53 protein-coding genes and 1 pseudogene (1 of these 54 running past the window's edge) are annotated in these 57,671 nt (G+C 46.4%); 22 read left to right on the forward strand and 32 right to left on the reverse strand.

The window, feature by feature from the left end; genetic code table 11:
- Positions 1–264: 264 nt before the first annotated feature.
- Positions 265–1,107 (forward strand): DUF5919 domain-containing protein, encoded by an 843-nt coding sequence (locus RIC07_RS28785; RefSeq protein ID WP_446397508.1) that lies wholly within the window; start codon positions 265–267, stop codon positions 1,105–1,107.
- An 88-nt stretch (positions 1,108–1,195) separates the two neighbouring features.
- On the opposite strand, the gene RIC07_RS28790 is transcribed toward RIC07_RS28785, so the two are convergent.
- On the reverse strand, positions 1,196–2,416 hold the full coding sequence (locus RIC07_RS28790) for a helix-turn-helix domain-containing protein (RefSeq protein WP_446397509.1): 1,221 nt from the start codon (positions 2,414–2,416) through the stop codon (positions 1,196–1,198).
- 324 nt (positions 2,417–2,740) lie between these two features.
- Between RIC07_RS28790 and RIC07_RS28795 the strand changes: the two genes are divergently transcribed.
- The 4 genes from RIC07_RS28795 (at position 2,741) to RIC07_RS28810 (ending at position 4,250) form a co-directional block, all read left to right on the forward strand.
- Positions 2,741–3,226, forward strand: a complete 486-nt coding sequence (locus tag RIC07_RS28795; RefSeq protein ID WP_446397510.1) for a helix-turn-helix domain-containing protein — start codon at positions 2,741–2,743, stop codon at positions 3,224–3,226.
- A gap of 112 nt (positions 3,227–3,338) precedes the next feature.
- Positions 3,339–3,683 (forward strand): hypothetical protein, encoded by a 345-nt coding sequence (locus RIC07_RS28800; protein WP_446397511.1) that lies wholly within the window; start codon positions 3,339–3,341, stop codon positions 3,681–3,683.
- Positions 3,684–3,766: 83 nt separating this feature from the next.
- Complete coding sequence (locus tag RIC07_RS28805; protein WP_446341202.1) at positions 3,767–3,904, forward strand: hypothetical protein; 138 nt, start codon at positions 3,767–3,769, stop codon at positions 3,902–3,904.
- Positions 3,852–4,250: a hypothetical protein gene (locus RIC07_RS28810; RefSeq protein ID WP_446397512.1), complete on the forward strand. Its 399-nt coding sequence runs from the start codon at positions 3,852–3,854 to the stop codon at positions 4,248–4,250. The genes RIC07_RS28805 and RIC07_RS28810 overlap by 53 nt, the downstream gene beginning before the upstream one ends.
- Here the strand turns inward: RIC07_RS28810 and RIC07_RS28815 are convergent.
- The 4 genes from RIC07_RS28815 to RIC07_RS28830 all read right to left on the reverse strand — a co-directional run bounded on the left by RIC07_RS28815 (position 4,220) and on the right by RIC07_RS28830 (position 7,982).
- Positions 4,220–4,393 (reverse strand): hypothetical protein, encoded by a 174-nt coding sequence (locus RIC07_RS28815; RefSeq protein WP_446397513.1) that lies wholly within the window; start codon positions 4,391–4,393, stop codon positions 4,220–4,222. The two genes, RIC07_RS28810 and RIC07_RS28815, sit on opposite strands and share 31 nt — an antisense overlap.
- Positions 4,394–4,405: 12 nt before the next feature.
- Positions 4,406–5,455 carry a D-alanine--D-alanine ligase family protein gene (locus tag RIC07_RS28820; protein WP_446397514.1) on the reverse strand — a complete coding sequence of 350 codons (1,050 nt, stop codon included), beginning with the start codon at positions 5,453–5,455 and terminating at the stop codon, positions 4,406–4,408.
- A gap of 209 nt (positions 5,456–5,664) precedes the next feature.
- Positions 5,665–7,452: an SLC13 family permease gene (locus RIC07_RS28825; protein WP_446397515.1), complete on the reverse strand. Its 1,788-nt coding sequence runs from the start codon at positions 7,450–7,452 to the stop codon at positions 5,665–5,667.
- Positions 7,453–7,523: 71 nt separating this feature from the next.
- The gene (locus RIC07_RS28830; protein ID WP_446380561.1) at positions 7,524–7,982 is read right to left on the reverse strand and encodes an SRPBCC family protein; all 459 of its coding nucleotides are present in this window, start codon (positions 7,980–7,982) and stop codon (positions 7,524–7,526) included.
- Positions 7,983–8,494: 512 nt separating this feature from the next.
- On the opposite strand from RIC07_RS28830, the gene RIC07_RS28835 reads away from it, so the two are divergent.
- Positions 8,495–10,240: a mechanosensitive ion channel gene (locus tag RIC07_RS28835; RefSeq protein ID WP_446397516.1), complete on the forward strand. Its 1,746-nt coding sequence runs from the start codon at positions 8,495–8,497 to the stop codon at positions 10,238–10,240.
- A gap of 353 nt (positions 10,241–10,593) precedes the next feature.
- Here RIC07_RS28835 and RIC07_RS28840 read toward each other — a convergent pair whose 3' ends face one another.
- The gene (locus RIC07_RS28840) at positions 10,594–11,799 is read right to left on the reverse strand and encodes a PEP-CTERM sorting domain-containing protein (protein ID WP_446397517.1); all 1,206 of its coding nucleotides are present in this window, start codon (positions 11,797–11,799) and stop codon (positions 10,594–10,596) included.
- A gap of 165 nt (positions 11,800–11,964) precedes the next feature.
- Entirely contained in the window at positions 11,965–13,161 is a 1,197-nt protein-coding gene (locus RIC07_RS28845; RefSeq protein ID WP_446397518.1) for a PEP-CTERM sorting domain-containing protein, read from the reverse strand.
- 499 nt (positions 13,162–13,660) lie between these two features.
- On the opposite strand from RIC07_RS28845, the gene RIC07_RS28850 reads away from it, so the two are divergent.
- Complete coding sequence (locus RIC07_RS28850; RefSeq protein ID WP_446397519.1) at positions 13,661–15,046, forward strand: GTP-binding protein; 1,386 nt, start codon at positions 13,661–13,663, stop codon at positions 15,044–15,046.
- Between the two features lie 375 nt (positions 15,047–15,421).
- Here the strand turns inward: RIC07_RS28850 and RIC07_RS28855 are convergent, their stop codons facing one another.
- From RIC07_RS28855 to RIC07_RS28875, 5 genes are all read right to left on the reverse strand, one after another.
- Complete coding sequence (locus tag RIC07_RS28855) at positions 15,422–15,643, reverse strand: hypothetical protein (protein WP_446345935.1); 222 nt, start codon at positions 15,641–15,643, stop codon at positions 15,422–15,424.
- A gap of 183 nt (positions 15,644–15,826) precedes the next feature.
- Positions 15,827–17,227 carry a protein kinase domain-containing protein gene (locus RIC07_RS28860; protein WP_446397520.1) on the reverse strand — a complete coding sequence of 467 codons (1,401 nt, stop codon included), beginning with the start codon at positions 17,225–17,227 and terminating at the stop codon, positions 15,827–15,829.
- A 99-nt stretch (positions 17,228–17,326) separates the two neighbouring features.
- On the reverse strand, positions 17,327–18,292 hold the full coding sequence (gene ispE / locus RIC07_RS28865; RefSeq protein WP_446397521.1) for a 4-(cytidine 5'-diphospho)-2-C-methyl-D-erythritol kinase: 966 nt from the start codon (positions 18,290–18,292) through the stop codon (positions 17,327–17,329).
- Positions 18,293–18,416: 124 nt separating this feature from the next.
- Positions 18,417–19,250: a 16S rRNA (adenine(1518)-N(6)/adenine(1519)-N(6))-dimethyltransferase RsmA gene (gene rsmA / locus RIC07_RS28870; protein ID WP_446397522.1), complete on the reverse strand. Its 834-nt coding sequence runs from the start codon at positions 19,248–19,250 to the stop codon at positions 18,417–18,419.
- Between the two features lie 284 nt (positions 19,251–19,534).
- Positions 19,535–20,497 (reverse strand): CBASS cGAMP-activated phospholipase, encoded by a 963-nt coding sequence (locus tag RIC07_RS28875; RefSeq protein WP_446397523.1) that lies wholly within the window; start codon positions 20,495–20,497, stop codon positions 19,535–19,537.
- A 299-nt stretch (positions 20,498–20,796) separates the two neighbouring features.
- Here RIC07_RS28875 and RIC07_RS28880 point away from each other — a divergent pair, with 299 nt between their 5' ends.
- Both RIC07_RS28880 and RIC07_RS28885 read left to right on the forward strand, forming a co-directional pair.
- Entirely contained in the window at positions 20,797–21,318 is a 522-nt protein-coding gene (locus tag RIC07_RS28880; RefSeq protein ID WP_006105570.1) for a phosphoribosyltransferase, read from the forward strand.
- Between the two features lie 116 nt (positions 21,319–21,434).
- Positions 21,435–21,851 carry a rhodanese-like domain-containing protein gene (locus tag RIC07_RS28885; protein ID WP_446397524.1) on the forward strand — a complete coding sequence of 139 codons (417 nt, stop codon included), beginning with the start codon at positions 21,435–21,437 and terminating at the stop codon, positions 21,849–21,851.
- Between the two features lie 192 nt (positions 21,852–22,043).
- Here the strand turns inward: RIC07_RS28885 and guaA are convergent, their stop codons facing one another.
- The 3 genes from guaA to RIC07_RS28900 form a co-directional block, all read right to left on the reverse strand.
- Positions 22,044–23,672 carry a glutamine-hydrolyzing GMP synthase gene (gene guaA, locus RIC07_RS28890; protein WP_446397525.1) on the reverse strand — a complete coding sequence of 543 codons (1,629 nt, stop codon included), beginning with the start codon at positions 23,670–23,672 and terminating at the stop codon, positions 22,044–22,046.
- Positions 23,673–23,798: 126 nt separating this feature from the next.
- The gene (cbiD, locus tag RIC07_RS28895) at positions 23,799–24,911 is read right to left on the reverse strand and encodes a cobalt-precorrin-5B (C(1))-methyltransferase CbiD (RefSeq protein WP_446397526.1); all 1,113 of its coding nucleotides are present in this window, start codon (positions 24,909–24,911) and stop codon (positions 23,799–23,801) included.
- Positions 24,912–24,950: 39 nt separating this feature from the next.
- Positions 24,951–25,424, reverse strand: coding sequence for a hypothetical protein (locus RIC07_RS28900; RefSeq protein ID WP_446382892.1), 474 nt, complete (start codon positions 25,422–25,424; stop codon positions 24,951–24,953).
- 391 nt (positions 25,425–25,815) lie between these two features.
- On the opposite strand from RIC07_RS28900, the gene RIC07_RS28905 reads away from it, so the two are divergent.
- The gene (locus RIC07_RS28905) at positions 25,816–26,463 is read left to right on the forward strand and encodes a M23 family metallopeptidase (RefSeq protein ID WP_446397527.1); all 648 of its coding nucleotides are present in this window, start codon (positions 25,816–25,818) and stop codon (positions 26,461–26,463) included.
- Between the two features lie 190 nt (positions 26,464–26,653).
- Here the strand turns inward: RIC07_RS28905 and RIC07_RS28910 are convergent, their stop codons facing one another.
- Together RIC07_RS28910 and ftsH are read right to left on the reverse strand one after the other, a co-directional pair.
- Positions 26,654–26,899: a UPF0175 family protein gene (locus RIC07_RS28910; RefSeq protein WP_006105527.1), complete on the reverse strand. Its 246-nt coding sequence runs from the start codon at positions 26,897–26,899 to the stop codon at positions 26,654–26,656.
- Positions 26,900–27,289: 390 nt separating this feature from the next.
- Positions 27,290–29,317: an ATP-dependent zinc metalloprotease FtsH gene (gene ftsH, locus RIC07_RS28915; protein ID WP_446397528.1), complete on the reverse strand. Its 2,028-nt coding sequence runs from the start codon at positions 29,315–29,317 to the stop codon at positions 27,290–27,292.
- 255 nt (positions 29,318–29,572) lie between these two features.
- Here ftsH and RIC07_RS28920 point away from each other — a divergent pair, with 255 nt between their 5' ends.
- The 3 genes from RIC07_RS28920 (at position 29,573) to ureC (ending at position 32,712) form a co-directional block, all read left to right on the forward strand.
- On the forward strand, positions 29,573–30,118 hold the full coding sequence (locus tag RIC07_RS28920; protein WP_006105529.1) for an NADPH-dependent FMN reductase: 546 nt from the start codon (positions 29,573–29,575) through the stop codon (positions 30,116–30,118).
- A gap of 391 nt (positions 30,119–30,509) precedes the next feature.
- Complete coding sequence (locus tag RIC07_RS28925) at positions 30,510–30,791, forward strand: DUF1830 domain-containing protein (protein WP_446397529.1); 282 nt, start codon at positions 30,510–30,512, stop codon at positions 30,789–30,791.
- A gap of 202 nt (positions 30,792–30,993) precedes the next feature.
- Positions 30,994–32,712: an urease subunit alpha gene (gene ureC, locus RIC07_RS28930; protein ID WP_446397530.1), complete on the forward strand. Its 1,719-nt coding sequence runs from the start codon at positions 30,994–30,996 to the stop codon at positions 32,710–32,712.
- 285 nt (positions 32,713–32,997) lie between these two features.
- Here the strand turns inward: ureC and RIC07_RS28935 are convergent, their stop codons facing one another.
- From RIC07_RS28935 to RIC07_RS28945, 3 genes are all read right to left on the reverse strand, one after another.
- Entirely contained in the window at positions 32,998–33,981 is a 984-nt protein-coding gene (locus RIC07_RS28935; RefSeq protein ID WP_446397531.1) for a glycosyltransferase family 2 protein, read from the reverse strand.
- Positions 33,982–34,079: 98 nt separating this feature from the next.
- Entirely contained in the window at positions 34,080–34,274 is a 195-nt protein-coding gene (locus RIC07_RS28940) for a hypothetical protein (RefSeq protein WP_446397532.1), read from the reverse strand.
- Positions 34,261–34,758 carry a hypothetical protein gene (locus RIC07_RS28945; protein WP_446397533.1) on the reverse strand — a complete coding sequence of 166 codons (498 nt, stop codon included), beginning with the start codon at positions 34,756–34,758 and terminating at the stop codon, positions 34,261–34,263. Before RIC07_RS28945 ends, RIC07_RS28940 begins: the two co-directional genes overlap by 14 nt.
- Between RIC07_RS28945 and RIC07_RS28950 the strand changes: the two genes are divergently transcribed.
- Together RIC07_RS28950 and menB are read left to right on the forward strand one after the other, a co-directional pair.
- Positions 34,750–35,580 carry an aldo/keto reductase gene (locus RIC07_RS28950; RefSeq protein ID WP_446397534.1) on the forward strand — a complete coding sequence of 277 codons (831 nt, stop codon included), beginning with the start codon at positions 34,750–34,752 and terminating at the stop codon, positions 35,578–35,580. The genes RIC07_RS28945 and RIC07_RS28950 overlap by 9 nt on opposite strands.
- Positions 35,581–35,947: 367 nt before the next feature.
- A complete protein-coding gene (menB, locus tag RIC07_RS28955; protein ID WP_446397535.1) occupies positions 35,948–36,781 on the forward strand; it encodes a 1,4-dihydroxy-2-naphthoyl-CoA synthase in 834 nt (277 codons plus the stop codon).
- Between the two features lie 379 nt (positions 36,782–37,160).
- Here the strand turns inward: menB and RIC07_RS28960 are convergent, their stop codons facing one another.
- Both RIC07_RS28960 and RIC07_RS28965 read right to left on the reverse strand, forming a co-directional pair.
- Positions 37,161–37,469: a hypothetical protein gene (locus tag RIC07_RS28960; RefSeq protein WP_446382870.1), complete on the reverse strand. Its 309-nt coding sequence runs from the start codon at positions 37,467–37,469 to the stop codon at positions 37,161–37,163.
- A gap of 317 nt (positions 37,470–37,786) precedes the next feature.
- Positions 37,787–38,329 carry a DciA family protein gene (locus RIC07_RS28965; RefSeq protein ID WP_446397536.1) on the reverse strand — a complete coding sequence of 181 codons (543 nt, stop codon included), beginning with the start codon at positions 38,327–38,329 and terminating at the stop codon, positions 37,787–37,789.
- 116 nt (positions 38,330–38,445) lie between these two features.
- On the opposite strand from RIC07_RS28965, the gene RIC07_RS28970 reads away from it, so the two are divergent.
- The 5 genes from RIC07_RS28970 (at position 38,446) to RIC07_RS28990 (ending at position 43,654) form a co-directional block, all read left to right on the forward strand.
- On the forward strand, positions 38,446–39,774 hold the full coding sequence (locus RIC07_RS28970) for a hypothetical protein (protein ID WP_446397537.1): 1,329 nt from the start codon (positions 38,446–38,448) through the stop codon (positions 39,772–39,774).
- Between the two features lie 118 nt (positions 39,775–39,892).
- A complete protein-coding gene (locus tag RIC07_RS28975) occupies positions 39,893–40,657 on the forward strand; it encodes a PspA/IM30 family protein (RefSeq protein ID WP_446397538.1) in 765 nt (254 codons plus the stop codon).
- Positions 40,658–40,987: 330 nt separating this feature from the next.
- Positions 40,988–41,767: a PspA/IM30 family protein gene (locus RIC07_RS28980; RefSeq protein ID WP_446351031.1), complete on the forward strand. Its 780-nt coding sequence runs from the start codon at positions 40,988–40,990 to the stop codon at positions 41,765–41,767.
- Positions 41,768–41,988: 221 nt separating this feature from the next.
- Positions 41,989–42,312 carry a thioredoxin gene (gene trxA, locus RIC07_RS28985; protein ID WP_446382862.1) on the forward strand — a complete coding sequence of 108 codons (324 nt, stop codon included), beginning with the start codon at positions 41,989–41,991 and terminating at the stop codon, positions 42,310–42,312.
- 139 nt (positions 42,313–42,451) lie between these two features.
- Positions 42,452–43,654, forward strand: coding sequence for an LL-diaminopimelate aminotransferase (locus tag RIC07_RS28990; RefSeq protein WP_446397539.1), 1,203 nt, complete (start codon positions 42,452–42,454; stop codon positions 43,652–43,654).
- On the opposite strand, the gene RIC07_RS28995 is transcribed toward RIC07_RS28990, so the two are convergent.
- The 4 genes from RIC07_RS28995 to RIC07_RS29010 all read right to left on the reverse strand — a co-directional run bounded on the left by RIC07_RS28995 (position 43,604) and on the right by RIC07_RS29010 (position 49,481).
- Positions 43,604–43,879 (reverse strand): hypothetical protein, encoded by a 276-nt coding sequence (locus tag RIC07_RS28995; RefSeq protein WP_446397540.1) that lies wholly within the window; start codon positions 43,877–43,879, stop codon positions 43,604–43,606. The two genes, RIC07_RS28990 and RIC07_RS28995, sit on opposite strands and share 51 nt — an antisense overlap.
- Before the next feature lie 67 nt (positions 43,880–43,946).
- On the reverse strand, positions 43,947–44,135 hold the full coding sequence (locus RIC07_RS29000; protein ID WP_446397541.1) for a hypothetical protein: 189 nt from the start codon (positions 44,133–44,135) through the stop codon (positions 43,947–43,949).
- 405 nt (positions 44,136–44,540) lie between these two features.
- Positions 44,541–45,344, reverse strand: a complete 804-nt coding sequence (locus tag RIC07_RS29005; RefSeq protein WP_446397542.1) for a GIY-YIG nuclease family protein — start codon at positions 45,342–45,344, stop codon at positions 44,541–44,543.
- A gap of 585 nt (positions 45,345–45,929) precedes the next feature.
- Complete coding sequence (locus RIC07_RS29010) at positions 45,930–49,481, reverse strand: nSTAND1 domain-containing NTPase (protein ID WP_446397543.1); 3,552 nt, start codon at positions 49,479–49,481, stop codon at positions 45,930–45,932.
- Between the two features lie 570 nt (positions 49,482–50,051).
- On the opposite strand from RIC07_RS29010, the gene cobJ reads away from it, so the two are divergent.
- Complete coding sequence (cobJ, locus tag RIC07_RS29015; RefSeq protein ID WP_446397544.1) at positions 50,052–51,959, forward strand: precorrin-3B C(17)-methyltransferase; 1,908 nt, start codon at positions 50,052–50,054, stop codon at positions 51,957–51,959.
- Positions 51,960–52,207: 248 nt separating this feature from the next.
- Here the strand turns inward: cobJ and RIC07_RS29020 are convergent, their stop codons facing one another.
- The 4 genes and pseudogenes from RIC07_RS29020 to RIC07_RS29035 form a co-directional block, all read right to left on the reverse strand.
- Positions 52,208–52,399 carry a chlorophyll a/b-binding protein gene (locus RIC07_RS29020; protein WP_446397545.1) on the reverse strand — a complete coding sequence of 64 codons (192 nt, stop codon included), beginning with the start codon at positions 52,397–52,399 and terminating at the stop codon, positions 52,208–52,210.
- A gap of 216 nt (positions 52,400–52,615) precedes the next feature.
- Complete coding sequence (locus RIC07_RS29025; RefSeq protein WP_446397546.1) at positions 52,616–52,819, reverse strand: hypothetical protein; 204 nt, start codon at positions 52,817–52,819, stop codon at positions 52,616–52,618.
- Between the two features lie 353 nt (positions 52,820–53,172).
- Complete coding sequence (gene ureG, locus RIC07_RS29030) at positions 53,173–53,775, reverse strand: urease accessory protein UreG (RefSeq protein WP_446397547.1); 603 nt, start codon at positions 53,773–53,775, stop codon at positions 53,173–53,175.
- Positions 53,776–54,051: 276 nt separating this feature from the next.
- Positions 54,052–54,303 (reverse strand): annotated as a pseudogene (locus tag RIC07_RS29035) (hypothetical protein); the annotation flags it as partial.
- A 220-nt stretch (positions 54,304–54,523) separates the two neighbouring features.
- Here RIC07_RS29035 and RIC07_RS29040 point away from each other — a divergent pair.
- Positions 54,524–54,790 carry a hypothetical protein gene (locus RIC07_RS29040; RefSeq protein WP_446397548.1) on the forward strand — a complete coding sequence of 89 codons (267 nt, stop codon included), beginning with the start codon at positions 54,524–54,526 and terminating at the stop codon, positions 54,788–54,790.
- Between the two features lie 192 nt (positions 54,791–54,982).
- Here RIC07_RS29040 and bicA read toward each other — a convergent pair whose 3' ends face one another.
- Positions 54,983–56,692 carry a bicarbonate transporter BicA gene (gene bicA, locus RIC07_RS29045; RefSeq protein WP_446397549.1) on the reverse strand — a complete coding sequence of 570 codons (1,710 nt, stop codon included), beginning with the start codon at positions 56,690–56,692 and terminating at the stop codon, positions 54,983–54,985.
- A 358-nt stretch (positions 56,693–57,050) separates the two neighbouring features.
- Positions 57,051–57,671: the end of a glucosylglycerol hydrolase gene (gghA, locus tag RIC07_RS29050; protein ID WP_446397550.1), read on the reverse strand. 1,842 nt of this gene lie beyond the right edge of the window; 621 of the gene's 2,463 nt are visible here — the last part of the coding sequence; its start codon lies beyond the right edge, outside the window; the stop codon is at positions 57,051–57,053.

Here is a 57,671-nt window from a genome sequence, read left to right on the forward strand (position 1 = left end):
GCCATGAGCCACCATTGGATGAGAAGTTTCCTCGTTCGTAGATGGTTCCTTCCGGGTGCGTCTCTTCCTGGAGATCGCTCAAGTGAGCGCGAACTGCTTTATATTCGACAGGAATAGCCGTGAGAATAACAGCGCAAGGCATCATGACAATCTAACTGTGGAGAGGGTACTAATGAAATTGTCTATGAATCCCATGTTATCCCCAAGTTATCCCAAACGGGAACTGGTTTGTTTAACGAAATATTAAGCAGAGGCAGAAAAATCATGACTAGAACCTCCCCAGATGAGTTTAAAGCATCCCTAGAACGTATCCTGAAGCGATACCAGGGTGCGATCGCGATTATTCTCTTTATCATCGGTTTAGGGTTGCGTATACTTGCCATAGACAAAACTGATGCTTTCTGGAAAATCACCGGAGATTTAGGGACGTTCTTAGCGGCTGCTATAGCCATTCCCTTTATTTACGAAAGCTCGATCAGAGCAGTAGACCGTCAAATCTTCCTCAGTGATTTGGAAAATACTCTAGAAAAAAAGCTGACCACAACTCAAACTAGCTCACCTAGAGTTTATGAAATTGGGAGGCTACCTTTGCAACAAAAGGTGGCATTTCTTCAAGAAGCGAAACGAGAGGTAGTTCAAATCGGCGTTGCTTTAAGTAGTTTTACCAGTTACTTTGAACAGAGACCATTCTCAGAGTGCAAACAGCCTGTAATGGAATTACTCCAAAGAGGCGTAAACTTCAAAATATTAATTCTAGATCCCGACAGTGAAATAGCTAAAAACTATGCTAATGATAGAGGAGAGCCAAACTTAGTAGACAAAATACGTCAGTCTCTCATCACTTTAAGCCGCCTGAGAGATGAGTTTAGGGCAGCGAGTTTGCCCGGTAGTTTTGAACTTTATCTTTATTCCCACTTTCCCTATGGCAATGTGATTATGGTTGATCCAGAAGAGGAAGATGGATGTGCATTTATATCTCATTATCTGCACGGAACCAAAAGAGCAGATACACCTGTTTTTGAAGTATACAAGTCATCCAACCCCATGCTTTTTGAAAAATACCGATATTTTTTGATAAAAATTTTGGGAGATAGTAGAAAATTATAGTTGTTATAACCCGCGAAGGCGGGTTTTGTCTGTGTAGCTGCGGTTTAAACCGCCCAGCTTGATTAATGGAGACTTACACACCCCTTGATTAACTGGCAATTTCTTCAAGTGTTTGCTCATTCGTACACAGCCGATCCTCCAATTCAATATCGCTAATACCCAACATTTCCGCTACCCGCCGCAGGGATAACTTGTCCGCTAGAACAGCACGATAGGCAAGTTCTAGGAAGATTCTGGGTAAACGTTTTTCCAAGGGAAGAAAGCGCCCTCCGCTCTCAAAGGAAGAACTATAACCCAAGTTTCGAGATAAATGTGCGGGCTGAATCTGCTTAAAGCCTTCCTGAGAACTTGCGAGTTGATGTTCCCAATCCAATCGAACTAGCATTTCTTTATAGCTAACGCCGAAATAGTGCGCTAAATGCACAACTTCCGCCGGATGCCTAACCCGTTTTACTCCCAGACTATGTAAACGTTCCTGCAATGCTGCTGAAGGAATCAGGAAGTAGGCAACAAATTTTTCAGCAAAACATTCCAACGGATTGGTATCTCCATGGTGACAAAGAATAGCAGATTGGTCATGTTGATAGAGACAATGAGCTAATCCATGAGCCAAGCTAAAAGAGAGACGAGTATCAGTCTGGGTTTGGTTAATGGCAATAATATTTCCCAGTTTAGGATGAGACAAAAATAGCCCAGAGATAGCATTTTGTTCCTTGCCAAAGGTAAGGATAAATATCATTAATCCTTGAGCCTCTAAGAAGCTTCGCAAATTAATTAGGGGAGCCATTCCCAAGTTGTAGTGATATCGAGCCTTTTGAGCCGCTAACACCGCCGTCTCGGTTTCAAGTAAGAGGCGATTGGCAAGAGGGGCAAAAGGTGGGTGAGAAACGCCAGGAAAAGGAGTGTCTGTCTGAGTGTAGAGTTCCTCTAGAGCATAAATTTTTTCAATCAAACGGGCAATTCCCGCTTTACTGGAAGCAGAAATAGTTTCAGAATTAAGCCGTAAGGCTTCTTCCCAGTCGGATTGAACGGTTTGTTCGCCAAACAGCGATCGCAGGGGTACTCCGTAAAGCCGAGATAGACGCTCCAAGGTAAGAGCATCCACCCGACGCTTCCCGCTCTCATACTGGTTTAGAGCTGCCGCCGTGACATCTATAACTTGAGCGGCTTCGGTTTGACTTATTCGAGATCGCTCACGCGCTAGCCGCAGGCGCTGACCTAGAATTTCGTAATTCATGTTCATCTGAGTTAGGCAACTTGCCGTCATGAAATCTGCCTTGTCTCCACCAAAGTGTAAATATTCAATCAATTCGTTGATATCATATCTACTGTCACCTCTGCGCCCTTTAGACATTTTGCAAAACAATTGTGAATAATATCGGGGCAAATTATATTTTTTAGCCAAAAAGCACGGGCGCTACCTGTAGGGGCACGGCACTGCCGTGCCCCTACTACATGTGGAGTTTATGCGTAAGCTCTGTAAAAGCGCGATCGCACGCCCCAATTTTCTGGCATCCTAGAGATGGTCAAGAGTCCCCTAGAACAGCTTCATGCCCCTTTCCCACTGCACCAATCCAGAAATCTCACCAGCATCTCAACCCACAGACGTTGATTGGCGTAGAGGTTTTGCAGCATGAAGCCAGATAGCAAATATCAGCCACTCTGGGAATTTCTATCTCAGAGCAATCAAGCGGAAGTCATTCTCACCTTTGCAGAAATCGAGAAACTCATGAATGACACCTTACCCGACTCTGCACACAAAAAACGGGCATGGTGGAGCAATCGCAGCAAAGGCGCACTGCAAGCTTCCGCTTGGATGGAAGCTGGATATCGGGTTGAGGATGTGGATTTGGAGCAACAACGGGTGACATTTCGTCAACCTACGGCTAAACCCAAAGTTCCGCATCTGGGTGACTCTGTGCTATGGAATGCTCAACTGATTAAGGCACTACGTCGCTATATGGGTTTAACCCAGGCAGAGTTTGCCCAAAAGCTTGGTGTACGACAGGCGACAGTTAGTCAGTGGGAAAACAGCGCTTATGAGCCGACTCTCGCTACATCTAAGTATTTAAGCCTGATTGCAGAACAGGTTGGATTTCACGTCATAGAAGAAGACTAGAACACTCAAACAAATTTCCAGGAGGGTATTTACATATTGATGCTCTACCGCATATATTGTAGATAAGTATTGACACAAAAATTCGGTAAAGCATCTATCTAACAGTAAAGCCATGCAACCCATACGCCATCGCATCAACCCCAAAACCTTTGTCATCACCCTTGGGCAAATTGCCAAACATCTGAAAATTCCCCAAGAGCGTATCCTCAACTGGGAAAAATGGCATAACGTTCTTTGGGTACATATCAAAGGAATCGGCGGTTACTTCGTCAGCTACCGTCAAATTGAACAGTGGATTGCCGCTTGTCGCACGCTTATACGCTACTCTCCCCACCTCGACGCCCTCGATCGCCTGTGGCAATCAATCTGTATTGAAGCCCAACGCTATACACCAGAGGCATTATCCCGACTCGAAATAATCCACCAGCAGCGATATGTCTACTTATCCAACCGCTAACAAACCTAAAGGTCACAAGCCAGCACCAAGTTTACGACGCTTTCAGCCGACTTGTGACTACCCCGTAAACGGAGACTTTTACTATGTTAAAACCAAACTGTCCCCCTGGTGAACTCACCTACCAGCAAGGCTATCAACAAGCGTTAGAAGATTTCGCGATCGCGAAGCGTGTGCGAAGCACGTATCGCATCTCTGTTCACCCACCTGCAAACCTACTCTGACGCTGACTTTGATGCTTCTTGGGTGAACCTGACCCCATCGGAACTCGACAGCCTCGCCGCAATCCTAATCCGAGACTTAACCGCCAACCTGAACGGAAACGCGATCGCACTTTATCTCAACGCCCTACGTCACGGTAGCACTGATTTACTTCCCAGCTTCAGTTTCCGGCGATTTCTTTTCCCATCAATTCATCTACCCGTCAACTTTCCCCAGGTCAAACCGCCTCGTTTTGGAGACGGAGACAAACTGAAATGGACAAGCGATCGCCAAGATAATCTTAAATCACCAGACTGGGGGATTGCGATCGGCAGATTCTACAGTTTCCAAATGACCAATGACCAATGACAAATGACCAATGACAAATGACCAATGACAAATGACCAATGACCAATGACCAATGACCAATGACCAATGACCAATGACCAATGACAAATGACAAATAACAAATGACAAATGACAAATAACAAATGACAAATGACAAATGACAAAGCAGCCTCTACTTAGGTTTGCCGTTCTTTGGCTAATTCAATCAACTGATCAACTAATTGAGGGAACGGTACACCACTAGCTTCCCAAAGTTGAGGATACATACTGGTGGCGGTGAAACCGGGTAAGGTATTGACTTCATTAATCAAAACCTCCCCTGTCGCCTCTACATAAAAGAAATCCACCCGTGACAAACCAGCCGCATCTACCGCCGCAAATGCCTTGAGTGCCATCTCCTGAATCTGACGAGTCACACCATCAGGTAATGGTGCGGGAATGGATAACGTGGCACGACCTTCTGTATATTTAGTTTCATAGTCGTAGAAATCGCTGGTATAACTAATTTCACCGACCACAGATGCTTTCGGATTATCATTCCCTAAGACAGCACATTCCACTTCCCGTGCCACGACTCCCGCTTCTACAATAATCCGGCGATCATAACTGGCGGCACTATCTAACGCCGTTTCCAATTCACTTCGCGATCGCACTTTGGCAATACCTACTGATGATCCTAAATTAGCGGGTTTAACAAAACAGGGATACCCCAACGTTTCCTCAATCTGATCACACAGTTTCGGGAAAACGCAGGGATTAGACCACACTTGGGCGCGACTCAATCCCTTATGCTTCACTTGGGCGAGTCCCACTTGATCAAATACCTGTTTCATAGCAATTTTATCCATTGCCATAGCTGAACCTAAGACACCCGAACCCACACAAGGAACCTGCATTAACGTTAACAAGCCTTGAATCGTGCCATCTTCGCCATTGGGTCCGTGCAAGATGGGAAACCAAACCTCCACGTCAGCCACCTGAGGCGGAAATTGCCAGAGGCTTCCCTCTCCATTGGCTTCTAGAGGCGTTCCCGATGCCAAAACCTGCTGGGCGATGTCTGGGGGTTGCCAGATGCCATCTTTTTGAATATAAATCGGTAAAACCTCATACTTCTCCGTATTCGGTGGCGTACTCAACGCTTTCGCGATCGCTTGTGCTGAACAAATCGAAACCTCATGTTCTCCTGAGACTCCCCCAAATAGCAGCCCGATTCGTACTTTTGTCATGTTTTTATCGATTGTTGATGGGTCAAAGACTTATCCTACTTGGTCATGGCGGGTTTCGTAATACTCAGATCTAACAGCCGTCTCTATACAACGAATTTAAGTAGAATGGGCAACACTTATAAACTTAAAGACCCTAATATTATCATTAGTTGGGCTTGCCCACCCTCCTGCGGAGAAAGGGCGAATGACATAAGACATAAGACAAATTCTCATAAACCATAAAGCAGAATAATTAACGGGGGAATAACAAAAGTCATCAAAAGACTCAGGGGAGCGCCCACGCGGAAAAAGTCCAAAAACCGATAACCTCCTGCACTGTAGACCATCGTATTGGTTTGATACCCAATCGGTGTCATAAAACTATTTGATGCTGCAAAGGTGACAGCAAACATAAAGGCAAAGGGATTGAGATCCAACGTCTGAGCCACTTGCACTGAAATGGGTAAGAGTAAAACCACCGAAGCGTTATTGGATAACACCTCAGTCAATAACGCCGTAATCAGAAAGAAAAACGTCAGCATCCAGTAGGGCGAAAAATCACTGCCTAAGGAAACTAAATTATCGGCTAACCATTTAGTCGTTCCCGAATTTTCCATGGCAATTCCCAACGGAATTAATCCAGCCAAGAGAAAGATAATATCCCAGCGAACCGCACTATACACTTCCCCAGGTTTCAGACAGCCCGTGACGACCATTAAAACCACTCCCGCCAAGGCACTAACCAAAATTGGGAATAGGTCAAACGCCGCAACTAGAACAACACCCACACCAATTGCTACAGCAATTCCAGCTTTTTCTCGCCGTAACGATTCCATGTCTCGTTGCTCAAAGACTAACAAATCGCGACTGTTTTGTAATCCGACAAAACTTTGCTTGGGTCCTTGTACCAAGAGCAAATCCCCAAACCGTAAGGGAACTTTCCCCAACCGTTCCCGAACAAATTCTTGTCCACGACGAATGGCTAATACCGTCAGGTTATAGCGTTGCCGAAATCGAAAGTCTTTCAGGGTAGATCCGGCTAGATCAGAGTTTGACAAGATTAAGACTTCTGCGATCGTATCTTCCCCAGATGTTAAGTCTTCTTCGAGGGATTTCTTGCCAAATTGGATATCGGGCAAAATATCGATCCCCCGTTCCGCTTTAATATTCAGTAAACATTCCCGTTTACCCCGGACAATTAAAATATCTCCAGGCTGCAATATTTTATCAGCCAGAGGTTGGGCGAAACGGGTGTCGTTACGGATTATCTCAAGTACGTCCATATCAAATTTACGCTGAATTTGAGTCGAACGTAACGTTTGTCCAACCAAGCTGGAACCTGGTGGAATCACAATTTCACTCACATAGTCTTGAAGTCCATATTCTTGAGTCTCACTACCCGCAGCTTTCTTATTGGGTAAGAGTCGGGGCGCAATTAATACAAGATAGGTTAAGCCAATCGTGAAGGTGAGTAGTCCTAATTTGGTGAACTGAAATAAACTGAATGTACCGTACCCCAATTTATCTGACAAACCACTCGCCAAAATGTTGGTGGATGTGCCAATTACAGTAATCATTCCCCCTAAAATGCTGGCATAAGACAGGGGGATGAGAAGCTTGGAGGGAGAAATTCGCTGTTGGCGACATAAATCTTCCACAATCGGCAGAAAGACAGCCAGAACAGCGGTATTATTAATTACACCACTAATCGGACCCGCAATTACCCCCAAGGCTAAAATCTGCTGCGAGGATGTTTTACCTCCCCACTTCACTAGGAGTTCACTAACGATTTGAATCGCACCCGTGCGGGCAATTCCTGCACTGAGAATAAACATTGCCATCACGGTAATCGTGGCGGAACTACTAAACCCAGATATACCTTCCTCTGGGGTGACTAATCCCAGTACGATCAGCAACACCATAATTGTGAGTGCGGTAATATCAACGGGCAACCATTCGCTGATGAATAAAATCAGGGTCAGTAGGATAACACCGAGGGTGAGCAGAATCGTCGTCATAGTGGGTGAGATGCATTAAGTGGCAAGTAGCGTTCGGGCTAGCACTGAATCTAATATACTCGCTGAAATTATTAATCCGTCCCTTGATACATCTGTTCAGCCACCCGTTTCAGGCGGCGTAGCTGGGCTTTCATATCCTGCTGTGTCAATCTTGTGGCAAAGCTATTAAAGCCCCAACTGACGAGAGGATTGGGAATTTCAAACTCAAAACGATTCAGCAGCCTCGTACCTCGAATCGTGGGTTGACATTCCCAGCGATCGCGCCCTCGGAAAAATCCTTGAAATTGCCAAACGACTAAACCGGGTTCCCGTTCCACAACGACGCTGTTGAGGGTAGGCTGCACTAGCGGGATTTGAATCACAAAGCGACTGCGACTGCCGATATCTGTACTCCACTCCCCCACCGGATAACAACGCAGGGCTGGATTGAGCCAGCGATGCATCAGCGTCAGATCTGTGATACAGCGCTCAACAGTAGTGGCACTGGCTTTTATGGGGATAGATTGTTCAAAAACTTGAGAATTGGACATTTAAAGCGATAATAGGGTCTCGATAGCTGGTAATCTGACTTGTATTACTACAGCGCCAGCTCGCTGTATCTGACTCAATCCGGATCGAATCTCCTCTATTGTGCAGAAAGGGAGGAAGACGAGGCAAATCGGAGATCAGGAAACTCTTGGCAACGCCAGATCAGGGATGAGAGCATCTGGTTTTCCGATCGGCTTCACTTGCCTCGCCTATTTGACAAAGAGAGATGCTATACCCTGATGAACGCCAAAAAAAGCCGATTTGAGGTAAAAAACTAACATAAGCTTGATTTTTGTCACCAAATTCCCCATAAAGATAGAGGTGACGCCGTAATCAGTGGAACAACGATAGCAATGACGCTCGGAGGCGAAAAATCTTGAATTAGCCCAAAAACATGGAGACAAAGATATCGATGGATTGAGAGGACTATAAATACTCGATGAGTTGTAGCCTGAAAGTCACAGATTGTGTGTGACTGCGTTTACTGTTAGAGAATAATTAGATAAGGAAGACTATGAACCAACCTTGGCAAGGAATTATCCCAATTGGAGGTGTGCCCCCTTGGGTGCATCCCCTCTTAGCCCAAGACACACCAGCACCCATCCAAGAAACTCAGGCTGGTGTTCAGGGAATCATGCAAAATCTGAGTAGCTTTGTTCCCAATCTAATTGCCGCGATCCTCATCCTGATTGTCGGTTGGATCGTTGCCTTGATTGCTAAGTCAATTACCAAAGGACTGCTCAACCGCACCCGTATCGACAATCAAATTGCCGAGTGGTTTGCTGGCGGTCAACAAGGAGCAGAAGCACCGCCGATCGAGAAATGGGTAGCCGGTGCGGTTTACTGGATTATCATCATCTTCACGGTGGTAGCGGTTCTGCAGACGTTGAAGCTTGAGGTCGTCTCTCAACCGCTGAATAATTTCCTCAACAAAATCCTGGAGTTCTTGCCCCAGATTTTCGCCGCGGCAATTCTGGTGGTGGTGGCTTGGTTATTGGCAAGCTTGGTCAAGCTGATTACAACCCGAGGATTACGGGCATTAGGTTTGGATGAGCGTTTGGGTGAACAAGTCAACGAGACACCCCGTTCCGGAGAAGGTGAGACTCAACGTCAAACCAACCAATTCTCCCTGAGCGAAACCATGGGGAACGCTCTGTACTGGTTCATTTTTCTGCTGTTTCTGCCCTCCATTCTCAGCACTTTGGGCTTGGAAGGAACCCTGCGCCCTGTTCAAGAGTTGTTGAATGAAATTTTGGCAATTTTGCCAGATATCTTGGCAGCGCTTGTAATTGCGGCAGCAGGTTGGCTAGTGGCTCAGGTTGTGCGGCGCATCGTCACCAATCTGTTGTCAGCCGCCGGAACGGATCAATTAGGAGCGCGATTTGGACTGCAAAGTGCGCCCGGAGGGAAATCACTGTCCTGGATTATTGGCACGACTGTTTATGTCTTAATTTTGATCCCCGTCGGTATCGCCGCGCTGAATGCCTTACAGATTGAGGCGATCTCAGAGCCTGCGATCGCGATGTTAAATCAGATTCTCGATGCTCTACCGAAAATCTTTACGGCAGCGTTGATTCTGTTGATTGCTTATGTAATCGGTCAGTTTGTCAAGGATTTAGTTACCAATATTCTCGCCAGCATTGGCTTTAATAATGTTTATCGCTGGATAGGGATACCGGAACCTCGTCCCAGTCGTCCTGCTCCCACTCCCCCCCCTGCTGAACCTTCGGAGTTAGGCATACCCACTCCAGAGACTGGATCAGAAACGCGGGTTCAAGCGGAATCAACTCCCTCCATTCGTACACCGTCAGAACTGGTAGGTATTATTGCATTCATTGCTATCCTCTTGTTTGCTACGGTTGCTGCGACGAATGTCTTGCAGTTTGAAGCCTTAACCACAATTGTCACCGGGATTATTGTCATCGCGGGTCAGATTCTGGCGGGGTTAATCGTATTTGCTGTTGGCTTGTACTTTGCGAATCTTGCCTTTAACTTGATTACCAGTTCGCGATCGCGCCAATCCCAAATCCTGGCACAAGCAGCTCGGATTGCGATTATTGCCTTTTCCGCAGCGATGGCGCTGCAACAAATGGGTATCGCTGGCGACATCGTAAACTTAGCCTTTGGTTTACTCTTAGGTGCCATTGCTGTCGCGATCGCGCTGGCGTTTGGACTCGGATCTCGCGATATTGCGGCGGGTCAAGTTCGTGAATGGTTATCTTCATTCAAAGAAGACAGACCCCCCGGACCCTACCAATAACGGGAAAGAGAATCGAACAGCGTTGAATTCGATCCCCTGCCAAAACGTGCAGGGGATTCTCCTGGATTTTTCACAAAAAGATGAAAAAAAGGGGTCACAATATGCCCAAATATAGATATACCAAGCATTTCGGCAATTTAAGTTAATGACCCCAACATCAACAGATTGTATCCCAAAACAAGGCTAAAGCCTTATACCGTAATGGTTTTAACGCTCAAGCTCCTCAAAAATCGCGTAAAGCTGCACGGTGAGGTAATTTTGATTTTTTGGCTGGGGGCACTTCAGTTTAAAGGGGAGGGAACTCGAACGGCTTACTTTTCACTTTAAACGGATAGAGCGTAAGTCTTCTTGTATTAATCGTTTGGCTGGGTTTTTTTCTGTCTTTTTAAATGCTCTCGCTTGAATAAGGCTCCAAATCCTAAAGCGGTAGTTGAACCAAGAAGAGTCAGAGGTTCTGGAACTGCAGTTGGGTCAGAAATAGGGTTTAACAAAACAGGACGGGGTGTACCATTAATCAAGCCTATCCCCGTAATTTGTCCAACATTATTTATATCGTTGGCAATAAATAGTTCCCAACCTGAATCAGCAGTAATTAAACTATTGAGGTCAATCATCACCCCGTTTTCCCAGAGAAAAGGAGCAAATCTTAAACTGTCCACATCATAGGCATAGCCAACCACTTGACCTGCATTGTTAATGCCGTTTGCTTCGCTTGTAGGAAGATCATCCAGCGTACCCAGATCTGTCATCGTGCCATCTTGCCACAGGAAGGCGTGGTGGTTGAAAGAACCCTCAAGGTCGGCATGACCAACGACCTGTCCAGAGTTGTTGAGATCAAAAGCACTACTACTCGAACCACCCAGCGTTCCCAAATCGGTGATCACGCCGTTTTCCCAGAGGAAGGCGTGCTGATTTCCACTGCTTGTTTCTGCACCACCGACTATCTGAGAAGAATCATTAATTCTCACTGCTACGCTGGTGCTACCTCCTAAAGTACCGAGGTCAGTTACCATACCATCTTGCCAGAGAAAGGCACGTTCTTCACCGCTATTATTTTCTACCGAACCGACGACCTGACCCCTATTGTTGATGCCGAATGCCGAACTATTTACACCACCGAATGTTCCTAGGTCAGTCATTGTGCCATTTTCCCAGAGAAAAGCATGATTAGGAGAAAAAGAATTGCCGAAGGGATCTAGTGAGTTCACCTGTGACCGACCGACTATTTGCCCGGAGTCATTGATATCAAAGGCTTCGCTACTGAAACCCTCTAAATTTGCTAAATTGCCAAGGTCACTGAACAGGCCGTTTTCCCAGACAAAGGCACGCCCATCCTCAAAAGAAAGAAGCAATCCATTATTGCTAGGGATTAAAAATCCACTACTGCCAACTATTTGACCCGTATCGTTAATGGCGATGGGAACAGGAGCGAAATCGAAGTCGCCGAGGTCAGTGACTGTATACATAGATGCCGCCTCCGCAGATTGGAAAGCGGTCAATCCTAGCACTGTCACCGTTGCTAGTCCCAACGTGGCAATTTTATAAGTGATAGTTTGCATGACTACTTCTGACTTTTCTCAGTTTTGATTGTTTTTTAACGTTTAGCCCACACCTTGGTCTGGGCGGGTTTCACCCATAAAGTTGCGGCTTAAAAGATTTATGGTTGTCAACCCCCCCGTCCCAAGTGATGTTATCTATAAAACCAAACAGCATGAGTGATAGTCCTAATCGTTTGGCTTAACTTTTTTCTGTCTTTTTGAATACTCTCGCTTGAATAAGGCTCCAAATCCTAAAGCAGTAGCTGAACCAAGAAGGGTCAGAGGTTCTGGAACTGCGGTCGGGTCAGACAAAGGAGTCAGCAAAACATCATGGACTTGATCACCCATCCTACCTATACCTACAATTTGCTCACTATCATTTATATCAAGTGCAATTAACAACTCCCAGCCGGAGTCAGCAGGAATTAAGCTATTGATGTCAATCATCAACCCATTTTCCCAAAGAAAGGGTTTACGTTCATTGAAATCGTTGAAGTTATAGGCATTACCGACCACTTGACCCGCATTGTTAATGCCCAAAGCTTCGCTTGTAGGAAGGTCATCCAACGTACCCAAATCTATCATCGTGCCGTCTTGCCACAAAAAGGCGTGGTGGTTGAAAAAACCCTCACCTCTGAGGTATGCCAAACCAACGACCTGTCCAGATTCATTAATATCCCCAGCGAAGCTGGTTGTACCCCCCAAAGTACCGAGGTCAAACATCTCGCCATTTTCCCAGAGGAAAGCGCGGTTACTCCCACTGCTTGTTGCTGCATTACCAACTATCTGACTAGCATCATTAATACTCGAAGCAAAGCTGGTTGTACCACCTAAAGTACCAATGTCAAACATCTCGCCATTTTCCCAAAGAAAGGCACGTTCTTCACCGCGATCATTCTCTGCCCAACCAACCACCTGACCAATATTGTTGATGCCATTTGCTGAACTATTTGTACCACCAAACGTTCCCAAGTCAGTCATTACGCCGTTTTCCCAGAGAAAAGCATGAGAGGTATAATTCGGAAAGGGGGAAGAAAAATCTGGCGAGTTAATTTCTGAGTGACCTACTACTTGCCCAAAGTCATTTATGTCAAATGCTTCGCTATTTGAACCCTCTAAACTGCCAAGGTCAGTCATCACGCCGTTGTCCCACAAAAAGGCACGCAACTGTGCATCAAAAGATCGCAATCCACTGCTGCCAACGATTTGCCCAGCATTGTTAATTCTGCTTGGCGGGTGAGCAAAATTCTCTCTACCAGAGAGTGTGCCAATATCAGTAACCGTATACAGGGATGCCGCTTCAGCAGATTGGAAAGCCGTCAATCCTAACACTGTCGCCGTTGCTAGTCCCAACGTGCCAATTTTATGAGCGGTAGTCTGCATTACTTTTTCTAAGTAGGTTGGTGGAAATAAACTCAACCATGTTAAGTTATGTTAACAAGCCTCAAACCCTTACAAATGACGAATGACGAATGACGAATGACGATCCCTACCGTTAACTTTAATTGTCCCCACCTACTTAAATAGTCTGAGTTTTGATTATTTTGTGAATTTTATCACAGCTTGGACATCGGTGCTACTGGCGTGACACAGCTAAAATTGTGGAATAGATTTGACGGTTTAATCGGGCGCACGTCGGTGTAAATTGGGCGCACGTCTGTGCGCCCCTACGGTTTCTGGGCGTAAGCCTAAACTATCAAATTGGGCGTGACACGCCACGAATCGTTGGGTTCTTGCGAAGTCGAAACCCAACCGACACTAATAACGATAAAATCAAAAAACTCAGAATTGTTTCCATACTCAAGCATCCTGAGTTGTAGTCCAAACATCCAACACAGATTATACGAAAATAGAACTGTAGCCCATCCTTTCCCATCTAACCTTGAGTCAATCACCATCCTCTTCCCCTAAACCCACCCGCAATCGCCAAGACTACTATATTCACCGCGCTCGTGCCAGTTTGCGGCACACTTTATTCTGGTACAACAACCTGCATCACCGCCGCCCCCTTCCCGATGTGGAACTGCAAGCCGCCCTCCAGAATGAACTGGAGGTATTGCAGTTTAGCTTAGACAAACTTGACCAAGGGGTGATTCGTATTGCCACCTTTGGTTTAGTCAGTCGCGGGAAATCGGCTGTCGTCAATGCGTTGCTGGGTCAGAAAATCTTGCAGACAGGTCCCCTACATGGGGTAACCCAGTGGCCCAAGTCGGTACGCTGGACGCCCGGTGGTGAGGGGAAAGTGCAAGTTGAGTTAATTGATACACCGGGATTAGATGAAGTTCAGGGAGAAGCACGGGCGCAGATGGCGCAACAGGTGGCATCTGAGGCAGATTTAATCTTATTTGTCGTGGCTGGGGATATTACTCGCACGGAGTATCTGGCGTTGTCGGAACTGCGACAAGCCCAAAAGCCGCTGATTCTGGTATTTAACAAAATTGATTTGTATCCAGAACAAGATAGAGACGCGATTTACCAGCAACTGCAAGAACTGGGTACAGGGACTCCGCGCGATCGCCGCTTACAAAAGATGTTATCACCTGAGGAGATTGTTCGGGTAGCCGCAGAACCCTCTCCCATACAAGTGCGGGTGGAATTACCCGATGGAACCGTCAATTATGAATGGGAAACCCTACCGCCGCAGGTAGATGAGTTGCAGCAAGCCATTTTAAGGATACTCAATCGCGAAGGGCGATCGCTCTTGGCACTTAATGCCCTATTTCAAGCCCGAACTGCCCAAGTTAGCATTGCCCAGAAAACTGTGGCACAACGTAAAGCAGACGCCGAAGATTTAATCTGGCGTTTTGCTAAGTATAAAGCCTTGGCAGTAGCACTGAATCCGATTGGTCTGTTGGATATCTTAGGGGGAACTGTAGCAGACTTGGCACTGATTCGTTCCTTATCGCGACTCTACGGTTTACCGATGACAAGTTATGAAGCGGGAAAATTATGGCGCAAAATATTAATGAGTTCCGGTGGTTTACTGTTGGGTGAACTGGGAAGTAGTGCGCTGTTGGGAATGGGTAAAAGTGCTTCAGCCGTTGCCAGTATTGGTGGAGTCACGGCTTTTGCTGGAACCGCCGTGACTCAAGCTGGAATTGCCGGGTATGGGGCGTATACGGTTGGTCATGCGGCGCAAGTGTATCTGGAACAAGGCTGCACTTGGGGACCTTTAGGTGCGAGTACGGTGATTCAAGATATTATCAGTCAAGTTGAACCGGATATGATTCTCTATCGCCTGCGACAGGAATTGGGTCAACATTTATAAATAGGGTCTGTTGAATAAGTCTTGTGGTGGGGAGCGTCTTATGTCATACTCGCGCAAGCGATAAGCAAGCTACGTCATTTGCCATTTGTTATTTGTAGGGGCGGGTTTAGCTGTTTAATTTTGCTATCTACCGATAACCTCTCAACAAAACCCGCCCTTCCTATCTATTAAATTAAAATGGGATAGTTAACAGTGGTGGGAAATTCAGCAGACATGATATTGCTTTTTGAGAAGGCTTAGTCTACTGGTGTGACACACCTTAATTGGTGGATTAGCATTGTAGGGGCGCATGGCGTGCGCCCGATTCAATGATAAAATCTATTCCACAATTTTAGCTGTGTCAGTCCACTACATTCAAAAATTCAGCCGACAACATTAGGGTGTGTTGGCTTCAGCGCGACTCTGCATGGTGTCTTGCAAGTGTTCACCTTTCTCACGCTGCTGGGCTGCTGATTCTCGGCTTCGTTCTTGAGTCGGGGTATCAGCCGAGGGCGCTTCGACTTCTGCTTCTGCACGGTTGAGCATGTTTTGTTTCAATTGTTCGTCGGCGAGACGTTCTTGAGTGGCAATTTTCCGGGCTTGGTCTTGGGTATTCATAATTTTATTCTCCATATTCTTTACACTGCAATGGTTATCGGAGTTTTTTGCTTGTTCGGATCAAATTTACATATCATCCGACAAAAGCCTCCGAGCCTATTCTCTTTGGTAACAAGATTTTGGTGTCCAGATCGTCCCCCAAAAGGGAGAAATTAGGCTGATGATCTAGGGCTAAAGCCCCTACTACAAACCACATTGTTCCAACTTCGCCGCCATAACTTCAGCATGACGCCACCAGTCGTAATAGCCTCCCACCCAGCGACGGGATGGTAGATGTCCGGCTGGAGCTTTAAGATTAAATTGATAGGCTGTATCCGGAACGCGAGGATTGTGAACCGACCAACCCACGCGATCGCAGAAACTGGGATAATCGGCTTCAACCTCTTGATAGATGCGACGTTGCACTGTCCAGCCAAAATGGTTTTTACTGTATTTCACCCATAGCTGATCCAAAGTTCGCAAGTCTTCACAGGGTAACTCTTGAATATCACTCAACTTCAGATAATAACTGGGGAATTTGCCACAGGCTTGACCCAATATTATCCAGGTTTCTTCATCTGCTTTTTGCCATTTATGGGTGGCTAAGAGTTGCTTTAGTCGCCGATAATCAATTCCTACTTCTGAGGTGAGATTATTCTGTTTAGTTTTGCGGGTTTTGGGTTGCCGAAAGTTGATAAAATGAGTGCCGACAGGAGGAGAGGTAGCAGGTGTCAAATCCGTGATCACCTCATCAGCCGATTGATAGCGTTGTTTGAGACTAGCATGAGTTAATTGATCTAAGATTTTTAAGAGGCGATCGCTAATCTGGGTTCCAGGGGGTAAAAAATCTCGCCACACCCAGGTTTCGTTGAATGTATCATACAGGTCAAAGGGGGAGACCTGAGTCATTAGATAAAGGCAGGTTACTCCCACACTATACAGGTCACTTGCCCAAAATGCTTTACCTTTAAGTTGTTCGGGAGCCATATATTCCGGGCTACCAATAATTGTACCCGTTTGCAGCAAGGCGGTATCCGTCAGCAATTTGGCAACGCCAAAATCAATTAACACTAATTTGCCATCATCTTGGCGGCGGATAATATTGGCAGGTTTAATATCTCGATGCAGTACACGATGGGCATGAATATAGCGAATCAAGGGTAATAGTTCGCGCAATAATTCCCAAATTTGCTCTTCGTTGTACTGTCCCTGCTGGGTTAACTCCTCGCTCAAGGTTAGCCCCGCAATAAAGTCTTGAATTAAATAAAGTTGTTGATTCTGTTCAAAATGTGCCAAAAGTGCGGGAATTTGCGAATGGTTACCCAATTCATCTAAACGGATGGCTTCTTGTTGAAACAGTTCTTTGGCTTTTGGCAAGGTTTCTGGAGCGGAATTTGCCAGATAAAGTTGTTTGATTACACAATAGGGTTGACTGGGAATATCTTCGTCAACTGCCAAAAATGTTCTGCCGAATCCACCGCTACCGAGGGGGCGTAGAGGGCGATAGCGTTCTTTTAGCTGTAGCCTTTCCCCACAGGTTTGACAAAAGTGAGCGGAATCGATATTTTCCGGTGTCAGGCATCCCGGTTTAATACAATAAGTCATACTCTCCCCCGTCTTGTCTATCTTCCCCTTCTCGCCTTCAACCTACTCCTGTGAGGAAACTGGCGCTAAAGCGCAACTACAAACTCCTATCAATCATTATTAGGAGACAATTTGAATTCCATGACTGGCAAACTTTGTTACCCAAAACCCTAAATTTGGATCAGGGATTTCTGACTGGACTTGTTGTAAAAGCGCTTGAGCCTGTTCCTGAGACTGACAAAGAGCGAATACTGTAGGACCCGAACCGGACATCATTGTGCCTAATGCACCGCAATTTTCAAAGGCTTGCCGCAGTTGCAGGACTTGGGGATAGTTAGGGAGTACAACTTGCTCCAAATCGTTGTACAGCAGTTGACCAATTTTGGCGAAATTTTTATTTGAAATTGCTTGAACCATTGAACCCGAATGCACACGAGTGGGGAGATTTATCGTTTCAGTTATTATCGATTTATCGACTCCCTCAGAACGCCCATACGTATGGCTAAACTGAGTCCGATAGGTTTGATACGCCCAAGCTGTAGAAACGGCTAAATTTTGATGTTTGGCTAACACCAGATAGAACGAATCCAGATTGGGTAAGGGATCAAGTTCTTCGCCTCGCCCGGTTGCGATCGCGGTTCCTCCTGCTAGACAAAATGGTACGTCTGAACCCAGTTTCGCCGCTAACTCTTGTAATTCTGGCTGCGTGAGTCCCAGTTGCCAAAGCATATCTAATCCTACCAACACAGCAGCAGCATTGGTTGATCCTCCGGCTAATCCAGCCGCGACGGGAATATTTTTTTTGATTGTGACTTCCACACCGCCAAACTGCGCCCAGCAATCGGGAAACTGTTGACTCATCAACTCCACCGCCCGGTAAGCCAGATTGGTTTTATCTAGGGGAACTTGCGGGTGATCGCAGTGAACTTGAATGGTTTGAGTCCCAATAGCCCGGACACTCACTTGATCAGCGAGTTCAATGCTTTGCAGGATCATCGCCAGTTCATGATAGCCATCGGCGCGATCGCCTAGTATTTCTAGATACAGATTAATTTTGGCAGGGGCGATGAGGGAGTAGGAACGCATGGGAATGATGAGTTATAAATTATGAATTATGAATTATAAATTACATCGAATAGGTTACTCGTGCAGTTTTGTGGACATAATCCATCAGTCAATTCCCAGCTTCCAGACGTGCCATGGCACGTCTCTACATTGCTTCCCTTGCTGTCTCGTTTAAGCGATTAGCCAGAGTAACCCATTGGCTAACGCTCAAGTCTTCAGCACGGGCTTGGGGATGACTGTCTACTTGTTCGAGTAATTGGTTAATTTTATCGCGATCGCACAGGGATTTGAGGTTATTTCGCAACATTTTCCGCTTACTGGCAAAACCCAGCTTGACTAAGGTTTCTAGCTGTTGGGGGTTATCGGCTGAGGGGTCTACAATTCGGGGACGCAAGCGGACAACAGCAGAGTCAACTTTTGGCGGTGGGGAAAAGGCTTTGGCGGGGACATCACAGATCCAGTCACAGTCTGCCAGATATTGTACCCGCACCGATAATGCACCAAATGCCTTAGAACCTGGTTTGGCACATAATCGTTGTGCCACTTCTTTTTGCACCAAGAGTACAATTAACTCAAAGGCAGGAATAACAGGTTGGGCGATGGTTCCCAACAGCGTTTGCAAAATTGGTCCAGTAATGTTGTAGGGAATATTAGCAACGACTTTATTGGGAGACTGGAAATGAGGAAAGGCGGCGAGATGTTCGGCTAAGTTCAGGGATAGAATGTCACCTTGTAAGAGTAAAAAATTCTCGTTTTGACCTAAACTTTTGACCAAACGTTGGCACAAATCCCGGTCAATCTCAACCGCCACCAATGACTCCACCTCCCCTAAGAGTCGCCGTGTCAGCACACCCGTTCCCGGACCAATCTCCAGCAGGCGATCGCGTGGCTGCAACTTGGCGGCTGTTATGATTTGATTTAAGGCTTTTTCACTACGCAGCCAATGTTGAGCGAATTGTTTATGGGCTTTGGGTGTCATTAGCGTATTGATTATGAATAAGGGCGGGTTTTGGTGTTCAGTTGTTGGTAACTAAGTAGTCGGACTGGCATAAAACAGCACGCCCACGCTTGTTTTGTAAACAAGCCTCAAACCCTGACAAAGGACGTAGCTTGCTTCTCGATGAAAGCGAGTATGACGAATGATACCAAATCCGGGAAACGCTACCTCCGTTATCACCCAGTCCGCGCAGGCGGACTTTGTTTGTGTAGCAGCGATTTCAATCGCCTCCTCTTGCTTAGCTAGATTGAATCCCTAAACCCTCCCTACAAGATTAAAAAATCTTTCAGCCTCTGTTGGTTCTCTGCGATGTAATCTCGGGCAAACATAGTTAGATTAGCAATATTTTCCGGACTGGCGTTGTCGATCTCAAAACTCATAATATCGGGTTGGAGACGAAGGTAGCGCTGAAAGTCACGATTATCTAAGTCCTGAGAACTCAGAATCTGCCGAGTAATATAATCATGAATATCAGAAGAGGCATCAAATAATACATCAATCAGGCGTCCTTTCCATCCCCATTGTGCCAATCCCCAACCGCGTGTCTCATTCCAAGGAAATGGACGCTCAGAACTTCCAGTACCAATTGAGAGTACAGAAATATCTTGAATTGAATAATTTAATCGTAGGGCTTCTGCCAGAGCCGCCGCCGCCGGATTATTGGCACCAACGCCACCATCAATGACCGAATATTGTCGCCGTGGTGTTTGTAAAAGGTGAGCTGGGAAATAGGTGGGTGCAGAAGAGGAACAGACGCAGGCTTCCCATAAAGGAATCGTGAAAAAATCTTGGTCTTGACGCCAACTTTTGAATACAATCGGTTTTCGCCCCATTGTATCGTAGGCAATAATCATCAGTTGCAGAGAATCCTCAATATCCGATAACCGGGTTGAGCCAAACTCTTCTTGCAACACTTGAATTAAGCCGTCATCTGGGTAGAGCGGTGCGGAAAGACCGTATTGAAACACTAATCCCAACCGCCGGGGGGAAAAACGACCTTGATAAGGAAAAATTCTTGCCCCCTTCTCTTGATAGAGCCTGATAATCTCCTGGCTTTTGCGTCCCGTGGCGATAGCTGAGGCGAGGATTGAACCGGTAGACGTTCCGGCAATCAAATCGAAATATTGGTTCAAAGGTTGGTTGAGAACTCGTTCAACTTCTGCTAAGATGACGGCTGAGATAATGCCGCGAATGCCTCCACCATCTAGGCTTAAAATTCGATAGGTCACTTTTAAATGTCTTCCCAACTCTCGTTTAAGTGTAACTTATATTACAGTTTACAGAAAAGCGTTTAGGTAATCAATAAATAGAGAAAGTGGGCAAAAGTTGGAATAGGGTATTTTTTTGGCGTCACATTTATAACTTATAGAGCATGTCCCAATCAGGCATGAAATCCTAGGCTAGTTGCTAATGACCCAAAAAACACTCGAACCACTTTCCTACTGTTTTCCGTTTCCTATTCCTGGTGTCCTATTTAGGATTTAAGGGAACCATTCTATCCCGATTGACCCTTTACTAAACCATACTTATGTCAGATCTATATGTTACTTGGTCAGAATACCATAAAAAAATTGAACGCCTAGCCGTCAAGATTTATCAAGCCAACTGGGAGTTTAACCAAATTGTCTGCATTGCTAAAGGAGGACTGCGGGTGGGGGATATCCTCTGCCGAATTTATGGTAAACCCTTAGCGATTCTTGCTGCATCCTCTTATGGGGGTTCCCAAAACCGTGTCCGAGGTGAAATCACGTTTTCCCACCATCTGACGATGACAACGGAAACCTTGGGGAATCGTGTGCTGCTGGTGGATGATTTAGTGGATTCTGGCGTTAGCCTACGGGAATCGATGAATTGGCTAGAGGAACGGTATGGGAATGAACTGGAGGAGATTCGCACGGCGGTTCTGTGGTACAAAGCTCACTCCCTAATCACCCCTGATTATTACATGGACTATTTACCCGACAATCCCTGGATTCATCAACCCTTTGAACCTTATGAACAGATAAGTCCGACTGAGTTAGCCGCAAGCTATTTGGTCAAGGAAGCCTAAGTATTTGTACTTATCAGGTTGCACAGAATTTTAAACCTTATGTCTAAAGAAAGACGTTTGTAGAAGGCAACTTTGAGTATGGTGAGTTAATTAGGACTTATCACTACACAACTATTATGTCAGACCCACAAACAACGAACCCCATCGCCGAGGCAAAGGAAAACGTAGCTGAGGCAGTTCCTACCCCACCACCCCAACAGATGCCAGAGTCTAGCGCTCAAGCCGTTAAATCCCGCCTCCAATGGGGTGAACCCGCTTTGACAATTTTGGATGTTCGCGATCGCGCGGCTTTTAACCAGGCTCGGATCACAGGTGCGGTACCTATGCCGATGGATGAATTAACGGATCGTGCCATATCCAGTCTCGAACCGCAACGTGAGATCTACGTCTACGCTGACAATGATCAACAAAGCAATCAAGCCGCATCTCAACTGCGGGAAGCCGGTTTTGAATCTGTATCTGTTCTCAAAGGTGGATTAACGGCTTGGAAAGCAATTTCTGGTCCAACAGAGGGTCCTGCTGAGCAACTTTAATTGGGTTTTGGTATAACTTCAAACGTTATCGACATTGCCTTGACACTCCCCCTTTTAGAAAAAGGGGGATTCTGCGGAACTCACATTCCACATATCCTGAGAAAACAGTTCTAATTATCTTCCCAAGGTTCCCAGGCACACGACTTCCTCATCTCCCTCATCTTCCCCATCTCCCCCCGCTTCCCTAAATGACTATTCCCACTCAATCGTTCCCGGTGGCTTAGAGGTAATATCGTAAGCCACCCGATTCACACCCTTAACTTCATTCACAATCCGATTAGAAATGAGTTCGAGTAAATCGTAGGGAACTCGTGACCAATCCGCCGTCATCCCGTCCTCACTACTGACCAAACGCAGCACCACTGGATACGCATACGTGCGCTGATCCCCCATTACCCCAACACTGCGAATCGGCAGTAACACAGCAAACGCTTGCCAAAGTTCTTTATAAAGTCCGTGGCGATTAATTTCCTGGCGCACAATCAAATCCGCATCACGCAGAATATTCAGCCGTTCTGCGGTGACTTCGCCAATAATCCGAATCGCTAATCCGGGTCCGGGGAAGGGATGACGCCGGACAATTTCTTCGGGTAAACCAATGGAACGTCCCACTTTGCGGACTTCATCTTTGAAGAGTTTCCGCAGGGGTTCCACTAGCTTAAAGCGCAAGTCTTTGGGTAAACCGCCCACATTATGATGACTCTTAATTTTCACCGCCACCCGTTCCCCGGTTTTGGGATCAACATTAGTATCCGCCGACTCAATCACATCGGGGTAAAGCGTACCCTGAGCCAAATAGTCAAAAGGACCCAGGATTTTGGATTGTTCTTCAAAGACACGAATAAACTCGTGACCAATCCGACGACGCTTTTCTTCGGGATCAGTCACCCCTTCCAGTCGAGCCAGAAAGCGATCGCGGGCGTTAACATATTCTACAGGAATATGGAATTCATCCTGAAATAGCTTAACCAATCGTTCTGGCTCCAGTTTTCGCATGAAGCCTTGGTCAATAAACATACAGGTCAATTGGTCGCCAATCGCCTTGTGCAATAAGAAGGCGAGGGTTGAGGAATCCACACCACCGGAAAGAGCCAGCAGTACCCGTTTGTCCCCCACCTTGGCGCGAATTTCGCGAATGGCTTCCTCGACAAAGGCTTCCGTTGTCCAAGTGGGTTCGCAGTCGCAGATGTGATACACGAAATTGCGAATTAACGCGATACCGCCAACCGAATGCACCACTTCCGGGTGAAACTGCACCCCATAGAGCTGCTGCTGGTGATCCGCGATCGCGGCGCAAGGAGTATTATCGGTATGGGCTAGGACTTCAAAACCGTCTGGCAATTCCTGACAGGAATCCCCATGGCTCATCCACATGGTTGAACTTTCTTCCACATTCGTCAACAAGTCCGTGGGATCATCAATATGCAGCTCGGCTTTACCATATTCTCCCCGTTGAGAGCGGGTTACTTTCCCACCTAGTTGCTGTACCATTAACTGCATCCCATAGCAAACCCCCAAGATAGGGATACCTAGATGCAAAATTTCGGGATCACACTGAGGTGCAGCCTCATCGTAGACGGAATTCGGACCTCCCGATAGAATAATTCCTTTGGGACTCAGTTGTCGGAGTTTTTCAGCGCTGGTGCGATAGGAGATAACTTCCGAATACACCTGAGTTTCGCGGATACGACGCGCGATGAGTTCTGAATATTGAGAGCCAAAATCCAGAATCACAATCATCTGGCGATGTAACTGGTTTTGTAGAGGGGTTGTGGGTAATGTCTCTACTGGTTGAGATGCGTTTCCTGTTGGTCTAGTCACTGCTTTGTCCTGTAAGCGCAATTTGAGTAAGATCAGGATATATCTCGCTGAGCAAGTCTGCTACTGATCAGCGAGAATCTATTGGTTTAACAGATGGAGCCAAGCTTTATAGATATTCTTACCAACTTAACATAATTGCGAAAGTAATGTGGCTCCCGTTGGGCTAGTGACGATGACTTGGCGGTTGCGATCAAATAACAGGGAACCGACTCGTACTTCTTGCTGGCTATGCTTATAAATATAGTCTTGGCTACGTTTATCTATCGTAGACGCGATCGCCCGATAAATCTGATTCACCCAATCACTCCCCTCCTTAGCATCCAATTGCCGCAAATAGGTCAACGCGGCTTCGGTGGTGGGACTGGTAAAAACTGCCTGTAAAATCGGCGTGGGTAATCCCACTTGAGCGCCATGAGCGGTGAGAATTTCCAAGCGTCCATCAGCTAAGTGATGATGGGTATGAAAAATGCCTCCCGCTAACTTGATCAGCTTACCATGATACCCGAATAATAAAAGTCCGGGGATTTCCTGCAATCCCGCCGCCACTAATAGAGGTCCTAGCCAATTAGCCGTTTTGACTAATTGCTCTGGATTAATTCCCATCTGTCGCGCCAAACTTAACCCATTTTCTCCCACACAGAAGACTAAACAATCAAAACAGAGGGCTTTAATTTGCAGTTGTTCGCGATAAGCTTGCAGTTGATCAGGAGCGCTTAACGGTTGAGAAATACCTGTCGTTCCCAACAATGATAATCCTTCTAGCACACCAAATGCCGCATTCGATGTCCGTTCTGCCAGTTTACGTCCTTCGGGTAAAATAATTGTCACCTGAATTTTCTCATCGGGTGCAAGTAAGCGACTGAGATTCCGTTCTAATAACGTCTCAGCGTAGGCATAAATTGCCGCTTTTCCGGCGGCATTTAATTGTCGCCCAATACCTTCACCGCCGACTATCTTTACCTGGTCGGTTTGCTCAGATTGTCCCCATTCCACAACTGCCCAAATTGGAGTATTTCGGGTTAGATCAATATTATCCCCCGGATCACTGCGGGTAATTGCCAATGCCATTCCTGGGTGAATTCCGGCGACTTGCTCAATCGGAATGTCTGCCGTTTCTGGAGGTTCAATTAAATCTACAGATACGGCATCTAGGGGTTTAGCTTGGCGCAACCACTGCAACGCCGCCATAGCGGAAGCACAGGCAAAGACGGGTAGAGTATATCCAGATCTCATTGACATGGTAGATCATTCGATTCTTCACTGGGACAAAGCGACGCCCTAAACCCAACCAATAACATCCCGGATCTGAGACTTGGCATACTCGCAGTCAATATGCTGCTGTGCTTTAGATAAGGCGGTTTCCGGTCGCTTGTACCAGCGTTGCGATCGAATACAAAGACCATCTTGTCGAGTGGCTTCCCAGGAATAACGGGCGCGGTCTACTACCAACCACACTTTATAACCCCGATGCTGGTGTTGGGGGAATTTCAACAGACCAATCTCAGCTAGCACGCTTAAGCGCATCCGGGAACGGGCTAACCGTTTCATCAACTCCAGAAAGCAAACAGCAGCGCGTTTAGCATCATCATGAGAAGGGTAACGATAGCGATCTCTGGGTTCAAACTTAAAGTCAGATCCAATCAGTGAAAACCGGAACTTCCCGGACGCTTCCTCAACGAAGGTGACTCGCCAGGAAGTTTTGGGATATCGAACGCAGAAGCCAGAAGGCTGAATTTTGACCGTCGCTGTCATCTGAAGTCTACAGTATAAAGGGTGGAAGACATCGAGAAAGGGTAGAAATCACCATCAGGAGTTTTAGGCGTCTGGCTGGATGTCGGAATCGTTACCAAGCCAAAATCCATCATAGCTTTTTCCACGAGGCATCTGCCTCAGCAAATAGTCGCATGTTCTAAGAAAAAAGTTGATGCTGATCTACCTATCTCAGGCTGGGAAATGTTAAGGTTTAAGGCAGCTAACTGAAGCAGTTTAAGAGCGCCGAAACCCTTGATATACCGTAGGGTGGGTTGAGCGAAGTCGAGTGGGTTGAGCGAAGTCGAAACCCACCACCATGCCAGTCAGTACCATTCATGTTAAGGTAGCGAAGCTAACCACTTGTTCGTTCATCCCATCGAGGAGTGAGGAAATGTCAGGAGTATTTCCACGCCAACGACACAAAAAACACAAGACAACCGTAAAACGCTTTCTCCTGTTCGCTGGACTAAGTTTAATCAGTTTTATCCTCTGGGGAGTCATCACCCAACACCGAGTTACCGCCTCAGAGGTTACGCCGACTCAGATAACGACCAACACCAACACCTATTGGCAGGGAGGTTCATTTCCCGTTGAGAATTTTCAGGCTTATACCTCCCCCTACGGCTACCGTCGTTCTCCCCGTGGCTCAGGTACAGAATTTCATCGCGGCTTAGACATCGCCGCACCCGAAGGCAGTTACATTCGCAACTGGTGGGCAGGTCAGGTGGTATCCCTCTCCGATAATACCGCCTGTGGCACCTCTATCACCATCCAATCCGGTGAGTGGAAGCATATCTACTGTCACCTCAAAGGTCATGTGGAAACAGATAACCAAGGCGTGTATTTGAGCGATCGCAGTGGCGGGATTCAAATCTGGAAAGGTCAACAGATACCCACCGGAACCCGAATTGGTCGTGTAGGTATGACCGGACGCACCACAGGTCCTCATTTGCATTGGGGGGTAAAGTACGCCGACAAATACATTGACCCCGCCTTAGTTCTCCGGGAAATGTACCGACGGCAAACGGCATCGAATTAGGGGTTGCTGAATAAGTCTTGTGGTGAGGGGAGCGGGGGAAGACTTCGGCGTGAGCGCGGACCCCTGAGCCTGTCGAAGTTCAGTCGAACGCTGGGGAAGCCAATGTAGAGACGTGCCATGGCACGTCTGGGAGCTGGGGGAGCAAGGGTACATTTTTCCTAAGTAATAGGAGACGTATCACTAATAACAATCACAACCGTCCTGCTGCCCGTAAATTGCTTAAATCCGTCTCAAAATCCTCCACATCATAGTGAATCGGAATCTGACGAGACGCTAATTCGTGCTGAAACCGAATCCGGGGCATCCCTAGCAAATGACTTGCCTTAGCCAGACTGATTTTTTTCTGCTTAAATAGCAGCAGAACAATTTCTAAGAGGAATTCAGGTTCAGATAATCCACTTGCCCGAATAATTTCATCAGAAATAACTAAACTCATCGGCAAACTGTCCTTCTACTTAAGAGGAATGGCACTGAAATAAGCCTTGTTAGATCGCCAAAACCTTTGATATACCGTAGTGTCGTGGCACACCTAAAATGGTAGATTAGAATTGTAGGGGCGCAAGGCTTGCGCCCAGTTTAAACGTCAAATCTATTCCACAATTTTAGCTGTGTCAGTCCGCCATCGTGGGTTTCGACTTCGCAAGGGTCCACCAGCATACCAGTCAGTGACATTCTACTTAAGAGTGGTTTTCATTCAGGTATTATCTGAGAAATAGCGTCAACGAGTCGATTTAACCCGTTCAATGGGCAGCGCAGCGAACATAATTCACCCGTTAACAATAGACGAAAAAGCAGATGACAGCCTTCTGCCTTCCTTTTTGCTTTCCTAATGTATTACCGCCATTTGTTTTTCTGGCAGTTGGGTGTGTTCGGCAACAATTTGTCGAAATTGCTCCCCTTCAATGGTTTCCTGCTCCAACAACATGTCTACTAAGCGATCAATCAACGGTCGATTGTCGCGAATTAGCTGACGAGCTTCCTCATAGCATCGCATCGCGATCGCTTGAACCCGATGATCGATTTTAGCGGCAACTTCTTCGGAATAGTCCGATCGCTGAGTCCAACCGCCGCCGAGAAACACTTCGCTGTCCGGGCGTTCCAGAGCAACCGGACCTAAATCAGACATCCCATAGCGAGTCACCATCTCACGCGCCAGTTCTGCCACTTTCTTAATATCACTAGCCGCACCAATGGTCACTTCACTATGACCAAATACTTCTTCTTCCGACGCCCGACCCCCTAAAGCAATGGTAATCTGATCAATGAGCCACGTCCGAGGCAAGTACAAATCCCCCAGATCAGTAGAGCGACTGATATCCATGAATTCTTCATTGGGTAGGGGTTGGGCAAATCCACCCACGCCACCGGAACGGGGCAAAATTGTCACCTTGTTTAAGGGATCAGAATTTTTCAGGATGGTCATCAGCAGGGCATGTCCGACTTCATGGTAAGCAATTAATCGCTTTTTCTTGCTATCCAGAAGCGGCGTCATTTGCAGACCAATACTGACGCGATCGATGGCATCATCAATTTCTAGGGGTGTGATTGACTCTTTACGCCGTCGGGCGGTGAGGATCGCCGCCTCGTTGAGCAGGTTCGCCAAATCCGCGCCCGAAAATCCCGGAGTGCGTCGTGCGATCGCTTCTAAGGATATCTCTGGTGCTAATTTCTTATTCCGACTATGGACATCCAAGATCCCCAGCCGTCCATTATAGGTAGGGAGATCTACCATAACATGGCGATCAAATCGCCCAGGTCTGAGCAGGGCGGAATCTAAAACATCGGGACGGTTGGTCGCTGCAATGATGATAATCCCTGTATTTCCCTCAAACCCATCCATTTCTGTGAGTAACTGGTTGAGGGTTTGCTCTCGCTCATCGTTACCTCCACCGATACCCGCACCCCGTTGTCTGCCAACGGCGTCGATTTCGTCGATGAAGATTAAGCAGGGAGCATTTTCTTTGGCTTTTTTGAATAAATCCCGCACCCGCGAGGCACCTACCCCGACGAACATCTCCACAAACTCACTGCCAGAGATACTAAAGAACGGAACCCCCGCTTCTCCCGCGATCGCTTTTGCCAGCATGGTTTTTCCTGTACCCGGAGGACCGACTAACAGCACCCCTTTGGGGATACGCGCACCAATGGCGGTAAACCGTTCCGGTTGTTTGAGAAATGTAACAACTTCTTGTAATTCTTCTTTGGCTTCTTCAATCCCTGCCACATCACCAAATTGTATCCCTGTTTTCGCTTCCATCTGAAAGCGAGCGCGGGATTTGCCAAAGTTTAACGCTTGACCGGAACTACTCGCCGAACGGCGCAGAATCATCATCAGTCCGGCGAGCAAGAGTAAGAGCAAAAATAACTGCATCACCAGCCCTAAAGCGGCGGAATTATTTGTGGTTGGCGTTACATCCAAGGGAATATTGGTGTTCCGCAGTTTCCCAATCAGTTCGCCATTTTGCTCCAGTAGCATGATTTCTTGGGGCGGTTCGGCGTCTTCCTGTTCGGCTAAGTAGACTCTGGCAACATTACGGGCGGGGTCAAGTTCAACTTTTTCGATATCACAATCCGTTTTCGATGTCTGACTCGGTGGGATCTCTTCCTCTGGGGATGAGGGGGGCGGCGTGCAGGCATCAATTTTCTGCAAAAACTGCCCATAGCTTAACGATGGCTTTTGCTCCGTCTGTTGCGCTTGGGCAGGGACACCCAACATCACACCTTGAACGATCACTAAGCTGGTTACCATACGCCACCAATAACGAAGTTTATTCTGTGGCGGCTTTGGCTTACCCGTTGAACCTCTACGCGGTTCATGTCCCATCCATGATCTCATCCAGGAACTGTTGTTCATCGAATAATTTCCCTTGTTGGTCCTGTCTATTAACTCGCAGCATAATGCTGCCAAGGCGTGACGCGGCACGTTCAACTGCTTCCCAACCTCTAGTTTAGCGTTCCTCCAATCTAGCCGTTGCTTGGGGAGGATTCATGGCAACTGAAGAGGTGATAAGCGACTTGAAGAGTAGGCAGGGTGTAGGGTGTGGAATGTGGGATGTCAGTAATCAGGGAACTAAGGTATTTTGTATTAGAAAGTATTAATTGGCAAGACATGGTAAAAATTGTTGGCATTAATGGTAGCCTGCGAGCTAAATCCTATAGTTATCAAGCCTTAACCTTAGCCATCCAGCGGGTGCAAGCCTTGGGCGCATCCACAGAAATCCTTGACCTGCGACAGATGCAGTTACCCTTTTGTATCGGTAGCGATGACTATCCCGGTTATCCCGATGTCATTCGGTTACGGGAAACGGTACAGGAAGCCGATGGCTTAATTTTGGTTACACCGGAATATCACGGGGGCGTGAGTGGGGTACTCAAAAATGCCCTGGATTTGATGACATTTGACCATTTATCGGGTAAAGTGACCGGGCTGCTCAGTGTTTTAGGCGGTCAAGCTAACAGTAATGCCCTCAATGAACTCCGGCTGATTATCCGTTGGGTTCATGGTTGGGTGATTCCAGAGCAAATCGCTTTTGGTCGAGCGTGGCAAGCGTTTGGGGAGGATGGCAAGCTTTTAGATGAGAAACTCTCGAAGCGTTTAGATCAGTTTGCGGAGAGTTTAGTTGATCATTCTCGGAAGCTAAGGGGAGTGTTGTAACAATTCTCAGTCACTTCAGCCCGAATCGTTCTAATCTCAGAGTCGTCGGAGATAAATCCCCTCTGATTTTCCCGACAAATTGTATAAGTATGTTACTAAAAACTGACTGACCGAAGATTGGTTTAAATAGCCTGTTGGCTGTTTCCCGTTCTCGCTTTCCGGTTGCCAAAATTCCACTCAGGTGGTTTAATGGTAAGCCACTTATTTATCGTCGCTTCTAAGGCATTGACACGTTAAATGTCAATACCCTTTGTATTTAATTTTGTCAACAAATATAAAATTTAGTGTAAATTTAACAATTATTTTTAGTAAACTTAAACTCTTATTTGTAAAAATTAAAATAGAGGGAGTCAATCACCTTCGCTTTGTTACTCAAGAACACCTAAGACCCATGATGATATCAGCCATTCCTTCACAACCGACGAGTGCTTCTGCTCAACGTCTTTGTAGCTATGCCAACACGACTAGCTCACTGCAAGTGATTCGGATTGGTATCCCTAACGCTTACAGTTTTGAGCGGGTTGTTTTTCCTGGCGATCGCCTGTTGTTTGAAGCAGCATTGGATGCTCAACTCGAAGTTTTATCAACTTATCTGGGTCAAGCGATCAAGATTGAAAAAATTCCCTGTCGCCAGTTACAGGTTGAAGTTGATCAGCCTCGGTTATCAGCTTAAGAAAGAAATAGCATGAATTTGGCACATCGGTGCAGGTTTTCAAACAAAACTTAACATTGTTTGAAACTCATGTTGCCACAATAGATAAGGACTGGGGAGGGAGATCGGTTTCCTCCTCTTTTTTTGCGCTTGTGGGGACGTGCGATCGCGCCGAAATGCCGTATAATTAACCCGCCCCATAGCATCTGCCAGAGAAACCGCGATGAGTTACCGAATGGATCGCCGCGCTTACGCTGAAACGTATGGTCCGACTGTAGGCGATCGCATCCGTCTTGCTGATACTGAATTGTTCATTGAAGTGGAACGAGATTTCACCACGTATGGGGATGAAGTCAAATTTGGGGGCGGGAAAGTGATTCGGGATGGGATGGGACAATCTCCGATATCTAATGCCGATGGTGCGGTGGATCTGGTGATTACCAATGCCCTGATTTTGGATTGGTGGGGAATCGTTAAAGCCGATATTGGGATTAAAGACGGTAAAATTTTCCAAATTGGCAAAGCTGGAAATCCCAATATTCAAGATAACGTCGATATTATTATTGGTCCGGGGACTGAAGCTGTAGCGGGGGAAGGGATGATTCTCACCGCTGGGGGGATTGATTCCCATATTCACTTTATCTGTCCCCAACAAATTGAAGTCGCGATCGCATCCGGGATTACTACGATGTTAGGCGGCGGTACAGGACCCTCGACAGGCACCAACGCCACGACTTGCACACCGGGTCCTTGGAATATTTACCGGATGCTGCAAGCGGCTGATGCGTTTCCGGTAAACTTGGGATTTTTGGGTAAAGGCAATAGTAGTCAACCCCAAGGACTTGTAGAACAAGTGTTAGCAGGGGCAATGGGGTTAAAGTTACACGAAGATTGGGGAACTACGCCAGCCACAATAGACACCTGTCTTAGTGTCGCGGATGACTATGATATCCAAGTCGCCATCCATACCGACACCCTCAACGAAGCCGGATTTGTCGAAAACACGATCGCGGCATTCAAAAACCGCGCCATCCATACCTACCATACCGAAGGTGCAGGCGGGGGTCATGCCCCCGATATTATCAAGGTTTGTGGACAAGCCAATGTTTTGCCCTCCTCCACGAATCCCACTCGCCCCTACACGATGAATACCCTGGAAGAACATCTGGATATGTTGATGGTATGTCATCACTTGGATCGGGGGATTCCAGAAGATGTCGCCTTTGCCGAGTCCCGGATTCGCCGGGAAACGATCGCGGCTGAGGATATTTTGCACGATTTAGGCGCATTTAGTATGATTGCCTCCGATTCTCAGGCGATGGGGCGAGTCGGGGAAGTGATTATTCGCACCTGGCAAACAGCGCACAAGATGAAAGTGCAACGGGGCGTTTTATCTTCATCCTCTGGGGAAACAGTGGATCATGATAACTTTCGGGCAAAGCGGTATGTGGCAAAGTACACGATTAATCCAGCGATTACCCATGGTATTGCTGACTATGTGGGTTCAGTTGAGAAAGGGAAGCTAGCCGATTTATGTCTGTGGAAACCCGCCTTTTTTGGCGTGAAACCGGAGATTGTGATTAAAGGCGGTGCGATCGCTTGGTCTCAAATGGGGGATGCTAATGCCAGTATACCCACACCCCAACCGATTCACAGCCGTCCCATGTTTGGCAGTTTTGGCGGTGCGATCGCGGCTACGTCGTTAACGTTTGTCTCTCAGGCGGCATTAGACCGAGATATTGCCACACAATTGAAATTACAAAAACCTGCGGTTGCGGTGTCCAATACGCGGCAAGTGAGTAAGCGAGATATGAAATTAAATGATGCATTACCGGAGATGGAAGTTGACCCAGAAACCTATCAAGTTAGGGCAGATGGAGAATTGTTAATTTGCGAACCAGCTACGAGTTTACCCATGGCACAGCGTTACTTTTTATTTTAATAAGTAGGTGGACACAATTAAAGTTAGCGGTGGAGATTAGGGAACAGGGAACAGGGAACAGGGAACAGGGAACAGGGAACAGGGAACAGGGAACAGTAAGGGTTTAAGGCTTGTTTACATAACTTAATCTAGTTAAGTTTATTTACACTAACCTACTTAAAAAGGATTATAAAAGGGTAATTAACTGGGATTTGCTATCAGTAAGCTTTAGCTTACTTTAGCTATTAGCCGGAAATTTATTTCCCGGCTATTGACTCATACCTTAAATACACTCTTTCTTTTGTTTTACCGCTTTTTTTCCATATCCGCATAAGCCGCATAAACTCCCTGCACGTTGTACCAGTTCAGGAAAATTCGGGCAATTTCTAAGGCTAACTGTGGCTTCCCGCGATTAATCAAATATTGCAAAAAGGATGCCATGGTTCGTTCATTTAATCGCCCACCCACGGAAAGAACTCCCCAGAGTATCCGGTGCAGCCATGTCATCTGAATCATCATCCGCACGTCCCAAGTGGGATGTTTTTGATAAAATAATACTCCCATGCGTCCCCGTTGAATTTCTCGGTCAATCATCTGGGGAATTTGGTCTAAATTAAAGGGAGGATGCCAATGGTAGCCGACAGCAGCCGGACATTTAATCAGTTTTAAGCCTAATTGTTTGAGGCGAACACCCAGTTCTAAGTCTTCCCAACCATAGAGTTGAAAGCGCGTGTCAAACAGTCCCGCTTTCTCCAACCACTTCCGCGCGATCGCAACATTTCCAGTAGCAAAATAGGCGGCGGAGAAATCCGTTATCTTATAGGGTTCCGAACTGGGATTATCGAAATTGTTGGTATTAATTACCCAGCCGTAAGTAAAGACGCGATCGCTCCCTAACTGCTGTTGTCCCTGAACCAGTGCATCAGCATGGGCTTGCAGGAAATTCTCGGTGACGACTAAATCGCTATCAATAAAGATAATTGTATCGCCTTTAGCCTGCTCAACGCCTAGATTTCGGGCGGCGGCTGGACCCAGGTGATCTTGAGAGAGCGATCGCACTTTAGATAATTCATGACGATGAGAATCTAGCCACTCTAGTGTGCCATCTGTTGAGCCATCATCCACGACGACGACTTCATAGCCAGCGACAACAGTATTGTCCCTGAGATGTTGATTCTCTAAGGCTTTTAGGCACTTTTGGAGAATGGGTAGACGATTGTACGTGGGAATAACAACGCTGAAAAATAAGGATGAGGGATGGGGTATTAGAGATGAATTTTTGTTCTTCATTCAGGGGTAAACGGCTGTAGGACTTATTGATTATGAATTAGAGCGGGTTTTGTTGTTCCGTTAGTGGTGGGAAGGGCGGGTTTTATTGTTCAATTCAGTTAGTGGTGGGGAGGGCGGGTTTTATTGTTCAATTCAGTTAATGGTGGAGAGGGCGGGTTTTGTTGTTCATTTATTGGTGAATAGTTGATGTTAGTTCCTAAACCCGCCCCTACAGTGGCTAAACCCACGCCGACAATTTTGGCTAAACCCACGCCGATAATTGACTTTTGACGTATTACTTCATATCGTGCCAAATGTCACCCCCTTTTGTTGCAGCCAGCGACGGTAAGCTAGGGAGGCTTTATCACTAGGGAAATGACACTCCCGTTGTACATCTAAAGGCAATAATTGAGGACGTTGTGACTCAACAATGGGAATATCTTGAGCTACAAGTTTATCTTGAAACGCTTTTAAGTCGGCTTCAGGAACATCAAACCCATAATTCATCGCTAACCCCATCCAGCCCAGACATTCGGTTTCCGTGACGGGCGTGACGGTAAAAAAAATAGCCAAGTTCCCTTGATTTGATGTTTTGACAAAATGAGCCGTTAGCGGACGCAAAATTCGATAAGTATAGGTTACGTAGTTGCCTTCACCCGTACCATCGGGGTCAGGTTGCCAGACGCGGATATTATTAATCATAATTTCATCTGGAGTAGATTGGACGTGATAGTCCGCGATCGCACTTTGACACACGTCTCCCAGTAATCCCTCATGCACAAAGGGAAAATGAGCCAAATCCAGAAAATTTTCCAAGAAGCCGTTGACGCGGGAATCACGTTTATGGATAATGCCTGGGAATATAATAACCATCGCAGCGAAGAATTGATGGGCAAAGCCCTGGCTGGGCGGCGTGATCAAGTTTTTCTGATGACCAAAGTCTGCACCCATGGACGCGATGCAAGTGTGGCGATGCAGCAATTGGAAGACTCACTGCGGCGACTGAAAACCGATTATCTAGACTTGTGGCAAATTCATGAAGTCGTTTATGATAACGACCCAGAGCTAATTTTCCGCCAAAATGGGGCAATTGAAGCCATAGAACGGGCAAAACGTGAGGGTAAAGTGCGGTTTGTGGGCTTCACGGGTCATAAAAATCCAGCGATTCACCTGAAGATGCTGGCTTACGATTTCCCCTTCGACACTTGCCAGTTACCGCTGAACTGTTTTGACGCCACGTTCAGCAGTTTTGAACAGCAGGTATTACCGGAACTGAATCGACGCGGTATTGCGCCCATCGGCATGAAAAGCTTAAGCGGTAATGGTCAAGCGATAAAAAACGGGATTCTCACGGTTGAGGAAGCACTGGGTTATGCGATGAGTCTACCTGTCGCCACCACCGTTAGCGGTATTCCATCACTGGATGTATTGCGTCAAAACCTAGCCATTGCCCGGGGTTTTCAGCCGATGAACCCGGAACAGATGCAGGCGCTACGTGATAAGTGTGCCGTTTATGCGGCGGATGGACGTTTTGAACTATTCAAAACCTCGAAGAAATATGATGCCGATATTGGCAGAATCCAGCATGGCTTTCCACCCCATGCGGAAATGCCAAGTTAGGTAGTGGCGTGGCACACCTTAATTGGTGGATTAGCATTGTAGGGGCGCATGGCGTGCGCCCGGTTTAACCCTTCGACCCTTCGGCACACTCAGGGCGTCGCTTCGCGGCAATTGAGCCTGTCGAAATTCAGGGTTAAACGTCAAATCTATTCCACAATTTTAGCTGTGTCAGTCCACTACGGTATATCTACACTGTCTGAGGATGAATGGTATCGAATTAAAGCTGGTGGGCAATGCCCACCCCACGGTATAGCAAGGGTTTTGGCGATCCAAAAATGCACGCTTTTCAGTGCCATTGAGTCTTAGGATAGGGAAGTCAAGCTCAAAGTAGTACTTGGAGTCTTTATAACCAAGGGAAAATACCGATATGTCAATTGACTGGCAAACCGCCAAAACCTACGAGGATATTCTTTATCACAAAGCCGACGGTATCGCCAAAATTACCATTAATCGCCCCCACAAGCGTAACGCCTTCCGCCCTAAAACTGTTTTTGAACTCTACGATGCCTTTTGTAACGCCCGCGAAGACCAAAGAATTGGTGTTGTTCTATTAACCGGGGCGGGTCCTCACACCGATGGTAAATATGCCTTCTGTTCTGGAGGGGATCAAAGTGTTCGGGATAAGGCGGGATACGTTGGCGATGATGGCGTTCCTCGCTTAAATGTCTTGGACTTACAACGCCTGATTCGTTCGATGCCCAAAGTCGTGATTGCCTTAGTCGCTGGGTATGCCATTGGCGGCGGTCATGTCTTGCACGTTATCTGTGACCTAACCATTGCCGCAGATAACGCCATCTTTGGTCAAACGGGTCCAAAAGTCGGCAGCTTTGATGGTGGGTTTGGCGCTAGCTATCTCGCCAGAATCGTGGGTCATAAGAAAGCACGAGAAATTTGGTTCCTCTGTCGCCAGTATACGGCACAACAGGCGCTGGATATGGGTTTGGTGAACACTGTTGTCCCTGTAGACCAGTTGGAAGCGGAGGGGGTTCAGTGGGCAAAGGAAATCTTACAAAAAAGTCCTATTGCTATCCGTTGCTTAAAAGCGGCGTTTAACGCTGACTGTGATGGTCAAGCAGGCTTACAAGAACTGGCTGGAAATGCCACGCTATTGTACTACATGACGGAGGAGGGGGCAGAAGGGAAACAAGCGTTCCTGGAAAAGCGCCCTCCTGATTTCCGTCAATATCCTTGGTTACCGTAGTTTGACACTGTTCGTTAGGTCTTTCACTCGGTCGGGGCGGGTTTAGTCACTTATGGGTGAGGTCAGAAACGATAATGGTGAAACCCGCCCCTACACAAAGGCGGGTTTAGTCATATCTGGGTGAATCAGAAACCCTCTGTCAATAAATCTCAAAGTATTGATGGGCTTTGCGGTTTTGGCTTTGTGCAGCAAGCCCTACATAAATTGTCTCAAAGATTAAGATTGGGTTATCAAAAATTAATTAAAAGGAAATCCACTAAAACCATAACAACTCAAGGGTGAATTTTATGCCTTCACTGATCTGAATGGGTTCAATTGATGAAGGCTGTAAGTAACCTCTAACCAACTGATACTCTAGCCGAGTGCTATAAAAGGGAAATTACACAAGAGCAACTTTAGTTGCCACGTTTTCAGGGTTTGATGTCTGAACTTTTGTCGAGGGCGTCGGCTGGGAATGTCTCTGGGAGCAGTTTGTAGCTAAATCTTCTCTCAAAAGGCGTTGATCATCCAGCCATTGTTGCTCAAAACTTTCCCACGAGGGCGCAAAGGGTGGAAGGGCTAAGGAACAAGCTTTCCAATTGGCTTTAACGGGTACGCCAAGTTGCTGACACGTACCGCCGCGCCGTCCTTCAAGTTGGTAATAGCGACAAAACTGACAAGCAGACGTTGAGCATTTGAAGGTTTTCATTGGATGTCTTAAAAAATGAACGTTTAATTAGCTGCCTATATCTTCTCAATTTCCATTATTTTTTACTTAAACTATTGATATTTTATTTTTTCTTTATAATTGCTTTATATATGAACACATTTTCGCAAAGAAACGAAACAATCAGTTAAGCTTGGTCAGAAAAATGGTTAATTTTTGGTGAAACCTCATGGGGATCAAGCCCAAAGGATAGACCTAATGTATAGTTAGACACGAAATTTAAGCGAGACATTCAAACAAGAATGATAAGTTAAACCGATCTGACAGGTCAGCATTCATAAGCCCGGTCAAGGCAACCGCTAACCCTGCCACTGCTTAGTCGCACACAAGCCACAAACGTGCCAGCGTTTCAGTTCTCCTGGCGGTGTCGGACAATGGCATTGAGGACAAAGGGGTAAGTTTTGCGATCGCGCCTTAATTTTCGCCGCCCACTGTTCAAATGCCGTTTGGGGTGTAGGCTGTTCCACAGGGGGATCAGCAGGAGATGAAACCTCCGGTTCATCCACAAGGCTGGGATGTTCCGATTCCTCAGTCTGGGGTAAGGTTTGCTCTTGATACCACCATCCGGGCGAAAAACGGATAGTTTCTATCGGCGTGGACAATCGAGCATTAAGCTGTTTCAAGATAGAACGGCGTTTTAATGTCAGATCTTGAGACCAAACCGAACTTGACGTGGCAACATAAAGAATATTCCGGGATAGTGAATGGGGTCTAGTTTGCTGCGCCCTATCTGCACCCACAACCTCAGCCCAACAGTCGCGGATCTGTTGAAATTGCTGTTGACCTTGCCAAAACGGCTGATTATCCAGTGCTTCTACTATATGATTAAGAGATTTCAGCATGAGTATTTATGCTTCCCTATACAGCTATCCTAAACCAACACTATCCTTAAGTATCGTCTTCGTTGTCACAACGAGCCTCTAACTCAACCCTGCCGGATTAAACGGAAGTTCCCTTCATGAGCCAAAAAACCTCAGCAAAATCATCAACTCCTTCCTCCCCCCTGTCGATTAACCCTGCTTTGCAGACGGCTTTAGGTAGCCTAGACGTGCAACTCGAAGCCGAATTAGCTCGCTATCGACGCCAACGCCGAGGACGTGGTATCACATCTCCCCAACTACCGGGGCGTTACCCCAAACAGAAATCGGCAGTCAATCAGCTTGAGCCGACAACAGCGTCTCCTATTTCGATCGCCCCATCCGCCGATTCTACGAGTTCTCCCGGAAACATTGATCGGCAATCCGCTCAAGTGAGTGGTTCTCCCACACCAGAAAAGAGGGAATTCCCAGAGACTGAACCCACTCCACCCCTGTTTCCTCCCCTACCTAGCCAGGAAGCCCCCTTGGTGAAGACTCAGGAGCAAAGCGTTACTGACTTCCCCACCCTAGAGGAATCCCTAGAAGGGGACGGTAAATTAGTTGTCCCGACAACGGATCAGTCTCAACCAGAAGACTATTTAGAATCCTCAGAAAAATTACGGCAAACGTTAGCCGAACAGGAAACCCCAAAGGAATCCCAAAAACCCATAACGAATAGAATCCTCACTCCCCTTGGTGTCGGTTCGATTTTACTGTTGCTGGTTTCGAGTGCGACATTGACCTATATTTTTCGGACTAGCCTAGGGCTTGACTTCTTAGCAACTGAGACACCCACAACGGCTGAGAATTCAACAGCGACAACCGCTAATGGGGAAAATGAATTACTCGGCGTAAATAAACCTAATCTCGCCAGTGATGATGAATTCCCAGACGTGAATATCAATACACTCCCTAATCTGAAAGCCAATCCAACCTCTAGTCCAAGTGCTTCACCCATCGCCCCCATCCCCAATTCACCGCCTCCAGCAGCGGCTCCACCCACGGCTTCAGTCCTACCTTTACCCCAGTTACCGAATCCAGCCTCAAATTTACCATCAGCCCTTTTAACTCCTCCTACCCCACCACCTCCAACGGCGACGCCATCGGTGACACCAAATTCCTCACCCGCTCAACCCCAATCATCGACTAACAACTCCTCAGAAAAAGCGAATACATCCACCTCGGCTGCACCGAAGCCAAACAACGCCCCCTCCAATCTGAGTGATGAGTTCTATTATGTGCTGATTAACTCTAGCGATAGTAGTGTGTTGGAGACAGCCCAAACTATTGTCCCTGACGCCTACGTGGTGAACGTACCCGCAGGAACAAGGATTGCTATGGGTGCCTTTAAACTGGAGTCAGAAGCCAAAACCCTAGTCGAGAGGCTTAAGGAACAGGGTCTTTCTGCATCGATTTATAAACCTGATTGATTGGGGAACTCTGAACCGGGAACGGGGAACGGGCAATGACAGAATACATCAGACAAAGAAGCCTGAGATACCATGGTGATAAAGTTTTCCCCACCCCTAACTACAATGGAGAGCTGCTATGGGATTGATTGAGCGCATCGGGCGAGTGATTCGCGCCAACCTGAATAGCCTGATTGGACAAACCGAAGATCCAGAAAGAATTCTGGAACAAGCTGTGGACGATATGCAGCACGATTTAATCCAAATGCGGCAGGCTGTCGCTCAAGCGATCGCGTCCCAAAAACGTACAGAACGCCAAGCCTCCCAAGCTGAATCGACGGCTCAAGAATGGTACAACCGCGCTCAACTGGCACTGTCGAAAGGGGACGATAATTTGGCACGAGAAGCCCTAACTCGGCGACAAACTCATCAGCAAACGGCTCAAGCTCTCCAGGGGCAACTGGGGCAGCAACGTGAGATTGTTACTAAACTTAAAAAAGATATGAAGACGCTAGAGAGTAAAATCTCGGAGGCAAAAACGAAAAAAGACCTTTATATTGCCAGAGCGCGTTCAGCTCAAGCCTCAGAGAAAATTAACGAGATGTTAGGAAATCTCAACACAGGCGGGACTCTGAGTGCCTTTGAGCGCATGGAAGACAGAGTACATGAACTCGAAGCCCGATCCGAGGCGATCGCGGAACTCTCTAGTGGTGATGAATTGGAAAAGAAATTTAATGCCATAGAAAGTGGCAGTAACATTGATACAGAATTAGCCTCGATGAAAGCTAACCTAGGTGGTACAACGGAATCGGCACAATTACCGTCCGCTCAAGCCGGATCAGGTGGCAATGCGGAGATCGAGGCAGAACTGGAAAAACTGCGTTCTGATCTGGATAAATCCTAGTTGATGCCCACAGACGTGCCATGGCACATCCAAAGTATTATGAGAAATTGGGTTTCTGGTGAGGATGACAACGAAATATCAAGCTTTCACCCAAAGAAACCCGGTTTCTTGACCGATGTCCTAGCACTATTGAGCTGGAAGTTTTTACACTAGATAAATAGCCTCCTGTCTGAATACCATAATTTGATGAATGTTTCAATTACATTAACCCAGTGCTTTCTCCAAAAGGCAGGAGAGCCTCTATTCCACAAAATTGACCCCTGAGCAGGTTCCCAAGCTTAGAGCCTGCTTGATACTTAGTTTGTACATTCCGAGAGGATAAACAGCGTCATGGGACTATTCGATCGCCTGAGCCGAGTTGTCAGAGCTAATCTTAACGATATGGTTAGCAAGGCTGAAGACCCAGAAAAAATTCTGGAGCAAGCCATTATTGACATGCAAGAAGATCTGGTACAACTGCGCCAAGCCGTTGCCCGATCCATTGCCACCCAAAAACGTACCGAGCAACAATATAATAAAAACCAATCCGAAGCCAATAACTGGCAGCAACGCGCCCAACTTGCCCTGCAAAAAGGGGATGAAACCCTAGCCCGGGAAGCACTCCAGCGCAAAAAATCCGTCGCTGAAACAGCAACCGTACTCAAAGGTCAGCTTGAACAGCAAACGGCTCAAGTAGACACCCTGAAGCGTAACCTAATTGCCTTGGAAAGCAAAATTTCTGAGGCGAAGACCAAGAAAGATATGCTCAAGGCACGGGCGAGCTCTGCCAAAGCCAATGAGCAGTTACAAAGTACCCTTGGTCGTTTGGGAACTAGCTCGGCAATGGGGGCATTTGAGCGGATGGAAGACAAAGTGATGGAACTCGAAGCCCGTTCCCAAGCGGCTCATGAGTTGGGTGGTGCTGACTTAGAAAATCAATTTGCTGCCCTAGAATCGGGGAGTGATGTTGATGATGAGTTGACGGCAATGAAAGCCCAGTTATCCGGTGGTTCTGTCTCTCAGCCAGCTTTAGAAGGCACATCAGAGCAAAAAACCGACTCGGGTGCTGCCCCCCAATCCGAAGTTGACGACGAATTGGAACAACTGCGAAAGCAAATCGACAATTTGTAAGCATTAGGCGTCATCAACAATCCGAGAGACGCGCCATGGCGCGTCTCTACATCATAATCATGACATTTCCTTTGATGTTTTCTTGCGATCGCCTGAAGGCTTAGACTGATCGAGAGAACCTGAAAAAACGGGCTGACTGACTGATCATCTGACAATGGCTAATCATTGTCGAGAGGCGGTGAGTCTCGCTAGAGTAGTCATTTGTGTTTATGGAGGGTGTTGTGAGTAACGTACTTGAGATTACCGATCAGGAGTTTGAAACCGAAGTTTTAAAAGCCGACAAGCCAGTGCTAGTGTATCTTTGGGCAACTTGGTGTGGACCTTGCCGCCTGGTCTCGCCCTCGGTGAATTGGATTGCGGAAAATTATAGCGATCGCCTGAAAGTGACTAAGATGGAAGTTGATCCAAATCCCGTTACTGTGAAGCAGTATCACGTCGAAGGAGTCCCCTCACTCTTACTCTTTAAAAATGGAGAGGTTGCCCAGTTCCATGAAGGTGCTATTGGGAAGCAAAAGTTGCAGGAAATGATAGACAACCAGCTTTGAGTCTTTTCGGTTGTAGGGGTGGGTTTCACCATTATCATTTTTTGCCACAAAAATGTCACTAAACCCGCCCCGTCTGAATTGATGCCCTGTTCCCTGTTCCCTGTTCCCTGTTCCCTGTTCCCTGTGCAATAACTAAACCATGCAGTTTGCTCAACGTTTACAACCCCTGCAAGCCAATGTGTTTGCCGATATGGATCAGGCAAAGGCAAAAGCTAAAGCCTTGGGTCAAGATATTATTGACCTATCTTTGGGTTCCTCTGATTTATCGGCATCGGATCACGTCGTTGCGGCGATTGAAACCTCGCTGCATGACCCTAGCACTCATGGTTACTTACTGTTTCATGGGACACAAGCGTTCCGTCAGGCTGTAGCTAAGACGTATACTCAACGATTTGGTATTTCGGTTGACCCAGAAACGGAGGTTCTGCCTCTAATTGGTTCCCAAGAGGGAACGGCACATTTACCCTTAGCGATTCTCAACCCGGGTGATTTTGCCTTGTTGCTTGATCCAGGTTATCCGTCTCATGTCGGTGGGGTTTATTTGGCAGGGGGTCAAATCTATGCCATGCCTCTGTTGGCAGAAAATCAGTTTTTACCTGTTTTTGAAGAGATTCCCGCCTCTGTCCTTGCCCAAGCTAGGATGATGGTGTTGAATTATCCTCATAATCCCACAAGCGCGATCGCACCGTTATCGTTTTTCCAGAAAGCGGTGGCTTTTTGCCGTCAGCATGACGTGGTTCTGGTTCATGATTTTCCTTATGCTGACTTGGTATTTTCTCCAGATGGGAAAGCACCTGCGAATCTTAACGCCCTAGCGCCCTCAGTTTTACAAGCTGACCCCAATAAAGAAATCTCAATTGAATTTTTTACTTTTTCTAAGTCCTATAATATGGGCGGCTTTCGCATTGGGTATGCGATCGGAAATGCTCAACTGATTAAGGCACTGCGCCAAATCAAGGCAGTGGTGGATTTTAACCAGTATCGCGGAATTTTAAATGGTGCGATCGCGGCACTACAGGGAAATCAAGATGGTGTGCAAGCGATGGTGGCTACGTTTCAGAAACGGCGGGATGCGTTTGTGCAAGCGTTAAACCGTATCGGTTGGCAGGTTCCACTTCCCCAGGCGACGATGTATGTTTGGGCAAAATTACCCCAACCTTGGGATCACAATTCGATTCAATTTTGCAGCCAGTTAGTAGAAGAAACTGGAGTGGCGGCATCACCAGGGGCAGGTTTTGGTAAAGCTGGGGAAGGATATGTCCGCTTTGCTTTGGTGCATGAACCTGAGGTGTTAGAAATAGCCGTGCAGCGAATAGCGGGATTTATGCGATCGCATAAGTAGTGCTACTACTTGATCAGAGGGCAAATACTGTACCTCACGAACTTCTTTCTTGTACTGAGTCTGATGAGGTTGAATAGCTTTGTCCCACATTTCTGGGTGAACAGTCCAAAAGTATGAATCAGTGTGCTGATCCAGTACAGACGCAGGAACAGACGCAAGGGCTTGACTACCTAAGACAACTGAGGCGGCAATAATGGATAAACCTAGTGATTTGAGTTTGAGCATTGCCGGAAATCGTTACGCTTCTCTACCAGTCTGCTTTTTCTCTGGGTGAAGTGTTAGCGATCGCTCTCTACTTCTTGAAGCGAATGTTGGCTTCATAATACCCCCCATCCAGGCAGGATGCGCCCATTTGATAAATGCCTGGATAGTTATCATATTCGACAAAACCTAGATCGATGCCGCCTTGTGGATTGGTTGGACTCCCTTTAATATCTGGATCTAATCCTGCTCTTAAAAATACTTGATCAACATAATTCAAAACATTATCCGTTTGACATAACCCTATAAGGAACTATTTGAGACGGTTTAACGAAAGAATCACGAGTTCAGGCTACGACAGAATCAGGTTTTCAGCTTACGTCGAACTCTGGTTACTTTGTTTGTCGCCATTAGGTCGATCACCCAACCGCACTAGCTCGTTTTTTTTTCAAAAAACTCTCCAATCACCTCGTCGTCGGGGGATTGGACTTGAAAAGCTTGCAGAAGTAAAGCTAGTAGCTTTGCGTGTGTGGGGGGGGAGCGGATGTCAGATCGCCAAGCGACTTGTCGGGATGGTTTTCCAGCGATATGTGGACAGACTGACAACCGTTACAAACAATTGGTGCGATTTTTGCTTTGATTGCGGATTCTGCAATTTATGATTGTAGGTCTTCCCAGATGAGAGCTAAGTTGATGAGTTATTTCTACCAAGCTGCTCTAGATATAACAGTTGCTTGGCAAAGGGAGAACGTTCACAGTTTGTAAATCCCAATCTTAAGTAGCTTCTTTTAAATTCTTCAAATCCAGGTCTATTATTGAGAATGGCATAGGGGTTGATAAAGACTTTAGAATTTGCCCCGTACAGAAGATATTTGTTGCAAAAGTAGTTGGATTGTTCGTAGCCATAGGGGATAAAGCGACTCGCAAGAAGAAAAATTCTATCGTTCCTATAAGAGACTAATTCAGAGAGGTTAGAATACCTTTCTAGGTCATAGTCTTCATAGTAACCAAATGTTATTAAAAAAACTGGTCGCTTTTCTTTAATAGCTCTCATGAGCATAGATAATTTACCTGTGTCTATTCCTAGCTCATCTCCATCCTGACTATCAAAATGTCCGCAATAACCTGCTTTACTAACAATATGAGTTTGAATATAAATCGAGCCTTGTGATATTGTAAATACTGGCTGTTCTGGCATTGGTGTGTTATTTAAAGGCGGTTTATAGTGATTTATAGCCTGTCTTTCCAATCTAATTAAAACTTTTCTAAGGTCTGTAATTTTTGCCAATAAATCATCGGTTAACAGCCGATATCGAATGACAGCGTTCTCAATATTCTCGAACTGTGCTTGACGATGATGATTTATATGTCGATTCTTTAAGTTACATGACAAACCGATATACATTACTGGACAGACAGAATTACCTATATAGTAAATGCCGGGTTTAGGCGGCAGTTCCCTACGTAAACTATAGGATAGAATTGCCATCCTCTCGTAGTTAAGATTTATTTTCATGAGTGGGAACCAGATTATCTACAAAGAGTTTGCAAACATAAATTTTTTAAGCAAATATACAGCAGATTTCAGGTAAATGAGGTAAACCTACATAGTACTAATACTTAATCACAGGGCAAATACTGTACCTCACAAACTTGCAATACGCTGTATGGTTGAAATGTACGTTATTTGCTCCAACAAATTCAGCAATTCAACCCTGCTGATGTGAAAGGCTACCATCGGTTTTACCAGGCATCTGAGCAAGTGTTTCAAAAGGGATTACCCCAGCGAGTGGGGACTCCTTTTAACTGTCACTTGAATCATATCTTGTCCAGAGTGGAAGCATAAGCTGTCCAAAAAACTGTGATTATTTTTCGCGATCGCATAAAGTAACGATAGGGCTTGGCTCGTGTGAACACACCGAAGTCCTAATCGCTACAAGCCTTATAGGATAAGAGGTTCAGCCATCCGAGTCGAAGGTTGTACCCAGTACGCTTTTTGCCTATCACCGCTCAAACCCTTACTGGATGGGGTTTTCAACTAGGTGTAGTACATCCGCACGGGGGGAACTTCAGCTTAACGGCGAGTTCTTGAGCCTTTAGCTTGACAAATATCACGAGATAGGGTAATTTCCGGATGCGGACGTTCAAAAACGGGATGATTTTCAAGGCGATCGCACGCCATCCGCAGCCCAGTTTGCCAATCTTGCGGTTCTGGTAAAATCCGCACATCCCACAAGCGTACTGTTTTATCCTGGCTACCACTGGCAAGTCTCTCACCATCCGGACTAAACGCCAGCGATCGCACTGCACCTTGATGTCCCCGTAACGGTTTACCCCGTAACTGACCCTGAGAATTCCATAAGCGAATTGTACCATCCCCACTACCACTGGCGATCGTTTCCCCATCTGGACTAAACGCCACCGCAAAAACGACTCCCTGATGTCCTCGCCAAGGTGCACCAATCAACTCACCTTGACGATTCCATAAGCGTACCGTTCCATCTCGTCCCCCACTAACAATCCTCTCACCATCCGGACTAAACGCCAGGTCAAAAACCACACCCTCATGTCCCCGGAATGGTTGACCCAACAGTTGACCCTGACGATTCCATACGCGAATCGTACCATCCCCACTCCCACTAGCAATGGTTTCTCCATCCGGACTAAACGCCACTGTAAAAACGACTCCCTGATGTCCCATAAACGGTTGACCGATGGGATTACCTTGGCGATTCCACACCTGAACGGTTCCATCTTTCCCACCACTGACCAGAAATTGACCATCTGGACTCCAAGCTATTGAGGTGATCCAATCTTGTCCAAAAAACGGCTGACCCAGGGGTTGACCTGGAACCGTCCACAAGCGAATTTTACCATCCTGGCTACTACTAGCAATCACCTGTCCCTGGGGACTAAAAGCGACTCCTGTCACCTCATCTTTATGTCCAGGTAAGGATTGACGAATTAAATTATCCTGTCGCGTCCACAGATGAACTAAACCATCCTCCGTTCCACTGACCAAGATTTGATTATCAGGATGAAAAGCGACAGCATTAACCCCTGATTCGTGGTCTAAGCGATCGCGTTCTCTAGCTACCTCAATTGCCTGCCAAAGACTAGACGTAATCCGCTGATCGACTTGCTGAAATTTAGCATAACTTTGACCCGTTGTTTCAATTGCCAGTAATAATCCCTTAATCGGTTCCACCGGGAGCAAGTTTTGGACAGTAGCGGCATTTTTATACAAGTGTTCCCGTTGAGCAATCTGTGCCGTTTTATACCATCGGCTCATCCCCATCCCCGTGGTCAGACTCAATAGCGCGATCGCGAAAATTAATCCTCCCCTAGCTAAACCTCGTCGCGTTCCTTTGTGCTGGAGACTTTGTTGAATTAGGTCTTGTCCTAACGTAGATAAATGGAGATGATCTCGATAATACTCTGCCTCAGTTAGGGTTAACTCTGATAACATTCGCTTCGGTTTTCCTTGAGTTTGCCACTCAATCGCCGCTGCTTCAATTTGGCGCTGGAGTCTCATCCCGTGGCGTTTTTCTTCGACCCATTGCTGAAGTTTTGACCAATGCTGAATTAGGGCTTCGTGAGCAATCGTTACCAGGGTTTGGTTCCATTTTCCGGAGTGAGTAACAATTAAGCCAGCATCGATTAATTTTTGCATTACGGCTGTTACCGCTTTCGTGGAATGGCGATCGCCAATAAAATCGTTTACCGCATTTGTTGTAGAGACGTTGCATGCAACGTCTCTACATGGCGCTGTGTTCCCAGACATAGTAAGAGACGTGCCATGGCACGTCTCTACAGATTTGAATCGGTTTCTAGACTTTACTTGAAAACTCAGGATTAACTCAGACGGGTCTACTTTTTGCTCCGTAACTTGACCATTTTCACTGAACTGAATTAACGCAAAAAAAATGTCTTTGGCAATTTGTTGCTCATTAGCCGACAACGATTGATAAACACGGTTGGCATGTTTTTCGATTGCCCCTTCCAACCTACCCCAACGATAATATTCGGCTACCATTAACCGATCCACTGGACGCCTTTGCCACAGTTGAGTTAACATAAACTGGAGTAACGGTAAACTGGCAGCATCCTCTAAATCTAAGAGGAGTTGAGTGACTAAATCTGACTCAATCTCTACACCCACTTGCTGGGCGGGTTTAATAATAGCGGTTTTCAATCCTTCCCTGGTCATTGGCGTTACCGTCACCATCAGCGCCTGAATTTTTTGGACTAATTCGGGATAATTTGCACAATGACTTAAAAAATCTGTTCGCATCCCGATAACCAGACAAAGTTGATTATCGGTACGGTCTAGTCCACCCAACAAACAATCAAAAAACTGTTGTCGTTCGGTTTCATCCTGACAACAAGTAAACACCTGTTCAAATTGATCCACCACCAGCACTAACCGCTGCTTTTCAGCCATTGTCCGCCCCACAATTCCTAATCCTACCGCCCCCATTTGGATCAGTTTCATGGTTTGGGCAAACTGGTAGTCGCGTTCTGGGTTATGGGGATTGATAAAGGATCGGGCTAAATTCTGGAGAGGATGTTCACCGGGTTGAAAAATTAAAGTTAGCCATTCCTGAGTTCCTGATAAGTGTTGTCCCCGTTGAAGCTGATGCAAAAGTCCGGCGCGAATTAGCGAAGATTTGCCACTACCACAGGTTCCGATTACCGCCAGGAAATTGTTGGTGCGGATATGTTCGAGGAGTTCATCGGTTAACGTCTCTCGCCCATAAAAATACTGGGGATCTTCATTTTTGTAGTCAAAATAGGCTAAACCTTTATAAGGACAAAACCGTTCCGGTGCGCTGGGGGGTAAAGCGGGTAAAGTTTCTGGATCAGTTTCACGGGTACGGATTAACAGAATCGGCTTCCCGGCGTTAGCAAAAATTAGGGGTGGGGATAATTGATTAATTAATTCTACCAGGGTATAGTTCGTCACCCAGCCAGGGGGATGCTTGCTGGAATCGAGTCCTAATAATAGAATGGACGCTAACTGACTGTAATGATTCGATTCATCAGTCCGATTAAGCTGTAGTGTTTGTTCTTTGTCTCCCCATTTCCCCCTCTCCCCATCCCTTTCTGACTGACAGGTGGCGATAAAACAACGACTGTATCCCTGACCCCGATATCCCGGATCAGCTTGGGTGAGGTCAAATCCTTCATCGTTACAATAGCAATCTAACCAAATAATTTGCTCTCGAACTGGGCTTTGTTGCAACAAATCACGCAGCCATGACAGAGATAATCCCCAGTTACCGCGATTTGGGTTAATATCGCTGGTGGCTAAAAAACTGGTTGGTCTATCTTGGTTTTTGCAGAGTCCATAGCCAGAGAAATACAGCAGAACCGTATCGGGAATTGTGTTTCCTTCGGGTAACAAGAGTTGGACGAGTGCGGCTTCAAGTTGAGTCAGGGGAACTCGAATCGGGGTGGTTGAATCGACAGGAGTGTTAAAAGCCGGAATCCGCCTGACTTCGACATTACCGCGATCAATCAGGAGTTGCGCGATCGCATCTGCATCCTTCGCTGGTAATGTCAAGTTTTTCAGGTGCTGAGTATCGTAAGTATTAATCCCAACGATCAAAGCCTGTCGATTCATAAGGAGTTGTCAATCCCTGTCAGCAGCATCCCGTTTTCCGGGCGTATTTAACTGATTCAGAGATTTTGCTCCTAGTCAGGACAATTCGGGGAGTTACTTAGGGGATAAGAAATTCTGTTGAATCGGGATGAAATTCGACCCTACAGGCGGACACATTTTCCCATTATGAAGTAATACTCTCAGAAAACTACTGTATTTGTCAAGAGTTCCAATAGAAATAATTTTCCCAAAACTAGCGTTAAACAGAAACTGTAGGGGCGCACAGACGTGCGCCCTCTCCTGTGATCATTGCATCGGCATCATTGATGAAAATCGCCGGAATTGGATGTTCCTGGAACGGGTTAACCGTGGCGCGATCGCATAGCTATGCTTAAACTAAAGGGTCTTTATTTCTGTTTTTTTATAGTCCTTATTGTATCAATGGTGCGTTAGTGTTCGCGCAGCGTTCCCGTTCGCGCAGCGTTCCCAAAGGGTAGGGTAGCGTAACGCACCCTACATTATTAGAGTTAGAGTACGTAAAATTGTCTCATTTATCCCTTAATCTAAGGTCGGAAATTACTCAAATTGACTGTGTTACTATTTCAAGACTTTCATCCCCTAGTTGCGATCGCAACCACTCCTACCGCCGCCCAAACCCTACAGCCTCTGTGCCATAGCGCCGGGGCGACGTTGTGGCTTCCTGAGTCTCTTCATCCCTCTGAACAGAACAATATTCCCACAGTATCGTTCTATCAGGGTTCTCTTAAATCCCATATCGCCTCCCTCTGGCAAACGCATCGCGCTTTTATTTTTGGATTAGCAACGGGGGCGGTGGTGCGCCTGATTGCCCCGCTTTTACAGGATAAATCCTCTGATCCTGCGGTTGTCGTTGTCGATGAAACCGGACAATTTGTAATTAGTTTATGCAGTGGACATCAAGGGAAAGCCGATCAACTGACGAGGATGATTGCTTTGCAACTAGGGGCAACGCCTATTTTAACCGGGGGTTCTACAGGGTTAAATTTACCTGCTGTCGATATGGTAGGCATTCCCTTTGGTTGGCAACGGGGAGAGGGAGATTGGACAGGTGTCAGCGCCGCCGTAGCTAAAGGTGAACGGGTTAAGGTAATGCAAGAGGTGGGTTCGACGTTGTGGCAAAATCATCTCCCCTCAGGACATCCCTTTGTTTTCGATGCTGATGAAGAGACAGTTGATGTTAATTCAGCCAATTCCCAATCAATTAATGCCCGAATTTGGATTAGTTTTACTCAGCGTCGCTTTTCTGCAACCTCTGATCTGCCCAAGGTACAATGGCATCCACGGATATTATGGGTGGGGATTGGGTGTGAACGGGGAACCTCCAGAGAATTAATCGAAACGGCGATAATTCAAACCTGTCAACGGCATCATCTAGCTATTGGTGCGATCGCGGGAATTGCCACGATTGATATTAAAGCTGATGAAGTAGGATTGGTGGAATTTTGTCAAGCCCACAATTTGCCCCTGCGAACCTTTCCGGCTGAGATTTTGCGATCGGTAACGGTGCCTACGCCATCAACGGTGGTGAATCAGGCAGTGGGTAGTCCCAGTGTGGCAGAAGCCGCCGCCTTGCTATGTAGTCAGCGCTTTAGCGCTTCTGGCACTAAAGTGCCGACTACGAACCTACTGGTAAAAAAACAAATTGTGCGGGCAGATGATCAACCGGGGGCGGTGACGGTGGCGATTGCTGTGGCGGAACAAGAGTATACGGGGAGAATTGGACAACTGTTGTTGGTGGGTATGGGACCCGGACAGTTAGACCAAATAACGCCAGCCGCAAAAACGGCACTCTCTCAGGCTGATGCGGTAATCGGTTATTCTCTCTATATTGATTTAATTTCCCCGATTCTGCATCCCGGACAAATTATTGAATCTCTGCCAATTACCCAGGAACGCCAACGGGCGCAACGGGCGATTGAGTTAGCCCAGTGGGGATTAACGGTGGCGGTTGTGTCATCGGGGGATTGTGGGATTTATGGGATGGCGGGATTAGTGTTAGAGGAACTAAAAGCCCAAGATTGGGATGGGAAGACACCAAGGGTACAAGTCTTTCCCGGAATTACCGCCCTGCAAGCAGCGGCGTCTCGCGTGGGTGCGCCCTTGATGCATGATTTTTGTGCAATTAGTTTAAGTAACCTGCTGACGCCTTGGGAGGTGATTGAAAAGCGCTTAAATGCTGCCGCCCAAGCCGATTTCGTCATTGCTTTGTATAATCCGCGATCGCGCACCCGCATCGAACAACTGACAATCGCCCATCGTATCTTACTTCAATACCGTTCTCCCCAAACCCCAGTCGCGATCGTGCGATCGGCTTATCGAGAGGATGAAGAAATCACCCTTTCCACACTTGACAAATTACTCGATATTCCCATTGACATGCTGACCACTGTACTCATTGGCAATCAAAGTACCCGTCTTCACGGAGATTGGATGATTACACCACGGGGATACTCTACTTAGGGTCTGCTGAATAAGTGGTGTAGTGAGGGGGAGCGGGGGAAGCCGGGGAAGCCAATGTAGAGACGTGCCATGGCACGTCTGGAAGCTGGGGGAGCAAGGGGAAAACCCAAGCCATTAGAATACCCTCCCCTTGACAAGGAGAGGGTTAGGGAGATGTCAAGTTAAGGTATTACAAATTTTTGACCTTGACACCAATGGAAATGGATATATTGTGTCCCCACGCTGTCTCACAGAGACATCAAATAGGCTTACATGATGCCTAATGCGTGCAGAACTCCTTGACCCGAAAAGTATTCAACGAATAGGGCAATAATGAAGCCTAGCATGGCTAGACGACCATTCCAAATTTCGGCTTGGGGGCTAAAGCCAAATTTCCAAGCATTGCGTTCTTCGGGACTGGTGAGGGTTTCGGGTGCTGGTGTATTTGATGGGTTTGTCATAGTGCAATTCTCCGCTTAAGTTATCTATAATTGCCTTTGTAAACAAATGTAACATTGATTGAGGCTAACGTTATCCCTCTTAGGTAAGACACTCCTGGATTATTGAGCCTCGTTCCTAGAACACCCGTCTATAGTCAAGATGTTGAAACTGTTTCCTGTGACACACCGAGCGAAGTCGAGGTGTTCCCTGTTCCCTCCCCTCACCATAAAACTTATTCAGCAGACCCTATTTAGTTCTGTTGATTGCTGCCAATCGGGTAATCGAGCATCCTGTGTCTGCCGTTGAGAAACAACTATCCTTTGCAACACTCTAAAATTCTCTAAAAATGCCATGTCTTCGATATCAATCTGGGGTTGTTGGCAAAGATCGACATACCGTCGAGCGTTTAAGGATAACCAGAGTTCTAAATCACTTAACATTGACTTCAGCCTAAACTTTTTATCAGTTTAGCTTTGTATATTCGAGAGGAATAGGGAATATTTTCGGATATTTTACTCACTAAATTAAGAGGAACCTGGTAAAAATACGTAAGCAAATACTTGGGCAATTAATCTACCCGTAAGGAGTAAAGTTAATTCTGAGCAATTCCCCGCTCGTAGAAAAGCTTATTCTATCCTTGAACAGACTTGCCCACCCTACATAAAATCTAATCAGGTATCATTCCTCACCATTAACAGGCAATAGATGAGGGTAGGATAGGGACAGGCTAACTACTGAATGTTTTTATCTCCGGTTCTCTCACCGGATTTACTAGCAAATTAAACAGCCTTTGTCAAGACACCCCCATCTGGAGCTTGATAAAATCAATCACGGTTGCTAATCCGTCCTGAGTCTTTAAATTCGTAAATACAAATGGCTTATCACCTCGCATCTTTTTGGCGTCTCGTTCCATAACACCCAAATCAGCCCCAACCATTGGCGCTAGGTCTATTTTATTAATCACCAATAAATCCGATTTGGTGATTCCGGGTCCACCTTTGCGGGGAATCTTGTCACCGGCGGCGACATCTATCACATAAAGGGTCAAATCGACGAGTTCTGGGCTAAAGGTGGCGGCTAGGTTATCCCCCCCACTTTCTAAGAAGACTACATCTAAGGGGGTGAACTTCTGTTCTAACTCTTCAATTGCCGCCAAATTCAGGGATGCATCCTCCCGAATCGCCGTATGGGGACAACCTCCCGTTTCCACACCCCGGATGCGATCGCGCTCTAATGCTTGAGAGTTTACCAGAAACTGGGCATCTTCCTGGGTGTAAATGTCATTGGTGACGACAGCGATTTGATAGGATGCCCGCATTGCCTTGCACAAAGCATCCAATAAAGCGGTTTTTCCGGAACCCACCGGTCCTGCAATACCAACGCGGAATGTATTCATCAACCGTGTTTGAGATGTGATTTATTAACTATAAATTTACTATTATTTTTACGGCTTTTCTGGTCTTCGAGTTATGTTCACTCAGATGGCATCACATCATGAAAGAGGCGATAGTCGATAATCCGCCGCCCATCTTTTGTTCATTGACGTTGGCGAAGGTATCCGGCGATAGTTACGTCACCAGACAAGTATACATCCTGAATCATCTTGAAATAGTTGGATATTTAGGACTTGCTGCACAAAGGAGACACCCATATCAATCAATGCTTTGATCCATATTGACGTCCATAAGTAGAAGCGATCGAGAAAAACCATCAGGAAATAGGGGTCTTTGTAAAACGTTCCGTGTGCGAGAATATTGCGGCGGAATTGTGCTGCCCAGTTTGGTGATGTATTGAGTTTAGGTTTAACTTCAATATCGAGAATTCGTTGACCATTACGGTTATAAACTGACAAATCCCAGTCATCATTCCCCTGAGTAGAAAAACTAGGATATTTAATCGGCTTGGGTACTAAGTTACCTTTCATTTTGTTTTTGCTGCAAACGTTACTATAGTAATCCTAGCTTAGATGATCTAGATAGTTCTTTACCAGTCGTTTGTAGTGAGGGCTTCAGCCCTCTCCAGCTAGGCGTTAGAGAACTAAAGTTCTCACTACAAACAAATTAGGTGTGCCACGCCAGTAGGGATGCGATCGCACTCAAAAATGTCGGGCTGAAAGGGTTGAGCTGGGCGGGTTTTGTGGAAAGATGATGGGTGACTCCATTAATTTTATCCCTAAACCCGCCCCTACATTGGATTTTCTGTCCCGATATCAGATGTTCCGATTAACCGGAAACCTGAGAACAAAACTCACCGGATTGTTAACCGCGATCGCACCTCAAAAATGTTGGGCTGAAAGGGTTGAGCTGGGCGGGTTTTGTGGAAAGATGATGGGTGACTCCATTAATTTTATCCCTAAACCCGCCCCTACATTGGATTTTCTGTCCCGATACAGCAGATTTCTGATGAGGTAAGTAGGTTGGTGGAAATAAACTCAACTAGATTAAGTTATGTAAACAAAGCTCAAACCCTTACTGTTCCCTGTTCCCTGTTCCCTGTTCCCTAATCTCCACCGCTAACTTTAATTGTGTCCACCTACTTACAGCCTTAAGCAAGATACCCGATTTCTTCAAGAAGTCAGGGATCTGTCTGTGTACGACAAACTCTTAAGCCTGGGAACTGGTAAACTGATCTCCCTTTTCCTCATAGCTGAAGCCTTGTTTTTCACGAACGATCGCTAAACCTTCTTGCAGTGCTGTCAAGCGATCGCCCATCCAGTGATGTCCAGGAATTAAGCCAGCAATGCCTAACTTTTCTAACCGACTTTTTATCTTCCCGGTTGCGCCCACAACAATCACCTCTCGTCCTTCATCGATCGCCTCTTGAATCGCATTTTCGATCGCCAAGGAAGACGTTACGCCCAGGATAGGAACTTCACCTAAATCGACAATCAAAACATCATAATTAGCAATAGCGTTGTGTTCTCTGGAAATCGCTTTGGCGACACCAAAAATCATCGGTCCACTCAGATGGAACAGTAAAACTCGCCCATTCGCCACATCTAAAATGTGCTTTTCCTCATCAGTGAGAACAATCTGATCATCCGCATCAGTAATAGCTTTAACTGCATTTGATTGTAATTTTGATAGGTTTTCGATGGTTAATATATTCGCGATAAATACGCCAACGGCTACAGCGATCATTAAATCCACAAACACCGTTAGCAGTACCACACCATAGACAATCCCCGCTGCTTTCCAAGAGATTTTGTGAACCCGCTTGAGAAAGCCCCAATCAATGATATTAATCCCAACTTTTAAAACAATTCCCGCTAAGACAGCAAGGGGAATTGTAGAGGTTAAAGGAGCCGCCCACAACACCACGATGAACAGCACTAAAGCACGGCAAATACCCGATAACGCCGTGCGTCCACCCGCTTGGATATTCACCACCGTCGCTGTTGTTGCTCCAGAACCCGCGATTCCACCACATAAACCTGTAACTAAATTAGCAACACCTTGACCGACTAATTCTTTGTTCGATTTGCAGTCTTGTCGAGTCAGACTTTCCGACACGAGACAGGTTAATAGGCAATCAATAGAACCTACCGTCGCCAACACAATTGCATTAACGAACATTAACCGCGCATTTCCGGGTGTAAAAGCAGGCATTTGTAGCTCAGGTAAACCCGGTGTAATTTCTCCAATCGTGCCGATTGTGCGAATCTCAACACCACTAAAGAAAATCAGCGAAATGGCTGTCCCAATCACTAAAGCCACTAATTGGGGTGGCATCACTTTTTTAAATTGGGACGGGTACAAGAACAGAATCGCTAAGGTGATGGCTCCTAAAATCGTTTCCCACGGATCGATATTCGTGATTAAAGTAGGCAGATTTTGAATTACACTCAAGACACCCCCTGCAGGTGTTTCTTGTCCCAAAAAAGGAGCCAGTTGCAGAAAAATCAGAATCACGCCAATTCCGGTCATAAATCCGGAAATGACGTTATAGGGCAACATGGTAATATATCGCCCCAATCGTAATACCCCAAAGATGATTTGAAAGACTCCTGCCATCATCACCACAGTAAATGCCAGGGCGAGATAATTGTCCGGATTATTCACTTGAAGTCCAGCAATTACGGCGGTTAAAATAACCGTCATTGGACCAGTTGGTTCAGAAATCAGGCTCGGTGTACCCCCAAATAAAGCGGCAAAAAATCCGACTAAGATTGCCCCCCATAAACCCGCCGCCGCACCAGCGCCTGAAGCGATTCCAAAGGCTAGTGCCATGGGTAAGGCAACAACAGCCGCCGTCAACCCGCCAAAAATGTCTCCTTTTAGGTTACGAAAGTGGATTTGATTGGTTATTTGCATGAAATATTTTTCTCGATTAACAAATCAAAAATCAAAGTTACCCGAAGTAATAAGTTATAAGTCAAAAATTACCGTTGAACCAGCATGTTTAGGGACACGACATATCGTATCCCTAGCCTAAGCATGGTTGGTGCATAAGTCCTAATTTATTGCTGATGAATACCCACAAGGAAACTTATGATTTCCATAGAGTATACCATGGTATTGCAATAAAACTATAGGTTTTCTCAGAAAGCGCTGAAGGGGCACTACTTGTTGTGCCCCTACGATGGAGATGTCCAAAACCCAAGACTATTCGGGCTGAGAGGGTGACAAGGGACTTGAGGGTACTACTGGGTGTCGGGTGTCACCCCTTCAGCTATTCGGGTTTACTCACTCGCTTTAACAGCACCGCTTGAGAATCGGCTAACTCAAAGCAGCGTAAATCTGCCAAGTGATCACCACTATCCAAACCCGGAGACGCGATCGCGACTTGCCATTCACTCATATCCAATTGCAGCCAGTCTCCCACGGTAACCGTCATTGGTGTTCCACCCATGTGCGCTACCATGGCGATTTGTTGATCATGATCATCAGGATTACTGCGAACCCCGTAATATACCGTCCGTTCCTCATCACTGATTTTGTTGAATCGATCAATTCCAGCTAAATTGTGACCTAACCAGGGATGAGCATGGCGGAAACGACGCAAGCTAAGGTTATACTGAGTTCTTACCGAATCAAGCTTGTCCTCATAGTGAGAGACATTACACAGTTCGTAACAGTCTTCCATGAACATCAACGCGAATGACTTGAGCCGTTCCAGGGTCAACGCTTTCAAGAAACTCACCATTTCTGGCTTATTCAACTTTTTCAGCTGTTCAATATCACACTGATCCGTATTGTCTCCCAAACAGAACTGGCAAGCTTGAACCACTTCGGCAAGATTGTAATCCTTTTCAGTCATGGCAACTTGCAGCGCCCTGCCAAACTCCCGCAA

The sequence above is a fragment of the Coleofasciculus sp. E1-EBD-02 genome (assembly GCF_040218245.1).
GTDB lineage: Bacteria > Cyanobacteriota > Cyanobacteriia > Cyanobacteriales > Coleofasciculaceae > Coleofasciculus.

Excerpts from the sequence above, each read along its gene's own strand:
- RIC07_RS28785 (WP_446397508.1), top strand. The coding sequence starts at position 265 with ATGACTAGAACCTCCCCAGATGAGTTTAAAGCATCCCTAGAACGTATC.
- RIC07_RS28795 (WP_446397510.1), top strand. The coding sequence starts at position 2,741 with ATGAAGCCAGATAGCAAATATCAGCCACTCTGGGAATTTCTATCTCAG.
- RIC07_RS28800 (WP_446397511.1), top strand. The coding sequence starts at position 3,339 with ATGCAACCCATACGCCATCGCATCAACCCCAAAACCTTTGTCATCACC.
- RIC07_RS28805 (WP_446341202.1), top strand. The coding sequence starts at position 3,767 with ATGTTAAAACCAAACTGTCCCCCTGGTGAACTCACCTACCAGCAAGGC.
- RIC07_RS28820 (WP_446397514.1), bottom strand. The coding sequence starts at position 5,455 with ATGACAAAAGTACGAATCGGGCTGCTATTTGGGGGAGTCTCAGGAGAA.
- RIC07_RS28825 (WP_446397515.1), bottom strand. The coding sequence starts at position 7,452 with ATGACGACGATTCTGCTCACCCTCGGTGTTATCCTACTGACCCTGATT.
- RIC07_RS28830 (WP_446380561.1), bottom strand. The coding sequence starts at position 7,982 with ATGTCCAATTCTCAAGTTTTTGAACAATCTATCCCCATAAAAGCCAGT.
- RIC07_RS28835 (WP_446397516.1), top strand. The coding sequence starts at position 8,495 with ATGAACCAACCTTGGCAAGGAATTATCCCAATTGGAGGTGTGCCCCCT.
- RIC07_RS28840 (WP_446397517.1), bottom strand. The coding sequence starts at position 11,799 with ATGCAAACTATCACTTATAAAATTGCCACGTTGGGACTAGCAACGGTG.
- RIC07_RS28845 (WP_446397518.1), bottom strand. The coding sequence starts at position 13,161 with ATGCAGACTACCGCTCATAAAATTGGCACGTTGGGACTAGCAACGGCG.
- RIC07_RS28855 (WP_446345935.1), bottom strand. The coding sequence starts at position 15,643 with ATGAATACCCAAGACCAAGCCCGGAAAATTGCCACTCAAGAACGTCTC.
- RIC07_RS28860 (WP_446397520.1), bottom strand. The coding sequence starts at position 17,227 with ATGACTTATTGTATTAAACCGGGATGCCTGACACCGGAAAATATCGAT.
- ispE (WP_446397521.1), bottom strand. The coding sequence starts at position 18,292 with ATGCGTTCCTACTCCCTCATCGCCCCTGCCAAAATTAATCTGTATCTA.
- rsmA (WP_446397522.1), bottom strand. The coding sequence starts at position 19,250 with ATGACACCCAAAGCCCATAAACAATTCGCTCAACATTGGCTGCGTAGT.
- RIC07_RS28880 (WP_006105570.1), top strand. The coding sequence starts at position 20,797 with ATGTCAGATCTATATGTTACTTGGTCAGAATACCATAAAAAAATTGAA.
- RIC07_RS28885 (WP_446397524.1), top strand. The coding sequence starts at position 21,435 with ATGTCAGACCCACAAACAACGAACCCCATCGCCGAGGCAAAGGAAAAC.
- cbiD (WP_446397526.1), bottom strand. The coding sequence starts at position 24,911 with ATGTCAATGAGATCTGGATATACTCTACCCGTCTTTGCCTGTGCTTCC.
- RIC07_RS28900 (WP_446382892.1), bottom strand. The coding sequence starts at position 25,424 with ATGACAGCGACGGTCAAAATTCAGCCTTCTGGCTTCTGCGTTCGATAT.
- RIC07_RS28905 (WP_446397527.1), top strand. The coding sequence starts at position 25,816 with ATGTCAGGAGTATTTCCACGCCAACGACACAAAAAACACAAGACAACC.
- RIC07_RS28910 (WP_006105527.1), bottom strand. The coding sequence starts at position 26,899 with ATGAGTTTAGTTATTTCTGATGAAATTATTCGGGCAAGTGGATTATCT.
- ftsH (WP_446397528.1), bottom strand. The coding sequence starts at position 29,317 with ATGAACAACAGTTCCTGGATGAGATCATGGATGGGACATGAACCGCGT.
- RIC07_RS28920 (WP_006105529.1), top strand. The coding sequence starts at position 29,573 with ATGGTAAAAATTGTTGGCATTAATGGTAGCCTGCGAGCTAAATCCTAT.
- RIC07_RS28925 (WP_446397529.1), top strand. The coding sequence starts at position 30,510 with ATGATGATATCAGCCATTCCTTCACAACCGACGAGTGCTTCTGCTCAA.
- ureC (WP_446397530.1), top strand. The coding sequence starts at position 30,994 with ATGAGTTACCGAATGGATCGCCGCGCTTACGCTGAAACGTATGGTCCG.
- RIC07_RS28935 (WP_446397531.1), bottom strand. The coding sequence starts at position 33,981 with ATGAAGAACAAAAATTCATCTCTAATACCCCATCCCTCATCCTTATTT.
- RIC07_RS28950 (WP_446397534.1), top strand. The coding sequence starts at position 34,750 with ATGAGCCAAATCCAGAAAATTTTCCAAGAAGCCGTTGACGCGGGAATC.
- menB (WP_446397535.1), top strand. The coding sequence starts at position 35,948 with ATGTCAATTGACTGGCAAACCGCCAAAACCTACGAGGATATTCTTTAT.
- RIC07_RS28960 (WP_446382870.1), bottom strand. The coding sequence starts at position 37,469 with ATGAAAACCTTCAAATGCTCAACGTCTGCTTGTCAGTTTTGTCGCTAT.
- RIC07_RS28965 (WP_446397536.1), bottom strand. The coding sequence starts at position 38,329 with ATGCTGAAATCTCTTAATCATATAGTAGAAGCACTGGATAATCAGCCG.
- RIC07_RS28970 (WP_446397537.1), top strand. The coding sequence starts at position 38,446 with ATGAGCCAAAAAACCTCAGCAAAATCATCAACTCCTTCCTCCCCCCTG.
- RIC07_RS28975 (WP_446397538.1), top strand. The coding sequence starts at position 39,893 with ATGGGATTGATTGAGCGCATCGGGCGAGTGATTCGCGCCAACCTGAAT.
- RIC07_RS28980 (WP_446351031.1), top strand. The coding sequence starts at position 40,988 with ATGGGACTATTCGATCGCCTGAGCCGAGTTGTCAGAGCTAATCTTAAC.
- RIC07_RS28990 (WP_446397539.1), top strand. The coding sequence starts at position 42,452 with ATGCAGTTTGCTCAACGTTTACAACCCCTGCAAGCCAATGTGTTTGCC.
- RIC07_RS28995 (WP_446397540.1), bottom strand. The coding sequence starts at position 43,879 with ATGCTCAAACTCAAATCACTAGGTTTATCCATTATTGCCGCCTCAGTT.
- RIC07_RS29005 (WP_446397542.1), bottom strand. The coding sequence starts at position 45,344 with ATGGCAATTCTATCCTATAGTTTACGTAGGGAACTGCCGCCTAAACCC.
- RIC07_RS29010 (WP_446397543.1), bottom strand. The coding sequence starts at position 49,481 with ATGAATCGACAGGCTTTGATCGTTGGGATTAATACTTACGATACTCAG.
- RIC07_RS29020 (WP_446397545.1), bottom strand. The coding sequence starts at position 52,399 with ATGACAAACCCATCAAATACACCAGCACCCGAAACCCTCACCAGTCCC.
- RIC07_RS29025 (WP_446397546.1), bottom strand. The coding sequence starts at position 52,819 with ATGTTAAGTGATTTAGAACTCTGGTTATCCTTAAACGCTCGACGGTAT.
- ureG (WP_446397547.1), bottom strand. The coding sequence starts at position 53,775 with ATGAATACATTCCGCGTTGGTATTGCAGGACCGGTGGGTTCCGGAAAA.
- RIC07_RS29040 (WP_446397548.1), top strand. The coding sequence starts at position 54,524 with ATGATGGGTGACTCCATTAATTTTATCCCTAAACCCGCCCCTACATTG.
- bicA (WP_446397549.1), bottom strand. The coding sequence starts at position 56,692 with ATGCAAATAACCAATCAAATCCACTTTCGTAACCTAAAAGGAGACATT.